The organism is Paenibacillus sp. FSL P4-0184, assembly GCF_038004625.1.
Classification (GTDB): Bacteria; Bacillota; Bacilli; order Paenibacillales; family Paenibacillaceae; genus Paenibacillus_AQ.
Map to the genome: position 1 here is coordinate 1,695,858 of NZ_JBBORN010000001.1, position 57,671 is coordinate 1,753,528.

The following is a 57,671-nucleotide window of genomic DNA, read 5'->3' on the forward strand; positions in this document are numbered from 1 at the left end:
CTTTCTCAATTCGAGCTGCACAAGCAGAACAGGTCATGCCTGTAATCTGTACGGTTGCTTGCTGTTCATTGGGTGAAGCTGTTGTTTTTAACTTATCCATGATTCCAAAGCCTCCTCATACCCCTATAGAGTATGATAGTTTCTATAAAAAGAAAAGGCATTGGAGCTTATGGCATTCCCATACAGCTCCAAGCCTTATTACTTTGCTTCAAATTAAACTACATCATACCCTTGCTCTTCAATAGCTTCTTTAATAGCTCCAAGGCTCACCTTGTTCTCATCATACTCAACGGATACTTTTTTAGCAGCAAGATCAACCTTAGCAGTAGCTCCAAGATTACCTACAGCCTTCTCTACAGAGTTGACACAGTGACCACAAGACATTCCTTCAACGTTTAATGTAGCGTTCGACATTATTATTACCTCCAGTAAATGTTATGAAGCCATGCTCAAGGAGCATTAGCTTATTATTTCATTAATTTGTTAACCGTAATTAGCAGTTCATCGATAACCTCATGTTCACCGGCTTCGATTCGTTCAATAATACAACTCTTCATATGCCCTTCCAGCAGCATCTTACCAACACCGTTTAGTGCCGCTTGAACCGCTGCGAGCTGATTGAGCACATCATCACAATAAGTATCCCGCTCTATCATACCCTTTATCCCGCGGATCTGGCCTTCAATCCGGTTGAGGCGAGTATTCAAACCATTTTTGAAATCTGTCGAATGATGACTCATTCGTTCTCCAGATGCTGAAGAATGACAGTCAGCTTCGCAGGATTTCTCAGTTTGTTCTTGCTTACTAGTAGACATAAGAATCAGCCTCCTTGTCAATAATATAATATACCCCCGTAGGGTATGTCAAGAGGCGTTCTTTATTTCATATCCCCCAAATCCCATTTTTTCAAGCATAAACGCCTTCGGTGTCTTTATAAGGACGGTAAGCGTTTAAGCGAGAATATAAGACATATAGTATTGTGTGAAACTTATACTTCTTATATTTGAAAAAAACTATTGCTACCCTATTCAAATTTGAATATAATAAATTTTGCTTCTAACCTATGAACATTTTTTGAACGGATTTATCACTATTAGAAAAAAGGAGCCTGCGAAGCATGCATACTAAAGAAAGTAATCTTAAACTCGTAGTTATCGGCCTGCTGCTCGGTATTCTAATGTCCGCGATGGACAATACCATTGTAGCTTCAGCTATGGGAACCATTGTTTCCGACCTTGGCGGTCTGGACAAAATCGTATGGGTCACTTCGGCTTATATGGTTATGGTAATGGCTGGAACCCCTATCTTCGGCAAGCTCTCGGATATGTATGGACGTAAACGTTTCTTCATGTTCGGACTGATTGTATTCCTGATTGGCTCAGCACTGTGCGGTACTGCAACCAGTATTACACAGCTCAGTATTTACCGGGCTATTCAAGGGATCGGCGGCGGTGCACTAATGCCTATCGCCTTCACCATCGTTTTCGACATTTACCCTCCTGAAAAAAGAGGAAAGCTGACCGGCCTTTTCGGTGCCGTCTTCGGAATCTCTAGTGTACTCGGACCCTTATTGGGTGCATATATTACCGACTATGTAGGATGGCAATGGGTATTCTACATTAACCTGCCGCTCGGAATTATTGCACTGTTTCTGATCGCAACTTCTTACAAAGAATCGATTTCTCACGCTAAACAGCGCATCGACTGGGGCGGAGCCTTCACTCTTGTCGGCGCCATTATCTGCCTAATGTTTGCGCTAGAACTGGGAGGCAATCAATACGCTTGGGATTCTAGTGTCATCCTTGGCTTATTCGCCGGCTTTGCTGTACTCTTGCTGGCATTCATCCTCATTGAGAGAGTGGCGGCTGAACCTGTTATCTCGTTCGCGATGTTCAGTAAACGGTTGTTTGCAACAAGTAGTGTGACAGCCTTGTTCTATGGCTCTGCCTTTATCGTAGCCACCATCTACATTCCTATCTTTGTACAGGGCGTATTTGGCGGCTCCGCTACGAACTCTGGACTGATCCTCATGCCGATGATGATCGGTACCGTCGTAGGCAGTCAGACCGGTGGGCTACTGACCACCAAAACCAGCTTCCGCAACATTATGATTCTATCCGCAGTCTGCTTTGTCGCAGGTATCTACAGTCTAAGCACTTTGTCGCCAGATACCTCCCGTCTCATGCTTAATGTATTCATGGCCTTAACTGGGTTCGGCGTGGGCTTTTCCTTCTCCGTGCTAAGCATGGCAGCTATCCATAACTTCGATATGCGCCAACGCGGTTCAGCAACTTCAACAAGTACCTTTATGCGCTCGCTTGGGATGACGCTGGGGATTACGATCTTCGGTATTATTCAGCGTAACAACTTCACTAGCAGCATTAGCGAAGCTTTTGGCGGAAGTGAGCAGTCAGCAGCCTTCGGCGATCCACGGGCAGCCCTGACACCTGAAGCAAGAGCCAAGATTCCACCTGAAATTTTAGAGAAAATATCTAGTGCACTGTCCTCTTCAATCGCACATACCTTTATGTGGGCCATGATTCCTGCCGTCCTTGGTTTAGTCTTTGTGCTGCTTATGCCAAAAGACCGCCTCACCATTCCGAGTAAAACTGCTCAGGCGTCCGAGGGTAAAAGGTAACGATTATGTCAATGAAATTGGCTATTCTCGGACTATTGCTTGAAAGAAACATGCATCCCTATGAAATTACACTAGTCATGAAAGAGCGCTCCATGGACCGGATTACAAAGCTCCAGCTTGGGTCTCTCTACTACGCAGTCGATAAACTTGCACAAGATGGTTATATCGAAGCTTTAGAAGTGATTAGCAGCAGTGATCGCCCAGACAAAACCATTTACGGTATTACTGAGCAAGGTAAAAATTTATTCGAGCAGTTAATTCTACAGCAAATTAAAAAGAACGAGCCCTTCTATCATCCGATGTATATGGCTCTAGCCATGTCCCGTCATGTTGATCAAAACAAGGTGGAGAAGCTGCTCGAAGAACGTATTCGGGAAACCGAACATCAGGTGAATCTGGCTTATCAGGTATATGAAGAACATATTCCTATTGTTCCTCGTTCCGCCCTTCATCTCATGTACGGCACCTATGAACACACCCTTATTGAACTAAAATGGCTACAACGTCTCTATGATGATGTTGTAGCACGCAAGTTGAATGACATTGGAACACCACTTAATACAGAGTAGAGTCCTTAGGACCTCTACTCTTTTTTTCACTTTTGCAGAGACAATAAATACCATACTAGAATCTAAGCGTGTACAATATGTACGTGTACGCAATCATATTTTCCTAGGAGGAATCACAATGTTGAGAACGCTGCCTTTAAACAAGCGCGGTATACCAGCCAGCCGTATTGCTCTAGGTTGTATGGGATTTGGTGGGGGCTGGGATCATGAACCGATTACCGCCGAGAATGTTAAGCAAGGACATGCAGCCGTCGACGCAGCACTATCTATTGGTATCAATATGTTTGATCACGCAGATATTTATACCCGTGGTAAAGCCGAGAAGGTATTCGGTCAAATCTTTAAAGAACGCCCAGGACTCCGCGAAGAAATCATTATTCAATCGAAGTGCGGTATTAAGCTAATGGAGCCCGGAGACAGCTCTAATGTCTTTGACTTCTCAAGCCAGCATATTCTAAGCAGTGTAGAAGGAATATTGTCGCGACTAGGAACAGAATATATTGATATTCTGCTGCTCCATCGGCCTGACCCCCTAATGGATCCGGAGGAAGTAGCTTCTGCTTTGCATCAATTAAAAGCAACAGGTAAAGTTCGTCATTTCGGCGTCTCCAATATGAGCGCAGCGCAGATCAAAATGCTGCAAGCCTATTGCGAGGAACCTTTTATCATAAACCAGCTACACATGAGCCTAGCCAAGCTCAGCTGGGTCGATGCTGGAATCAGTGTAAACCGTGAACCTTGGAAGGATATTACCTTTCCCGAAGGAACCCTTGAACATTGTCGAATGGAGAACATTCAGCTTCAAGCCTGGGGCCCACTCGCACAAGGCTTATTTAGCGGACGTTCATTAGAGGATCAACCAGAGAATATCGTCCAGACAGCTGCCATGGTTAAACAACTTGCAGATGAAAAAGGAACAACACCCGAAGCCATAGTGCTATCCTGGCTAATGACACATCCGGCAGCTATTCAGCCTGTGATTGGGACTGTGAATCCGCAGCGCATCGCTGCCTGCGCCGATGCGGACAAGCTGGAGCTTACTCGAAAAGAATGGTATGACCTATATGTTAGTTCACGTGGTACTCGTCTTCCCTAACTGAGCCCACAATTAAACTCGCAAGAATTCTTAATAGCCTAATCGTGCCTCTCGCATGATTAGGCTATTTTTAATACATTCCTCTCCTATGTATCGTTCTCTATTGCGAATAAAAATAGATATCAAGCGATAAACCGAGATAAATAGAGATAAATTAACATTTTTGTTCTTTATAGAGCACAAACGAGACTTATTGACAGTTTTCTTTTCAATTTATTCCATGTATTATTCATTACAGAAGTTGTTCTCAATAAAGAACAATAATAACGAACCAAAGAAACTCAAGACATTGAGGGGAGGTATTCCTCTGAGACCCAGATCAGCAAAAAGAAGACCTAAACGAAAGAAGCAAATCGGATTACGTGTTCTGCAATCAGGAATGGCTGTCTCCGTCTTGTTTCTGACTACCTCGCAGCAAGTGGGTAGTACCTATGGTGGTTTTGGAGCTACTACGCAAACCACTAGCACAATTAGCTTTTGCGAAGTATTTCCAAACTCGATCAAGGGGCTTCTAACAGAACTCAAAGATCATATCGAAAGAGCTACTGCTTTAAAAGGATCGCTGCAAAGCTATACCCCTTCAGGCAGTCTCTCAGACGTTTCGGGAATAGAAGGCATGACGCTGGATGAGCTTGATGTCGCAGCGCAAGAGATTTCCTCGCAAATCTCCGCGCTTCAATCTCAAATCGATGGCGTGAATGAGCAACTGGCCACCAACAGCCAAATTTGGAACGAAATCAATAGTGAGCTGAACGCAGCAGCAGCCGTCCTATTCCAGATTGGAGGATATATGACCTCTCTAGATTCAAACTGTCTAGAAATCAAGGATGAACAATTCTTCAGAGAGCTGCAAAGCAGCCTGAATCAAAGCGGTGTAATCTCTGAATCCCTGAATGCTTCCTTAAAGGGAGTCATCCAATATCTAAACTCCATACACGATATCGGGCTTCCATTTGCTTCAGTAGTGACCAGTGATGTATATGGACAACCCGAGTTACGCAACGAGGCGTTTCAGCAGCCGTTACCTTTCCTGATTCCTTTTAGTCAGCCGGCCGGCAATATCTCTAGCGAACTTACCTCCACTTATGAAAATCTCAATACTGAAATGAATGGTCTTAAAGAATCGGCTACTTCAGGAATCAGCAATCTTCAGAGTCAGCTCCAATTGATCAGTCAAACCCGTGAACAACAGTTGGAAGCACTTGAGAAAGCCCGACTAGAGGCGCTGGAACAAACGAAGAAAGAAGAAGAACGTTTGGCACTGGAGAAAAAAGAAAAGCAAGAAGCTGAGGACAAAGCGAAAGCTGAAGCTGAGGAGAAAGCAAAAACGGAAGTGACTCCACCGAAAGGTGAAGCTACTCCAGAGAACATAAATAAAGAACAGCCTGAAGCCCCAGCCACTAACCCGGTCGTTCCGGAAATTGGTGAAGAGCTAACGATTCCAAAAGATGTCCCACAGCAAGCGGTTCCTCAGGAGGCGCCAAAAGCGGAAGATACAACCACTTCCCCACCGGTAGCAACACCAGCCCCTTCGGACCCTCAACAAGTTAAAGGTGGCGAATAATATGCGGATTAAAAAAATGATCAACAATACATTATCGAGCATCATGCTTGTGATATTCATTCTGCTGGTGGTAGCCGTAGTTTTATCAAAGGCCTCCGGCGGTGAACCTGCCTTCTTCGGATACCAGATCAAATCGGTACTCTCAGGTTCGATGGAACCAGGGATTCAAACCGGATCGATTGTCGCTTTAAAACCCGGAGGAGATATGAATCGCTTCAAAAAAGGCGATGTGATCACCTTTAGAAATGAAGAAAACCTGCTCATTACTCACCGTGTTGTAGAAGCAACAATGAACAACGCTACTGGTGAAGCCATGTATCGCACGAAAGGCGATAACAATGATGCGCCTGATATGAACCCTACCAGTTCCACGAATGTTGTAGCTGAGTATACCGGGGTCACCGTACCTTACGTAGGTTACGCTATGAATTTCGCAGTTTCCAAAGCTGGAAGTGTTGTGCTCATGATTGTACCAGGCTTGATGCTCCTGCTCTATGCCCTGTATTCATCATGGAAGGCTGTAGCTGCACTCGAAAAGAAAAATGCTGCTATACTTCCCACCTCTCCACCTCCAACTGAAATACAGTAATCCGTTGATTGTCCGCTTCCGCTTACGAACCGGAAGTTACAATATATAACTTTTATAAAAAACCACAAAAACCGAGGAGGAATTTTAATTATGGGTATCAAGAAAACATTGGGTCTTGGCGTAGCATCAGCAGCACTGGGTTTATCATTGATTGGTGGAGGAACTTTCGCTTACTTTAGCGACACTGCAACAAGTACCTCTACATTCGCAGCTGGTACACTGGATTTGAACTCTGACCCATCTGTTATCGTTAATCTGGATAAATTGAAACCAGGTGATACTATCAAAAGAGATTTCAAACTGAATAATGATGGTAACATCGATATCGGCTCTATTGTTCTCAAAACAAAATACTCCGTTAATGACGTGGGTGGTAACAACAATGGTGTTGATTTAGGTAAATTCATTAAAGTTAAATTCCTGCAAAATAAGGACAAGAGCGGTAACATTATTCCGGATATTGTAGTTTATGAAACAACACTGGCTGATTTGCAAAATTCAACACCTGATCTCGTAGAAAAATTGCCGTTCATAGGCAATGAAGCATCCGGTATTAAAGCAGGTACATCTGATAGCTTCACCGTTAAGTTCGAATTTGTGGATGACGGTAAAGATCAGAACATTTTCCAAAAAGATGTGTTGACACTGACTTGGGATTTCTTTGCTAAACAAGCCAGAGGAACTGACTACTAATCTAATAAGTCTTCCATTCGAAGAGCAGCAGATTCTTATTCCGGAAAACGGATAAGTAGATGCTGCTTTTCTCTTTACAATAAACTTTGTCGAATTTAATGATATTTGCTATACTAATAACAAAAATAACGGAGGGGCGTCAGCATAGTGCCACAAAATATGGGCCAACGTATCCAGCATCTCCGCCTAGAAAAGGGATTGTCCCTATCTGAGCTTGCGGACAGAGCGGATGTTGCTAAGTCGTATCTTAGCAATGTGGAGAGAAACATCCAATCCAATCCTTCAATCCAGTTTATCGAAAAGATCGCCGATGCGCTTCAGGTATCCATCCACGCTTTGCTCTATGGAGAACCTAATGATGCTGAGGAGTCACCTTTAGATTCGGAATGGTTCCGATTGGTGCAGGAAGCTATGGCCTCAGGCATAAGCAAACGCGAATTCAAGGAGTTTCTGGACTACCAGAAATGGCGCCTTGATCAGAAGGATTAATATTCCACCTGACCTGATAAGATCCTCTTCTACTCATACTATTAAACATAAACGCCTTCGCCCTCCTACCATGGACCGCGAAGGCGTTTGAATTCTAGCAGAATATAAGGACCAAGTCTGAAACTTATAGATTCTTATATAAAGAAAAAGAGCACAGCGATAACTCGCTGTGCTCTTTTGATATCTAATGCTCTGAATGTATCACTGCACGGCTTGCACAGTCTTCTCATGAAAGAAGCGACGAATTTCATCTGCCTTTATGCCAGCCTTCTTAGCTGCTAATAATAAATGGACCCACTCTACGTCTAGATCAATGACCTGCTGTTCTCTGTTGCTTCCCTGGTTGGACTTGTCCAAAAAATCTCCTCCTAAGATTTTAGTCCCCAGGCAATCCGGCTGTCATAGTATTTCTACCTTAGACCCGCGACTTTGTGCCCCTGCCTTTCGGCAGGTTTACCTTTTACTGGACCCTTTACACGAAAGGATCTACTTTGAATATATGAAAATCGCTAACTGCAATAACATTATACTATACTAAAGTGGAAAAGTGTGTCGATTTCTGATTAGTTTTTCCATTAAAAAACAAAAAATAGAAGCGCTTTTGTGCGATAACTTGTCCTTTTAACACGATACTCGTCCTATTCATAAAATTAATTAAGCCGATAGAATGATACTTCCTTCCCTATTAGTTAAAAATAAGGATATTAGAATCATTTTAGTGGGCCTTAGGAATGGGTAATGAGAAGAAACAGCGTTCTTTTCATTAGAACAAGCTAACCCATACCATTTTGCGAACGTATTGGACGAAAGAAAGAATTGATTACACGTGTGGAAAGTAGCACAATAAGATGAGAAATGAAACCGCAATCATCACAGCTCCAGTAAGCGTTGACACAAAATGTCACGTATGGAGTTCATCCGTTAAGGAGGATGTATTCATGGCAGCCAAAGAGCCCTATAACGAATCCATTTGGAGTAAGTATTACGGACCCAATTTAGGCTACATTCAAGAAAGATATGAACAGTTTGTGAAAGATCCTTCCACCGTAGAGAATAATTATCGCGAGCTTTTTACAAATTCGGGTCCCCCACCCCTAACACCGGATAGCGAACCGGCTCCACAGCCTCGCATTTCGGGAGACACCGAATGGCTTAGAAAGGCAGTAAGAGCTTCCAAGCTAATCGCTAATATTCGTATATATGGCCATATGGCCGCTGATATTGATCCGCTTGAGCGCGATCACAATCCCATGGCTAAATATCTTGAACTCGAAACCTATGAGCTGACTCGTGAGGATCTGCTCGCACTACCTGCCACGCTCATTTGGGAGAATGCGCCGAATGATGTGCATACCGGATGGGATGCAGTTCAGCGTATGCGTCAGGCTTACACCAAGACAATCGCCTATGAATTCGGGCATGTGCATGAAGAACAAGAACTGAAATGGTTGAACAGACAGGCAGAATCCACAAGCTCACCAGCGCCTTTAAATAATGCAGAACGTAAAGAGCTGCTAAACCGCCTGATCCAAGTAGAGCAATTCGAAACCTTCCTTCACAAAACCTTTGTGGGTCAGAAGCGTTTCAGCTTGGAAGGCAATGACGCTCTCGTACCGATGCTGGATGAAATCGTACGCGCTGCTGCGCATGACGGCGCAGAGCATATTCTGATGGGCATGGCGCATCGTGGTCGCCTCAACGTTCTTGCACATATTTTGGGCAAACCTTATGACATTATATTTTCAGAGTTTCATCATTCTCCGAACAAGGAGCTTTTCCCTTCCGAAGGCTCTACAGGCATTAACTATGGCTGGACGGGTGATGTGAAATACCATCTGGGTGCAGACCGCGCTGTCCGTGAAGGAGAAACCGTACGCACAAGAATAACACTAGCGAATAATCCAAGTCACTTGGAATTCGTCAATCCTGTCGTGGAAGGCTTCACTCGTGCTGCTCAAGAAGATCGGAGCACAGCCGGATTGCCGAAGATTGATACCAGTAAAGCTATGGCGGTACTGATGCATGGCGATGCTGCTTTTCCAGGTGAAGGGATTGTTGCAGAAACACTTAATATTGGCAAACTTCAAGGTTATCAGAATGGCGGGACGATCCATATCATTGTTAATAACCGGATCGGCTTTACGACAGAAAGCGAAGACTCCCGTTCAACGCATTATGCGAGTGACATCGCCAAAGGATATGAAATTCCAATTATCCATGTCAATGCTGATGATCCTGAGGCCTGTATATCAGCAGTTCGTTTAGCTAGTGCATATCGCAATCAATTCAAAAAGGATTTCGTTATTGATCTCATCGGCTATCGTCGTCATGGACATAACGAAATGGATGATCCTGAAACTACACAACCTATCGTGTACGGTAAGGTACGCAATCATCCAACCGTTTACAAGGTGTATGCGGAGCGGCTACAGCGTGAAAAAATTCTTACAGCTGAAGATGTACAAAAGATGCACGTTGAAACAGAAGGCGTATTGCAACGTGCGTACGATAGTATGAAGGAAGGCAATCACAAGAAAAAAGAACCAAAAGCCTTCATTCCTCTTCATACAGATCGCTCAGCGGCAGGCACTACAGCCGTACCGATCTCCAGTCTGCAAGAGATTAATCGTGAGCTACTGAGCGTACCTGATGGATTCCAAGTCTATCCGAAACTGGAGCGAATTCTGCAGCGTCGCAAGGACGCACTGAATGAGGGTGAAAAGGTCGACTGGGCACTCGCTGAGTCCCTCGCCTTCGCAACCATCCTGAAGGATGGAACGCCAATTCGACTTAGCGGTCAGGATGCACAGCGCGGCACCTTCGCACACCGCCATCTGGTGCTGCACGACAGCAAGACAGGAGAATTATTCTCTCCGCTTCATCAGCTAAGTAATTCTCGCGCTTCCTTTGGCGTATATAACAGTCCGCTATCTGAAGCTTCTGTGCTAGGCTTTGAGTATGGTTATAATGTGTTCGCACCAGAAACCTTCGTCATCTGGGAAGCGCAATATGGCGACTTCGCCAATGCAGGTCAGGTTATATTTGATCAGTTCATTGCCGCAGGACGTGCGAAATGGACGCAGCGCAGCAATCTCGTCGTCATGTTACCGCATGGCTACGAGGGACAGGGACCCGAGCATTCTAGTGGTAGATTGGAACGCTTCCTACAGTTATCCGCGGAAGAGAACTGGACCGTTGCTAACTTGACCACTGCTTCTCAATATTTCCATGTCTTGCGACGCCAAGCTGCTTTATGTGGACAGGAAGACGCTAAACCACTGGTGATTATGACGCCGAAGAGTCTCATTCGTAATCCGCGCAGCACATCTGCCGGAACTGAGCTCGCTTCCGGACAATTCCAGCCTGTGCTAGCAGAGCCCCTACTAGGCCAGAAGCCAGGTGAGGTCAAACGTCTAGTAGTCTGCAGCGGTAAAGTAGCTATCGACATCCAAACAGAGCTAGAAGCTGCTTCAGACAAAGATTGGTCATGGCTACATGTACTGCGCTTAGAGCAACTCTATCCGTTCCCAGAACATGAACTGAGTGCTCACTTAAGCTCCTTCACATCCCTTCAGGAAATTGTCTGGGTGCAAGAAGAGCCGAAGAATATGGGCGGATGGAGTTATACCGAACCTCGGTTACGGGCCATCGCACCGCAAAACACTAGCGTGAGATATATCGGACGTCCTGAACGTTCCAGTCCTGCGAGTGGTTATGCAGATGTTCATAGCTTTGAACAGCGTAGAATTGTTTCAGAGGCCCTAAAAGCAAATTCACAAGTACAAACAGCTGTACCGTCCTCTTAAGAGGACGGTATCACAATAGCGTAAACCATTATGTTTGGGGAGGTAACGGCCTGTGTCAGAAATCTTAGTACCCGATCTGGGAGAATCTATATCCGAAGGAACCATCTACAAATGGCTGGTTAAAGAAGGCGACACGGTAGGTCAAGGTGATGTGCTTGCTGAGTTAGAAACGGATAAAGTCAATTTAGAAATTAGTGCGGAGGTGGAGGGTGTCATCTCCTCCATCCTACGTCAAGCGGGCGAGAACGTAGCCGTTGGCGAAGCCATCGGCATCATTGGAGCCGCTAGCGGCAGTTCACCGCAGGCCGCTGAGAGCAAAGCGCCTGAAGCGGCACCGGCAAGCGGCAGCGCAGCAGCCGCACCTGTAGCAGCGCCCGAAGTCGCTGTAGCGGGTGGCGAAAGCCCCGCTGCACTGGCATCGCCGGGCGCACGCAAGCTGGCACGGGAGCGCGGCATCGACCTCGGCGATGTTAGCGCCCGTGATCCTATCGGCCGGATTGGTCAGGCCGATGTGTCGGGTCATGGTGCAGCAGCGCCACAGGCCGCTGCACCGGTAGCTCCGGCGGCACAAGTCAAGCCGGAGCCAGCGAAGCCGGCAGCGAGCAAAGCCGCGCCGGAGGATGGCAAGAACGTGGAGCGCAAGCGCATGTCGCGCAGACGGCTCACGATTGCCAGCCGCTTGGTAGAAGCGCAGCAGACCGCAGCCATGCTGACCACCTTCAACGAGGTGGACATGACAGCGATCCTCGACATCCGCAAGCGCCGCAAGGATGCTTTTAAAGAGAAGCATGAAGTAGGACTAGGCTTCATGTCCTTCTTCACCAAAGCCGTGATCGGTGCGCTGAAGACCTACCCACTGCTGAACGCAGAGATTGACGGTGAAGATCTGGTTGTTAAGAAATTCTACGATATCGGTATTGCCGTTGCTGCTAAGGAAGGTCTGGTGGTTCCGGTTGTCCGTGACGCAGATCGCCTCAGCTTCCCGGAAATCGAACGTCAAATTGGCGAACTCGCTTCCAAGGCACGCGCTAATACACTTAGTCTCTCCGAGCTTCAAGGCGGTACGTTCACTATCACCAACGGCGGTGTATTCGGTTCCCTATTATCCACCCCGATTCTGAATACCCCTCAAGTAGGTATTCTAGGGATGCATAAGATTCAATTGCGTCCAATTGCGCTGGACGAAGAAAGAACCGTTAACCGCCCAATGATGTATATCGCCCTTTCCTACGATCACCGGATCGTTGACGGCTCTGAAGCGGTTAGCTTCCTCGTCAAAGTGAAGGAATTGCTGGAAGATCCAGAAGCACTGCTGCTGGAAGGCTAACCCTGATCGATCTTTCGAATTAAGAATATAAAGAAGGTATCCCTAAAGCTTCGCATTAGGGATACCTTCTTTTATATCTGAATCAACTTTTGAGATGAAGTATTTCATAAGTACAAGGTGAATCATGAATCCTTAGGATAGAAAGTCCGGCGTTGTCGGGAATGCTTCCTACCTTGCATATGATCTAACTGTATTTTATACACTTATTTATTTCTGATCTCCCATATCCTCTTCCTTAATTGCATTCTCTACAACTAAAATCCGTAAAAACGTTTATTTCCACTAATCTAACCAGCAATAGCTGTATTAAATACAACTACAGGGCTTATATAAACGTATTAGTTAACTTAAAATTGTACAAAGTACAACTAACTTAGCGCATGCAACTACAAAACTACAAGAATCTACTTCAGCAGCTCCCCAGCCACCTGCAGAAATTGCTCCTTGGTCAAAATCTTATCTCCGTAGCTGCTGAGTGTATAATACGCATCCTGCTTCTCGTTATACCAATTCAGATAATCGTAGCTGACCTCTTCCTTCACTACTTTGTTATAGATCACTTCTGTGCCTGCCACCATAATCTTATCCGCTTGATTCTCCGGTTCTTGCTCCACAAACACTTTCCCGCCATGCATGATCGATGCAGAGATACCTATATAAGCGTTATCTTTGGAATAAGTAGCGCTTATCCAACCGGGCTCCGACCACGGTATAGCCATCATGAATAACTTACCGCTCCCCTTCTCTTTATTAGCTTGGACAGTAAGATCTTGTAAAGTCTCCTGATATAGAGAACTGTTCTTCTCCGCATCCGTAGTCGGATGATTAGGGTTTATAACCCCATATTCAAAAGCATACCCTGCTGCCAATGAAGGAAGCATCGGCGCCCCTGTCCGTTTGATTTCCTTCAAAAAATCAGAATATGCGCCTATCCGCTGCTCTTTATACTTAAAGGACAATTCTGTTGCCAAGGCTGCTGCACCTGCATTATTGTTCACAAGATAGGCGATCAATTCTCCCGGTTTAGCGAAAGCATCTACTTTCTGTGCATACTTATCATAGGAGGCTACTCCTGCAGATTCATTCGGCGCAACATGCTGAACCTTCACTACGCCTTCACTATTGCGGATCTGTATATATTCCGATGCAGCATAAGCTGTCACTGAGATCATCAGGAACAAGGCTAACATACTGGCAATTGCCGTTGTTCTATTCATCGTCTTCAGCGAGAGCGAGAACGATCGCTTTCGATCTGATATGCCACGGATATGTCCCATAACCTTCTCTTCTACATCGATCTCACCCAGATGTTCATTGCCGGCTGAGGCATACATTACATCTCGGTATTCATCGCTGATTGTGGTTCGTTCCATCTGATCTCCTCCTCCAATTTCATAGCTTCCTGCACCCTCCGCTTGATCCGGTTCATTCTCTTCGTCAGTGCATTGGGACTGACCCCAAGAATTTCGCTTATCTCCGTATAAGTTTTTTCCTCGAACACCCGCAGAATAAGCATATTCCTCTCTTCCAGCGACAACTGCGCTAAAGCGGCTGACAATGAGGGATTAAACAACCGATCATCCAGCTCTTGTTCCGGACTTGCAGACATAAAATCAGGCTTGAAGATACTCATGACTCGCTTTTGCAAGCGCCGTCTGCGCAGCAGGTTTAAGCAATGATGATACGCGATTCGATAGAGCCATGCCGAGAAATGCATCTGCGACTTGTATTGATGGATAGATTGATAGCCTTTTACCAAAACATCCTGAACTGCGTCCTCCGCATCCTGCTTGTTTTCTAACAAACGATAGCAATAGCGGTAGATTGGCGTTTGGAAAGCTCTAACGATAAAAGCATACCGTTCGATATTGCCCTTTTGAATACTAATGATTAACTCTTCCAGCTCCTTTGGGTCTAGCGAATCCTGTGGCGTTGTAAGCACCTCCTTAACCTTTATATCTTCTATAACACTTGGGCAGCGAAAAAAGTGCCTATGTAAACCGAACTATTCTCCCAAATTCACTCCAATTATACACATGTAGAGGTTAATAAGAGCTATACAGTCCGTGACTCTAGCAGAATGAGCCAAAAATCAATAATAGCTGCAATACGGACCGTGTTTCTGTAATATTCTCCAATGAGTAATTCATTCTGAATTCAGATCACCTTAGTTTTTTTGTTTCACACGCTCCACGGACTACTGCCCGCCAATAGAAAAAAGACGTACAACTGTTGTCAGTTTGTACGTCTTTGTTTAATTTATTGTCTTTTTACCTTTAAGCCGTCCGTTCTGTAGCTTTGAGGCGCAAGGCTTTCTTCTCATTCTCTTTCACTTTCTCCACCGGCGGTTTCAGTGAAATTGCGATGATGCAGGCCAGCAGACACAAGAGACCAAAGATCACGAAAGTAGGTTTAAACCCGCCTAGGAAGACGGCGATGAACGAACCCGAAAGGGCACCGATACCAAAACCTTGATATACGATTCCATAGTTCTTACTGTGGTTCTTAAGTCCAAAGAAGTCACTGACAATCGCCGGAAATACTGTAATGTTACCCCCGAAGCAGAACGCAATGGCTGCTACACAAGTGAAGAACAGTCCGAAGTTTAGCGTTGCATAGCTAAGGGTCAACATAGCGGCTGCCGTTACAGCAAGTGAAGCACCTACCAGCTTCAATCGGCTCATTTTGTCAGACAAGGCACCCAAGATCAAACGTCCTGCTGTATTAAAAATTGCGATCATCGCTACGGCATTAGCTGCCGTCTGTACATCAAGTCCAGCCAGTTGCACACCGATGTCTTTTACAATACCGATCAAATACAAACCACACATACAAGCGGTAAAGAAAATAATGAACAACAGATAAGCTTCTTTCGTGCGTAGCATTTCTTTTACCGTGTAGTCTTTTGGTTTAGCGATAGTCGAAGTTGATGTTACACCCAGTGATGCCGCTTGTACTGGAGCTTCTCTGACGAGTAAGGAACCGATTACAATCATCACCATAACAATCATGCCCCAATACATAAACGTATTAGACACACCCACCGAGTCGATCAAACTACCATTGATATATTTAAAAATCAAACTTCCCGTTCCGTAAGCACCCACGGACACACCGGAGATTAAGCCTTTATTATTCGGAAACCATTTAATTAAGTTAGATAATGAAGTGATATAAGCTGTTCCGTCTGCAAAACCAACGATTACACCAGCCAATACATAGAACATTAGAAGCGAATTCGCCTGAGAGCTAAGAATCAATCCTAGACCAAGCACAATCCCTGCGGCGGCAGTTAACCGACGAAGACCAAAACGATCCTGCAATTTCCCTGCGAACAAAGTCGCAAAAGCGAGTGCAAAGCTCGTGATCGAAAACGTAATCGAAACAGAATTAAGCTCCCACCCGAATTTTGTTACCAGATGTGCATTGAACAAGCTCCATGTATAAATGGTACCTAGACCCATCTGCATAATTACTGTTCCTAATACGATAAGCCACCGTTTGGCGTTTTTGTTGTCCATCGTCGAAGTCATGGTCTATTCCTTCTTTCCCTCTCGTGATCTGCTACAAGAGCTTCTATTGCCTCTTTATTGTAGCTAAACCAGCGGATGTTGAGAGAAATCTGGCATGAGATGACGAAAATGAAGAATGAACTGCATTTATAGGCGCATGATCTGCCTGAATTCCTTTACCTTGCTTCGACTTACCGGCACCTCAAACTCCAAATCATGCAGGCGCAGCAAGTATGTATTGTTGAACCAAGGGATGATTTCCTTGATTTTGGAGAGGTTAACGATATAGGAACGATGGCAGCGAAAAAAACGATCCTCCGGCAGTCGATTATAAAAATCGCTGATGCTGAGCGCCATACTATATTCCTCACCTTTAGTTATTACGCTCGTACTTTTCTCTTGTGCGGAGGCATAATAAATATCATCAGCATTCACTACGATAATCTTTTCATTTTTCCACAGATTCACCTTATCACTTACTGGATTACGTTCCTCTTCCCCCTGTCTTCCGCGAGCAGCGAACGCCCCCTCTAGCTTGTGCAGCATAGCCTTAATGCGAACCTCACTGTAGGGTTTAAGAATATAGTCAAACGCTTCAATCTCAAACGCCTCGGCGGCATGCTCCTTATACGCAGTAATAAACACTATATAAGGTTTTACCGAGAATCTGCTAATATTCTGAGCCAGCAGTACTCCGTCGATCGAGGGAATGTTAATGTCCAGGAAAATCACATCTACCGTCTCAACCTGTAAAAATTTGAGTGCATCCAGCCCATCTTCAAATTGTGCGGCAATGTCGATTCCGCTATGAGTCTCTATTAAATAAGTCAGTTCCTGTCTCGCTAGCTCTTCATCCTCCACGATAATTGCTCTCATAGGTCCTCCTTTTTGACATCAAAATAAATGTTCGTCCCTTTATCGAGCCTCTGAATCGTAAGACCAGTTCCATAGATGAGCTTGACCCGTTGATGTACATTAAACAGTCCGATCTTATTCTCCGGCATATCGCCAGCATAGACCTTCTCTATGGTTTCTTCGCTGATGCCAGCTCCGGTATCCCGAATGCCAACTCGTACATTATCACCTTGATCTTTTACAGAAATCGTTACGGTTCCAGTCCCTCGTACCTTCAGTATGCCATGTATAATCGCATTCTCTACAAGCGGCTGAATGATTAGACTCGGAATCCGAACCTGAACCTCATCAATATCATAGAGGACATTAAGCCGGCTTCCGAAGCGCGCTTTTTCAATCTCTACGTATTGTTGAACCTGTTGCAGCTCGCGCTTAATATCAATGAATTCATCCGTCAGCTCCAGATTGTATCTCATATAGCCGGACAGATTCACGATCAGCTCGCGCGCCTTATCCGGGTTAATCCGAATCGAGGACGCAATTGCGTTCAGCGCATTGAACAGAAAGTGTGGGTTAATGCTTGTCTGCAGCGCCTTTAGCTCTGCTTTGTTCGCCATTTCTTTAATGCCCTCAACCCGCGATACCTCCATTAGTGTAGAGATCATTTGCGACAATCCTACAGCCATAGCTTGTAGAGAATAAGTGATCTTGTGGGCTCTGGTGTAATAGATTTTGAGCGCTCCCGTCACTTCGCCTTTTTCCTTCAATGGAATAATAATCAGCGATTTAATCTCCGGATTCACATAATCACTATCGTCGTTACGGATCGTAATTTCACCACTGGACAACGTGACCTTAGTTTCTTCACTTATAATTTCATTGGTCGTAGTATAGTCCTCTTCCCCAACACCAACGTAAGCGAGAATAAGTCTTGTATCCGAAATAGCTACAGCGTCTGCACCGATATCTTCTTTGATAATTTGGCAGATGGTACGAAGCGACTCGGGATTAATATTGCGAAAATAAGGCAAGGTCTTATTGGCAATATCCAGTGCCAGCTTGGACTGCTTCGCCGCAATCCGTTCCTTTTCACCTTCCACACTCTGCACTAGCATGACAATCAGACCGACACTAATCTGGCTCATAATCATCGGAAAAGCAATTTTGGACACGATATCCACACCCAGCGACGACGGTTCGGCCATCACTAGTATGAGCAGCATCGTCAGGGCTTCACAGGCCATCCCGGCCAAAATACCGGCCATCCAGCGACGTTCACCAGAAGTGCGGCGGTATATTACCCCTGACACAATCCCTGCGGTAATACTCGTAATCAGACAAGGAAGAGAGGTTACCCCTCCGATATCAATTAAAAAACGGTGAACCCCTGAGATGATGCCTGTTATGAGTCCTACCCATGGCCCGAACAAAATCCCACCAGACACGATGGCGATAATTCGCACATTCACAAGCGAGCCTTCCACATTAATGCCACTATAGGTACCGAAGATGGCGAATAAACTGAAGATCGTCGTCGCTATGGCAAGCTCCTGCGGGGCGTAGGTTCCTTTTTGAAAAATCTCTTTAAACCGCGGCAGACGAGTCAGCACGAACAGACACATCAGCAGTAGTGCAGCTCTTTCGAATAATTGCAGTAATATCGTAAACGTATATTGCACGGTCTCCGCCTCCAAAGGACTAGATGTCGACTTATTATAAAGATAGTTCATGCCTCTGTCCATTCAGCCTATCCTTTAATACCTCTATTGAAACTCTTGTTGTATGATATGAACAGAATAAAAGCATACATATACGGAGGTGGGCGGATTGCAAAACTTAGAACACGAGGCAGATATCATACAGCTTGTACAAAATGATCCCTGGATGATGGACATATTAGAAAATGCTAGATCGCTGCAGTTACCTGACTGGTGGGTTTGCGCTGGCTTTGTGCGTGCAAAAATTTGGGATACCCTTCATGGCTTCGAAGAACGGACACCTTTGCCAGATGTTGATGTTATTTATTATGACGACAGCAATCTTCAAGAGGAAGTGGAGAAGGATTGGGAGGCGAAGCTAAGAGATTTAAACCCCAATGTTCCCTGGTCTGTTAAAAATGAAGCAAGAATGCATACCGTCAATCAACTTCCACCTTATACATCAGCTGTTGATGCGATATCCAAGTTTCCGGAAACCGCCACAGCGCTTGGACTCTCCCTAGATCCATCAGGTAAAATCATCCTAGTCGCTCCACACGGAATTTCCGATGTTATTCATGTAGTATTACGACCTACCCCACATTTTACTGAAAACCCGAGCTTACTCCCTATTTATGAACAACGTGTTATTAAAAAGAACTGGCAGGCGACGTGGAAACAGTTGCAGATCAGCACTACCTAAAATAACAAAAAGCAAGCCCCCAATATAGCAGGGCTTGCTTTTCTGGTTTTATTACACCGCCAAATCGATACCAACTACACCAACGACATCTCCCTGACGATTCTTAATCGCTCTGGATAATGTAACACAAGAACGCTTCGTAATCGCTGATACATAAGGCTTCGAGACATATTCACCTTCATTTATGGCCCCATTCCACCAATCACGTCGCTTGGCATTCAAGAGGCCAGCCGCTGGCTCAGAATAGATAAAGGTCCCATCTGTCCGATTGGACCAAATGGCTTGTACATCCGGAATTTTTTTAATGTAAGAGGTCAAAACACCTTGATGAACTTCAGTATCCGGGTCGTACAGTTCTTCCTTAGCTGAAATTGTCTCCAAGAGACTCTGCATTTCTTGAAGCCGGGCTGCATATTGGCTCATCTCGATTTCTTCTCGGGCTGCTATGCTGGTAACCGATTGCTGCAACGATTGCGACTCCGCTAACAGATTAGCGCTGACTTCGTTCAGCTGCCCGATCTGGCTCCGCTGCCGTGTCACTTGTTCCAGTGTAAGATCGACATTGGCAATCGTCTCATTCACGATAGCCACTGCCCCACTCAGCTCCGTCGTCACTTCAACAATCAGCTTGCTCTGCTTCGCGGTAGCATCGATTGTTTCTGTTACGGCGCTGCCTACCTCATCGACTCTCGACGCGATATCATCGAGTCGAAGCTTCACAGTGCCAACCTCGTTCACCCCGCGTTCCACTGAAGCTTGCTCTTTCGTCACGGATTCCAGCACCTGCTGTACTCCGTTATTAATGTCGAGCAAGATGCCAGAGGAACAGTCTACCGAGCTCTTGCTTTGATCAGCCAGCTGCCGAATCCGGCTGGCTACCACCGCAAATCCGCGGCCCTGTTCCCCGGCCCGGGCCGCTTCTATGGAAGCATTAAGCGCTAGCAGTGAGGTCTCATCCACAATTCCGTTAATAAGCGTATTGATCTCTTCTACCATCGCAATATGATTACTCAAGATAGTAAACTTAGCTAACATGTCCCCGCTCTGCATCTGTAAATCCTTCATCACAGCATCTGCGATGCTCAAGGAATCAACCATGGTTGTCATTCCTTGACGAGCATATTTCATATTTGACCCCAGTCTCTCCGTCAACTCTTCGATATGTGCGGTAACGGATGCTACTCCGCCCATTGTCTGATAAGCACCTTCAATATTAGCTTTAGCTTCGTTACTGCGAATCCGCAAATCCATCTCATATTCATGTGAATAATCTGCTGTCCGTTGCAGCTCTTCTGTATGACGACTGATTTCTTCGAGTGCACCATGCAGTCGGTCCGACGTAACTACAATCTCATTGCCAAGCAGCTCCACTTTACTATTAGCTTCCTTCAGCAGCACTTCTTTCCGATAACCGTAGCGGGACAAATTTAGCAGGACCCAGACTAGAGAAGCCATAAGCAGGATGATTACCAGCTTATGAATCCAGAACATGTCTATCAACAAACTGTAAACACTGACAAGGAGCAAAAGGACGACTACAAAAATCTGGCTAAGGCGAATCTGCATCATTATTCCCACTCCACTCGATTGATGTTATGTATTCTAACATTATATCAGCAGAGTTAATTAAAGGAAATACTTTCTATACTATTCCTTTTCGATCAGTCTTTCCACACGCAAATCCATATCCCTGGAGGACCTACACCAACGTAACCGTAATATACGAATATATTTGGAGATAATTGGTGGAGAGGGAATCCGTAATTATTGTCGAATATATAAGCATATTGCCACTGGAAAAGAGGAACACATTATGCATACTACATCTCAAACTCCTCGTCAGACCCATTGGAATCGTGTGCTCCTCAATGCATTCTGGATCATCCTGATTGTGGATTTAAGTATTCGTATGTTTATTTCTCTATGCTCATGGGATCAACATTCGGATACCTTAACCATGGGAGAGTTTATTGTACAGTCGCTGATTCCTGATTCGATCATAGTGACTTTGATCATTATTCTGGAGTGTATCTATAGATGGAAACCCCTCTGGTCCGAGCTTGCTATTACAGTAGCGAGCCATTTATTTGCGCTTCTGTTGATCATCAATCTCAATGATGAACTGTATGTCACGTCATTAATTATGCTGCTGCCGCTGCTTGTATCCATGATCTATATGAAATCTAGTTATATGATAGTCTCTTCTGCTGTTTGTCTACTGTACACGATCATTTTATTCATCAACGCATCTAATCACGGGTACGTACCCATCACCCAAACTATCATTATTGTTCTTATTTTTGCTGCTACTGCTTTAGCAGGCTTTGCAGTCATCGGTCGTGGGCGTGATTTGATGCGATCGCTGGAGAACTCCGTAAAGTCAGAACAGGAATTACGCATTCAGAATATAATCATGGACCGGCTATCCAAGATCGATCCGCTGACGGATCTTTATAATCATAAGACGTTTTATGAATACTTAGGATGGCTGATCGATCATCAGCAGAGTAATCCATTTCCCATGCAGCTAGCCGTTATGGATATCGACAACTTCAAAAAAGTAAATGATTCCTATGGGCACTCCGTTGGAGATATCGTATTGCAAAAGGTTGCAGCGATCCTCCTCGAACATGTCGGACCTGATGATTTCGCGGCTCGCTATGGCGGAGAAGAATTTGTCGTCATTCTGACTTCTAAAACCCTTGATCATTCTCATGAGATTATGAAGCGTATTCTTACGTCCATCTCCGATACCCATTTTGCGGAAATGAACGGTACAAGCATAACCGTCAGTATCGGTATGCATGATTTCGGAGGTTCAGATTCCAAGAATTCTACATTTCAGAAGGCAGATGATGCACTTTACGAGGCTAAGAACACGGGGAAGAATAAAATCGTAATCAGCTAAAGACCGAACACAAGCAAAAACGCCTTCGACGTCCCTAATGGACGGTAAGCGTTTATGCGAGAAATATAAGGAAAAATATATAGCGTGAAACTTATAAATTCTTATATTTGAACAAATAAGCCCACGGATCTTTTCACGGGCTTGTTTGTGTTCATCTGTTTGAATCTGACTGCTAAAGCCCATAGCGCCTCTGTGTTTCCAAAAGCTCTTCGACTGCCTGCTTTGGCACAGGTCTGCTAATCAGGTAGCCTTGAACCTTGTCGCAGCCTAATTGCTTGAGCAAATCCATTTGAATAACCTCTTCTACACCCTCTGCTACAACTTTTAGTCCCATATTATGCCCCAACTGTATAATGGACTGCACAAAAGACTGGCTGTTAGCTTTTTCTGAGAGTGAATCAATAAAGGTTTTATCCATCTTGAGCGTTGAAATCGGCAATTGCTGCAAATAGCTAAGTGATGAGTAACCCGTTCCGAAATCATCCAAGGCGATACTAATGCCCTTAGATTTAAGAAACTGCAGCTTACCCAGAATACTCTCAAATGATTTCATAAAAATAGACTCCGTGATTTCCAGCTCAAGACAGCTTGGATTTAGGCCACTTACTGCCAGACTATCCTGTACCATCTCGATAAAATCGTTCTGGAATAGCTGAATAATCGAAATGTTGACCGATATTTTATAAGGAACACCTGTACGATCTTGAATACCTTTCATAAAGATGCAAGATTCGCGAAGCACCCATTCACCAATATCGATGATCAGTCTGGAATCCTCAGCAATTTTTATAAACGAAAGTGGAGATACAGAACCAAGCGATGGGCTGTTCCAACGAATTAAAGCTTCAAAGCCTGAGATGAATCCGGATTCGATATCCATCTGGGGCTGATAGTTCAGTTCAAATTCATTATTGTTCATAGCACTGCGCAAATGTTTCTCTATATTCATTCGTTCATTAAACGCTGTATGCATCGATTTGTCATAGACTACATAAGTTCCCTTGCCATCCTCTTTAGCGCGGTACATCGCCACATCCGCATTACTCAAAATTTGCTCGGCCGTCTCCCCATCCTCTGGATAAAAGGAAATTCCGATGCTTAGCGAGACGTACAGATTACTCTCTCCTATTAAAAAGGACTGCCTGAACGCTCTCATTATACGCTCTGCCAGATTCAATACAGCCTCACGGTCCTCTGTATCCTTAATAAAAATAACAAATTCATCTCCACCTAGCCGTGAGAGCATATCTCCTTCCCGCATCAGTGACTGCAATCTCTCACTTGCCTTCCGGATGAGTACATCCCCGGATTTATGACCTAAGGTATCGTTGATGTATTTGAAATTATCTGAATCTAGAAACAGTAGTGCAAATTTCCCTTCCGGATGCTTTAGATACTTCTCCATGGTCTCCAGCAGACATAAACGGTTAGGTAAATTACTGAGCGCATCCACATAAGCCAGACGATGCATATGTTTCTGATTGTCTAGAAGCATATTATATTGTACCAGAAGCTCCTGTTGAGTAGTCGCGAGCTGCTCATAGGTCGCCCCAAGTTCTTGGTAGCTGTTGCTCAGATTAAGCTCCGCTTGCTTCCGCTCGCTGATATCAATCAAGGAGCCCATAAATAACAGAACTTCATCCTTTGGATTAACGGTAGCCTTACCCCTAACTTCAAACCACACGATTTGATTGTCTTTGGTAATCATGCGGAACTCCGTTTCGAAAATAGGTGTAACACCCTCCAGGTGATCATGTTTAAGCTTACGGGTTGAAGCTAGGTCATCGGGATGAACAATACTAAAAGCTCCCTCTTCAAACGAGTTAATTTCATCCTTCGTGTAACCTATGAGGTCATACCATCGGTCTGATAAATGAAATCGTCTCGCCTCCAAATCAAACTCCCACATATATGCACCAGAACCTTCTGTGGTGAGCCGGAAACGTCGTTCACTGATTTGAAGCCTATTAAATTGTTCCTGTAGATCGACCTCTGTCGCTGAGAGCTCTTCGTATGTAGCTTCCAATTCCTTATAACTTAGCTGTAGCCTCAGCTCATTTTGTTTACGATTATCGATATCCACACCTACAAGTACAAAGATATCGGCTGCTTGCTTATCAAGTCCTTTTAATAAGGCTGTCCGGAATGAGAAATATCGCGCTTCAGATGACTGGTCTGGGAGCTTAATTTCTACGTTGTTAACATATTCATTCCGTATTGCCCGCATCAAAAGATCACGGATTGCAGCCGTACTACCTTTTAGACCATCGATATCCTCAATATTTACTCCCAGCACCTCTTTTTCGCTTAAACCCGTCATCCGCTCAGCAAACTTGTTAAACCGCACTACCTTTTTATCTGCCTGCACCGCCCAAACTACCATACCACTATGCTCTATAACATCCTCAAAAAATTGATGCTCTGAATAAACAGCACGCCGTAAACGATTAATATTCATTTTAAGCAGGACTCCACCCAGCATAAGAAGACAGAATAGAAGGATTGCTCCGTAAACCCATCTTTTGTGGATCATGCCTTTATAATAATCAGAATGAACGAAGAAATAGTTCTGGTACAATTCTTCAAAAGCACCCGAATGCTGTAATTCCACCAATCTCTCGTTAACATAAGAAACTAACTCCGGTGTAGACTTATTGATTGCAAAAGCCACATCCCTGGGATAAAGATCATTCATTTCCTTAATAATACTGTCCGTCTTCCCCTGTTCAACGAGCAGATAATCGACCACCTCCTGATTCTCAAATAGAAGGTCAACCTCCCCTTTTTCTAAAGCCTCCAAGGCTTCAGGAATCGTTGCATATTCTACGTAATCATTAATTCCCAGTTTCCCGTTCAGTACTGTTTCAGAATACTGCCCGTTTCCTAGACCTATCTTATAACCTCCAAGCTTATTTAAATCGATCTCACCCTTAAGCCCTCGCCTTGCGTAGATTGAAATATAGCTTTTGAAAACAGGTTCCGAAAATAACAACTCTTGTTTTCGTCCTTCCGTTACTGCTATTAGACCCGCTGTTTCGATATCTCCCTGAACGAGCCGATTATATACATCAGACCACTTCCCTGTACTGTAGTGGACATCGTAATCCTGCTTCTCAAAGATCATATTACTCAATTCAATATCAAAACCGGTCATGTACCCATCTTTTATATATTTATAAGGTGGATATTCCAGCTCTACTTGATATTCGATCTCCTTTCTTTCGGCGTGAATGGCAGTAGGAGGTAAGAGCATAAATAGAATGCTAATCAGAAGCAACAGTCTGCACTGCTTCATCGCTCATTCCCCCTTTTTACTGAATTTACAGTAATATCCTAAATGTTATTCGACAAAATATGGCAATACCCCTGCTTTTTCTTTCCTCGTCACATAATATACGCAAATCCCATCAACGAACCTTTCCCTTTGTAAATTATATAAAATTACGGATGCTACATTTTTATATTGCTTTTTAGATGGAAAATGTGGATAATAGCAATAATGATACAAGTTGATAATGATTATCATTATTAAATAAGTTATTGATTTCACTTTACTATATTTAAGTTAAAAGGAGACTGATCACCCATGAACGTTACCTCTACCCGAACAACACTACAGGTTGACGATTATCTGGATCTGCTCAATCTTGCCGTTAAAGTTGGAGATTTAAAATGGCAAAAAGAAATTAAATCCAGATTGCAATACATTCTTTGTCTGCCGACAAGATAATCTTTCTGAATATTCGCCGCATTCCTTTAGGGAATGCGGCTTTTTTTGCTTGTATGATTGGCAGCCATGTAAGAATAGGAGTATCCCCGCGTCACGTGAGGGTTAATGATATAGTATAATTATCAGCATAATATATTGAATACAAAGTCCTTCAGATTGGAGCGTGTCAGCTTGAAAAAGTATTTAGCTTTATTCTTATTGATCAGCGTGTTATGGATACCCGTTGCATACGCCGCCGAAATCCCTGCTGAGCAGGGATTAGTAACCGATAAAGCTGGAATGTTTAGTTCCGCAGAAGCGACGTCCATTTCTGCTACTGCCACTGGAGATCTTGTTACTTTGCATGTACTCACCGTAGATTCCTTAAACGGTACTCCGGCTGATAAATACGCCGAAGATACTTACGCCTCATGGGGACTGTCCACTCGCGATATTCTCTTGTTGATCTCCGCTGGCGATCAGTCCATTGAACTTAATTTTAACAATCCTGGCTTTCAAACCTCGTTAAATGCCTGGTCCCAAAATCAGGGAGGGAAATCAGGAAGTGCTGCCATTACAGCGCTGCTTGATACTTATTTCATCCCTTATGCCAGAGAAGGAGACTTCGCTGGAGGGACAAAGGCTTTAATTAAAGCGGTCCATTCCATCGGGGAGAGTACCGGAAATGCTGGAGGAAGTGCAGGAAGCGGTAGCGCAGTTGGCAGTACGAATAGCGGTTCAGGGAACGGAACCTCCGGTAAACCAGGGAATTCGGTCAGTACAGGAAGCCGCTCCAGTAGCTCCATGTTTACGATTGCTGCCATTCTAATCGGAATCGTACTGATACTACTTGTGCTATTTATAGTAATCACAGGTCTACGTCGACGCAAACAGCTAAACGCACAACAAGAGCAGTTATCCGATTTGCTAGTACGGGCGAATCGAGCATTGGAGTCATTAAAGCCATTTCAAGGGATCGTTCAGGGAAAAACCGAGGTACTGGTAGAAGGCATTTCAAAACGACTCTCTGCAAAGCTCGTTGAAATCTCTTCACTGCAAAATGATGGGCAAGGTGTACAGCTACCCTTTTATCGTTTGACTGCCCTTAAGGCAGCCGTGGAACAATTACAGCAGACAGAGGACTCCTTCCGCGCAGCGCTTGAGGAGGAAGAGAAGAACATTGCTGTCATCAGTGAAGCTGATCGCAATGTTAAACAGCGAATTACAGAGCTGAAAGAGGATGCACCAGAGCTTGAAGAGCAGCTACAAGGTGCGGTTAAAGAAACTGGCTATGCACTTCAAGAAATTGTAGAAGAGCTCAAGGAGCTTGCCGAGGAGACCTCTAAGGCAGATCAATTGGAGCTTTTTGACCCTATCGCCGCACAAGAAATTACCGAGGATGCACAAGATCGCCAAGAAAAGATTGAACAAGACCTGAAGGATGTCGATCTCTACGATGATAAGCTAAACCAGTTCCCTACGGTATTAGCTGCAGCCCGTACCAAAATCACAAACATCATCGAGCAGAATTCACTCCACAACATGAAGGTAAAACCATTTGACCGTCTGGAGCAGGCCCGCGCAGAATCGCTGACGCTTGAAGCGCCGCTGCGTGTTGGAGATATGGATGAGGTGCGCAAGATTGGCGCCACTCTTGACCTTCTCCTGGATGAGGCTGTTGCTATGACAGAACAACAAGCACTCCTTCGGCAGAACAACCGCAGAGATTTAGAGACATTCCGCACCGAATGGAGCCAATTAAAACAGCGGCGAGACGGACTGCAAAGCCGGATTACCGAAGCACGTATGTATTTTGAAGAACAACATGTGTCAACTGTGGAGAACATCCTTACAGAGTGGAGCACACGTCTTCGGGAAGGTGCTAGTGAAGTGGCGCAGATTGAGAATTGGACCAGTGATGAGCGCGGCGAATATGATAAGGCCCACAATGCGCTAGAACAGTTGCTGTCCCTCCTAGATGAAGCTGCAAGACAGTTCGATGGTGTCTCAGAAAGTCTAAATGCACTTCATGAAAGACTGGATAAGGTCACTCGCCTCTTTTCCGAAGGGCAAAGCCGGGTGGAAACGACCCAGCGAATGCTGCATAGCAGAGGATTATCTTCTAGAATTCACTTCGAGCTATCCTTACTGCCGGAATACAGTGCACTGGATCATCGCCTGGCATCCCGGCCTTATAATCTTGAGGAACTGGAGTCCCTTGGCCGTTCTTATGATTCACAGATCACTTCCTTTGTGAATGAAGCGAACCGACTCGTTCGTCAGAAGGAAGAAGAAGAACGACTAGCTCAATTAGCTATGATGAGAGAACAGCAACGTCGCGCGCAGGCTCGCAAACGAATGTCCTCTGGCCCACCTTCATCAGGTGGATTCGGTGGAGGACGCTCCTCCGGTGGCTCCTCCTGGGGTGGAGGCGGCAGCGGTGGCAGATCCTCCGGCGGATCTTCTTGGGGCGGCGGAGGGAAGTCCGGCCGAAATTCATCAGGCGGATCCAAGTGGTAGACTATCTCCAAACAAAAGACTCTTCCAGCCTGCTTGGGCGGAAGAGTCTTTTATTATGAATTACTGCTTGCATGACGAAGAAATAGTCAAGACAAGCCCTTTATTTTATTGGCAGATAAATCGTAACGGCCGTACCTACGCCCACTTCACTCGCTATGGCCACTCGCCCTCTATGTGCAGATACTATCTTTTTAACAATCATGATTCCCAGTCCATTACCATCACCTCTGGTCGTGTGAAAAGGCTGGCCTAATTTCTCCAGTACTTCCTGGTTCATACCCTCTCCGTTGTCTGTGAAGGTAATCTTCTGGAAGCCATTCTCCACATCTAGGGCAACTGTAATGCTTCCGCCAAAGGGCAAGGCTTCCATTGAGTTTCTTAGGATGTTTAGGAAGACCTGCTTGATATGATTGCGATCACACAAAATATTCGCATCAAAATGGAATTGCGTGTTCAATGATATATTATTCATCTCCACTTGAATCGCAAAGATGCTGAGCACTTCCTGCAGAATCGTGCTACATTGTTCTACCCTATAATGCGCGGCCTGCGGTTTACCTAGTATGAGGAACTCACTCACAATGAGGTTCATTCTTTCTACTTCTGACATAATAAGATCATAATGTAGCAGTTGCGAATCTTTATTGGCCAGTTGAAGCATTCCTTTCACTGTAGTTAGCGGATTGCGAATCTCATGTGCGATACTCATGGCTAGTTGTCCAGCAACCACTAGCTTCTCTGTATTGCGCAGCACTTCTTCCGTTTTTTTCATCTCTGTGATATTACGAAGACTCCCAATCACACGAGCTAAACATGCATTCGAATCATAAACCGGAAGCACATCCAGCATATAATGTTCAAACAAACCGTTGCTCTCTTGAATCACTTCCAGCCCAGCACATGCCTCTTGCTGAAGAATGACATGCTGAAAATAAGAGCCCACATTTCGAATTTCGAAGACACTGGCACCGATAACAGATTCTTGATGTTCACCATCCAAATGAAGCATGTTTAAGCAGTTCTCATTTATATTGACGATCGTTCCGAGTTCATCCGTTATAATAACACCCAAATAATTGGTATCCAATAGGATTCGATTTAAAAGCTGAAGCTCAGCATTCCCTCTACGCAGCAAAATCTCGCGTTCGATGGAGTCAGCCATGGTACAGAGTAAAGGCAATAAGTGGGGATGCGCCACATCTATATCCGCCATAAATGATATCGTCCCCAATATTTCTCGTCCATCCTCTTTATAAAAAGGAGCCGTACAGCATACTAAACGATGAAGAATTTGATGATAATGGTCTTGTCCCTTCAACTGAAAAGGCCGCTGGTGTTCGAGACACAACGCAATTGAATTTGTACCCACTTCTTTATTTAGTTGCACACCTTCTTTGATGCCAACCTGCCCAACGAGATCAACAATTGTCGGATCCCCTTTGAACGCCAATAGATAACCTGCATCATCCGATATCGTAACAAGGATCGGATTACCTTTTACTGAAGAAAGAAACTTAGTCACAAAAAAATCAATAACCTCAATCACTTCACTATATACACGGAGTTGTGACCCCAGTTCATCTGCAGCATAACATTTTGGAAAAATAGGAGGCTGCTCAGGGTCTATTCCTTGATCCATGCAATGCTGATTGGAAGCCTTAATGATAGTCTCATCCGTCAGTACCCCTGTTGTCTTTTCCAAAGCCTTACCCCATTCTGTATGAATCTTCAATTTTGTAATACTAATATGTATTCTACTTCTTTCCCCCTAATCCTTTTGAACCCTAAAAAATCAAAATATCCCAATGCGAATAAATTTCTTGCAGCACAAAAAAACTCCGCCCTTTTAAAGAGCGAAGTTGCGGATTCACATTATTTCTTCTTAATGTTTCGGATCATCCAGAAAAGGTTTGTTCACATAATAATACATAACCCCCATCAGAACTCCACCGCCAATTAGATTTCCGATTGTAACGGGCACAAGATTATGTACCACACCGCCCCACGAAACCGTTCCGGGATGGTCAAGGACTAATGCAATTGCAAAGGTACACATATTGGCAATACTATGCTCATAACCGGAGATGAAAAAACAGAATACGAATAAGACCATTGCGAACATTTTGGCCCCATCGCCCTTTATATTCATCGGGATGAAAAAAGCCATACAAACGAGCCAGTTACAGAGGATAGCACGAAAAAAAAGCTGACCTGCCGGAGCCTCCATTTTATGCTCAACCACATATAGTAAAAAACCATTTACATCAGAACTGTAAAACAGGCCTGTTAAAAAAATCAACAGTGCAAATGCAGCAGCACCAAGAATGTTACCTATATAACTCATGACCCACATGCGTACAACCTCGGTCCATTTCATTTTGCGCCTCAAAGCCGTGTACGTGTAGTAGAAAGTATCTCCGGTAAATAAGTCCCCTCCCCCGTATGAGATTAGGATGATCGCTGCTCCAAAAGTAATCGCAGCCATTGGATACGCAAATGGTGAATGCTCCATATAGAAGTAGTTGCCTGTCTTGAATGCTACAATTACGCCGAACCCGATAAACATACTGGCCAGCATGGCTCTGGCAATATAGCGCAATATACTTTGCCGATAGATCTTTTGTTTCTTAAGTGCTAATTGTTCAACCTGTAGCAGCGCCTCGTTCTCCATGTGACCTCCTTAGGAATTTGGGTTTTCCAGCTAGTTATGGGCTAATCGTGCAATCTTGCGTTATTATACCCAATAACCAGCTGGAAATTACTTGAACCAAATCATGGTAAAAATCCTAAGTGTCCTCATTCATTTTTGCAATCGCTTCTGCTCTTTCACTACTGGCTACGATGATAAGCACGAGTATCAAGCACCCTAAGATCATATGCCTATCCTCACTTCCTCCACATGTAGTCTTGTGACAACTTATGTGTGAAGATAGGGCTTTATGATTGAGTATTGGCGTTTAAAAAAGCCTGTTGAATGAATTCAACAGGCTTCTCAATCTATTCTCTGTATTTTTATTATTGTCAGAAACAATTTAGTTCAAGAAACTGCTCAGTTGACTCTCAGCCTCTCCTTGCTTCAGTGCCTGAGGCTTGTCCGCCTCATTTAGTCCTAAACGATTGCCTAGTTGAGTATTGATTGCCGTCATTTTAGACGTATAATCCTGGCAGCTCTCAATAATGCGACGGTTGGACTGTTCTGAAGTGTCTAATGCGCTAAGCAGATCACCGATCGCTTGATTCACAGCTTCCATAGACATAGAAGGCTTAGACAGCAACTCGGTTGTTTTCTCTGTAGTGGTACGCAGCAGACGTGCATTTTCTTTAAATTGATCTTCAATGGTCTTATTCGTCGCTTCTACAGCATTGATGACGTTCTCCTGATCCGCTAAAGACATCGCAATCATTGCCGACACCGTGATCAGATTAGAGGTCTTATCAATAGCGTTATTCACGGAATCAATCAGCTTGTCATTATTGTCATTAATAATATCTGTAGCAGCAATCGCTTGATTGTACAGCAGAATCATTTCTGTCATCGACTGAATTCGAACCATCACTTTACGCAAACCGCGCTCCAGATAAGCTTTACGGTACTCATTCTCAGGCTTCGCGATCTCTACCTCGAACAACTCTTTCAACTTAGTGCCGAAAGCAATTTTGGTCTGTAGGTTATAGATCTCTTCCATGGAAGTACGTTTCAGCTGACGCATATTCACAATGCTCTCTTCGAGGGTATCTCTACCATCGCGAAGCCCTGTAACAATGGCATCAATGTTCGTGCGGACCGACTGATATTTGTACACATAGTTCTTCATCGGACTCTTGCGTAGCATCTTGCCAAAGAAGCTCACATTCTTACTTTGCTGCAGATTCTCACACTCATTCCGCAGCTTCATAATCATGTTAGGCACTTCAACGCGTTTACCAGACATCAGGTCATTCACCGGGCGATCCAGCAGCTTCAAGGTTTGTCCTGCTTTTTCCTGCGTCTTAACCCCAAGCTTACCGATATCATCCATCAAGGAATCCAGTGTAACAGTATCCGTTTGGGATACCTTCTCAATTAATTGTGCCGCTTCCTCGACTACCTTTTGTTCATCTTCTTTTTTTAATTGGATCAACTGCGTGGACATGGGATTCCCTCCTATAGTTCGGAACTGCTGTACCGCTGATGAATCAGTTCCGCCTTCGTCTGAAGTTCCATCAGGTCTTTATGTTCGATCGTGGACGCAATATCCGATATTTTGGAATCGACATCTCTTAGACCGTTCAGCAGCATTCTCCGATTCTTCGTCTTTGCTTCACCGCCTAGGCGTAAGAACGGGTTGATTACACCATTCAAATCCTTCAGAATCAATCTGCGGACCGTATGATTAATCTCGCCGTTATTCAGCTCCTGCAGCAGTGGAATTACACGTTGAAGCCTCGCGAAGAGCGCCAATGATTTCTCGACAATTTCATTGTCCAGCGTATCCTTCTGCCCTTCTGAGATAATCATATCTTCCAGAATGCTAAGATACTCCACAACTGGAGCGAACTCCGGTCCAATCTTCACCGCGCTCTCAGTTCTACCGTCATAGCTGTGATTACCTGATGTAGTATCATTTGTCGTGTTGCTTAATTGAGGAGCACTCGCAGCGGGTATCGGAGCAATAGTTGTCGTCACCGGGCCTGCTGGCAACACCTCCGCTGGGAGATTGGTTTTTGGACTTCTCGTTACCAGAGCACCTATCCCCGCACCCGCTAAAGGCAACAGCAGAGAGATGAATTCGGGAAGAAAAGAACTCGTTAATACAGCAACAACGTAGCCGATACCGGCGTAAAGCAATACTTTCGATTTAAACTGAATTGTTCTCACCTCTTGTGAGCGACTTTATGAACGCTCAATTCACGGCATCCGGAATGACAGATTGGCCGTTTATTTTCATAATCATCGGTTGCTCCAGATGGCTAGCCAATACATCACCTTCAAAATTCATAGGCTGAACCTCGCCACCGAGTGCGCTTTTAACGGCTAAATAAGGAAAGTTAATCCCTGACAGACATGACATATGCAGTCCACCGGACATTCGTGGGTTAATTTCCAACAGCTTTGGAGTATCTCCATTGTATTTCATTTGAATATTGAAATTGAAGGGGATCTTGTAAACTTCTGCAACTCTAGCTGCAATCTCCTCCAGTTCAGGAATATGCTCCATCAATCGCAGACGACCGCCCACTTTTCGACGTGGCACAGCTACTAACAGCTTACCGTTCTCATCTGCCAGACAATCTATACTATACTCGTAACCCTCCAGTAATTCCATCACCATCAAATCAGGGAAGGTCTCTTTGCTTGCAAGAATACGATAGGCATCATCAAACGTAATCAATGGAGTTACATACCCAAAAAGCTCTTGAAGAGGATCGCGGGTATTGTCGATAATACGGAAGCCTAACCCGCCTTCTGTTTCAGTAGGCTTAAAGCAAACACGATGTCCCTTGGCAACAAGGTCCTCGTAAGCGTCTTTAAACTGCTCCGCTGTACTAACTACATGATAATCCGGGATACTCATAATGCCCTGCTCACTAACATTCTCGTAAAATTTACCTTTGTCCATAATGGACTCCAGCAAATCAAGATCTCTACAGACCAGAACCTTTGTACCAATCGCATCAAACATTGCCGCATGGAGAGCAATATCAAGCATATGCAACCGTGGAATAAAAACATCGATCTCATTACGCCGACAGAAATCAACGCAAAACTGAACATATTCTATTCCCTTCAGCGCCGGCTCGGTTTCAGCAAAGTCAGCACCTTGTAGGGACATATGGCGAATATCCGGGTGTGTCGCAAAGATTTGAACCGGTATACCATCCTCGTTATTGCGGAGGAGATTCATATAATGGTAAGCCACGGAAAACCAACGATTGAAATAAATATTTACCTTTTTCATAGTGGCCCCACTCCCAATGCAGTTAGATTATTATAGATCATATTTACATACTGCAAAATCTCATCTCCAGCAAATACACCTGATTCTTTCGTGAATGGATATCTTGATTTTACAAGACCACTCTGTTGCTCTGCAAATATTTCACCATGGCAAGGGGCAATAGCATAGTCGGAACTCTCAAGCAGACTCTTATCTAGCAGTGAGTCCCCGGAGGCCACCATAGGTTCAGAGCGAACGGTGCGCCGCAAATGGAGTATAGCATCGCTTTTGTTCACGGCAGCCGGCACAGCGTACAGCTTGCGGCCTTGTAAAGAAACTCTCCAGCCGAGATTATAGAGCCGATCTGATAGATTAGTGATTTCATCTAAAGGCAACTGATCCCGATAAACCATGAAGGAATAGAATAGATCATCACAATAATTCTCACTAATGATCCAATCCTCACGTACAACCGCCTTGATATATGATCTAACCTCTTCAGCCCCAGCAGAGTGACGAGCTACCAATCTACCGATTGATTCTCTCCATTCCTTATCGACAACTCCACCGATTAGGATATTCCCCCCATTGCTTGTAACCGCATAGTCAGGTATGACCGTTTCTTGAAACAGATTAATACGATTATATTGTTGTATCGTACGCGTAGTAACCGGGATGAAAATAATCCGTGTGTTCAGATCCATCAGCTGATTTAATGCTTGCTGCGAAATGTAGGATCTCGTCTTTCCCTCTATAATTTCCGCCGGAATTAGACCTGGGGTATTCTCCGGCACACCTATTGCACCTAAAGAATAGATCAAAGTACGATCTAGATCACTAGCATATATCATTCTGTCTCCCCCTTCAGCGGTTTAATTATTCCGCAGCAGGAGTACGTCATCCCAGGAAAGATCTCAACAGGAACGCCCCGGTCCTTCGCTAAGAGAAGAATATGCTTTAGATTCGGATTATCCATAGTATCGACAAGAATTTTCCAAGGTACTCTACGTAGTAATACGCGGGTTGTTTCGCCGACTCCCGGCTTTATCAGATTAATGTTATCTATACCGAAAGTCTCCTGAATACTCTGAATATCACGAAGACCCTGCCAAGTGATTTCTGGCGGATGCTCCAGCATCTGTCCAGCAATATTCTTCGCTTCTGCTACTACGGATGAAAAATACGGGCAAATCGTATCAATAAATACATTGGACTCGTCCGCATCCAGCCACTCCTTATAAAACTTTGAACCATGAAATTCCTCAGGACCAATGAGATCAGCGTGTAACACCGTTCGGCTCATCAGCCCTGAAACGGTAGAGTTTAAGCAGGCGCTAGGAATGAGATAGTCTTCTCTAGTCCCAAACATGCCTGCGCAGTTTCCCGGGTCAGCCAATACGGCAAGATCATCATTTAAGCGAATACCATACTTCTCATAGAGGGTGTTGCAAGAATCAATCAGCACCCCACGGATAGCCCCTTTTCCTGTCCACCCATCCACAAACTGCAAATCAGCATCAAGTCCATGCTTCTGCAGAATGTAGAGTATCGCATTCTCATCTATACCTTTTCCTCGAATAATAGAAATACTATAATGCGGCAAGTCTACCTTGTATCTCTCAGCTATATAACGCTTAATCAGTATACCAATGGGTGTTCCTGCTCTAGCTAAAGAGACAAGCACCGTACTTAGTCCTCTTCTTGAGACAATCATCTCAGAAACAATGGCAACAGCTAAAGCAACCTTCTTAGCTGATTGCTGCAGCGTCTCATGAAACAAGTCGATATACTGCTCGGTAGGCTGATATTCAACGGGCAACATCTCAGAATAATGGACACCCGATTGGATAGCTTCCTCCCTTTCCTCTGTCGCAAGCTCCAGCGAAACGTCACTAAGATCCTTGAGCAGAAACGTAACATCTGACGGTGGATAGCTACCTAGCAGAACCGGTTCTGCTATTTTTTTGTCCATGACTTTATGATTACTTGTTCCCTTCATACTGGAGGCCTCCACTTCTTCCTACAGGAGTCAGTACAATAAGATGCACTTTATGGCGGGCAAGTGTCTTCAGTATATCAAGCATAGGTTTCATTCGTTCATGCGGTACATCACGCTCAATCAGCACGAATATATCATCATACTGATCAGAATCCACATTATAAATAAAGTTTGTAATTTCCGGATCGCTAGCTGAAGGATATGCGGCAGCACTATGCACTCCGTAATCTGGCCGACGTTCAGGGTGGATTGGACTGCGAGTAGAGGACTGATATGAAATGCCTTCCCCCATCTCAGCCGCTATCCGCATAGGAAGGTACATAAATTCCCCTACACCCATCACTAGAGTCTTAGAATCTCCCCCTCGTAGTTCTCTTAGCTGAGCGGCTATCCGGGTTACTCCTACATCAAGATCATCATTATTCAGCGACTCCAGTCCGAAACGTCCGCTGTACTTCACATAAGGAGACGAGTTGGTGTCACCATATGAATCTACGGATGTTGCCTGCAGACGTTCTAAACCGTCCACTACATAAGTGGTCACTACTTCGGATTCCACTGAAGACGATAACAAATCTTTGTCATTCCTAGCATTTAGCAAAGGCGTGCCTTTTACTTCAATACTTCCTTGAAGCAAACATAAGGACTTAATCCGAATCCCCAGTTCCTGTTCTAATTCGCTATAGGTATGAAGATTATTACCGCTCCTCCAATCCAAAATAGAAACGACTACGTATTCCTCCCGAGGGAATTTGGACTGAATATCACGGATCGTATTAATTGCTGTATTCCCTGTTGTAATCTCATCATCCACCAAAATAATCGGCTCAGTCCCTGATAATAGCTTAGTATTCAAGGCGTAACATAGATGGTCAACCGCATGTGAATGCTCTTCTTCAAAGCTAACAATGGACTCCAAATCGATGATATGTTCACGGGTAGTATGAATATATGATGCTTCATCGGCAAACATGTTGTACACACTGTGACCCAGCGCAGTTGCAGTCTCAGCAAAACCAATAAAGACAACAGGCCTAGGAAGAACTAATCGTGCCGCTAATAAATGCTCATAGGCTGCCTTGGCAGACTCAGGGTGCATCAGTCCGTGTACAGCTTTATCTAATAAATCTTCCATCCTATCATTATCCGCAGAATTACCGTTCATCTCCTGATATAACAGCAGCGCTAATGCAGCACCACTTAGCAGAGAGGTGTACGGATTAACAGGGATATGTTTGCCAAGTACCTTGCTGACGAACAAAAAGGAGCGTTTCTTATTAATCCGGGCTGCCATGGAGAATAAAGTATCCACAGGCAAATGAAAGGGATTAGATGTTTCGGTAACCGTAACCTGCAGGTTCTCGACTATGTTATACGTGTGTAAATTCGTTTTCGGGTAATAATCCGACAAAATGCTGTTGTTCATGTAACACCCCGTATATTTGTGATCGTAGTAAAATCCGTTTTGCCCAGTTCAAATGCGGCTTAATCTCGTTCATCTTATTAGAATATTGACTCTTGAAGACTCCTAGGCTACCATCGTTACTCTCTACGATACTGCAGGCGTCAACATATTCCTCGTGCATTACCGTGTACATGGCCTGAACAGGTCTGAGGTGTGAGGGATGTATAATCGTCTTGCCCAAGATCCCATTTTCTTTATCTAAAATCACTTCACGAATAAGCCCATCCATGCTGCTAGAAATGTAACTATTTCGCATGTCGCGGCCGTTTTTACCATAGGTGTCCTCAAACGGAGTCTGCCGTAGCTGTGGTCTGAGCACCCGATGCCCTTTATTCGCAAAATATTCCCAGACTGGTCCGGAAATTACATACCCTTCTTCCACTCTGCCAAAAATATTAATAATATCCGATATGCAGTCTCGAATAGGAGTAAGATCATAAATACTAATATCAGGACTACGGCGCAGTCCGAATAAACTTGAGAAGTCTGTTGCTCCAATTCTAACGTTCAACACATATTCGCGGTAGTTGCCTAGCAAATTACGAATAGATAAAAGACTATCTACCCGGCTCTCCCGGTAAATAATAGGCGCACTTTCCAGAATTGGCATGCCATAAAGCACTGGGTCTGAGTAACTGCGTGTTCTATTGTAATCGGCTATCGCCTCGAAATATTGGATTCCGTTGTCGACCGAAAACTTAGGGAAAACAAACCCTGTTAACATCGTAACCAAAGATCCTAACCGAAAAATCAGCTGCCGTAGCTGCTCCGGGTTACGAACTCGGATGAAGAGGAGCGGAAGACTATCACTCCCGCTTGGCTCGTTCTCCTCATATGCGGCGAGAAAAATAAGATGCTGAATGAGAGACTCCTCTGCATGGTCAACCTCGTTATCTCCGATCGCATCCTCCAGATCAATAATAACGGTTACAAGTCCTGCACTTTTAAGCTTCAAAATGTCTTCGGGAACACTAGCACGAGTTGCTGGCATATAAAGGGCAGCTCCAACAGCATGAGCCAGCAAATCTTTACTCGTAGTATTATGGTTAAATGAAATCGGCGGATTATAAAATAAGGCTATTTCTTGTTCTTTCGTCAGGTAATCGAAGTATCTCAAGATGGTTCCCCCTTATAGTTTTGCGAAGCCAAGCAAAACAAGCGCAGGCCTCTCCTATAGAGAGTGGCAGAACCAGCTATACCCTATCCGGTTCTCTCATATATAAGTGAAGGCCTACGCTATAAACATATACGATTACCTGAAAGCAGCAGTGTTCAACTAGCTTTGAAATCAAGCATTTCTATGGGCTTCTTTTTTCTTACGCAGTACGCTGTAAAGGATCGTACCACCGAATACAAGAATAATGATTGAAAAGAATAATACATGTGGCATTTCGTACCCAAAAGCGCCCGCGAGCATTTTACCAGCAATAATGGCAATAAGCGCAAAAGCGGCACGCTCGAGTTCCGGAATTTTATCAATAAGCTTCAAGAATAATTGCGCTACTCCCCGCATCATGAGAACGCCTATGATTCCGCCCATAAAGAGCACCCAAACCTGGTTACTAACACCAAATGCAGCAATAACACTATCAATACTAAAAGCAATATCCATTAATTCAACAAGGAGAACCGTCTTCCAAAAAGAGAACCCCTTATTCTCAATCTTCTCATCGCCACCGCCCTTAAATAACCCGCCATAAGCGATATAAAAGAGATAGGCTGCACCAAGAACCTTAACCAACATGAATTTAATAAGAAATGTCCCTAGACCGATAGCCAAAAACCTGAATACATAAGCTCCTATAATACCGTAAAAGAGCGCCTTCTTCTGTTGTTCTTTAGGTAAATGCTTAACCATGACGGCGAGAACAAGCGCATTATCTGCAGAGAGCAGTCCCTCTAGCAGAACTAAACTACCAATAATGCCCCAGCTAACCGGGTCTGAGAGCGTACCTACCACATCGCTCCATGAGAAAAAATGACCGTAGTTCTCACTAATATTCCTAAAAAAATCAGCGAACCAATCCATTACACTTGCGCCTCCGAAAAAATCGTCTATTTACTGCCAGCAACCCAGCGCAGTCCCCAACCATATGCCTCATCAATCTCCCGATGACCACTGTAATATTGGACCAGCCGTTCAACACTGAATGTCTCGTTATTCACATTCCGAAATAACGCGATAGCACACATGCCTTTGCGGTTGTTATGCTCGTCCAAATTGACAATAATATCGGGGCCACCACTCTGGGTAATCGTGACAACACCGTCAGCTTCTGACCAATTGGTAACACCTTTATAAATAAAAGAAAAAATTAGAATCCGTTCAATATCAGCAATTTTGCTGCCATTAATCCGCAGATTCTCACCGGTTGTTACAGAGCCTGTCCGGTCATCTCCATCAAGCATGACATAAGGAGGTTGGTTCAATGAGCCAAAAGCATTGCCCAGCGCCTGAACTACTCCCTTACTGCCATTCTTCAACTCATATAGACAAGCAAGATCTAAATCCACACCATTTTTACGATTAAATAGCCCTCCACCCTGCTTCTGATTCCAGTTGAGGTTAATTAGCAATTCGCCCAAACCACCAGCTGATTTCTTCAGGTTGATCGAATCGCCTTTTTTCTTCAGTTCGATCTTCTTCAGGTTGAGATTGACCGGAGGGGGTGTTACAGGTGAAGGCGCAGCTGCAGGAGGAGGTGGAATCTGAATCTTAGGCTCCGCTGCCGGCGCTGATTGGCGTTTAAGCTCTGGCTGCGGCGGAGCAGCAGGCTTAGGCACTGGTATTGGTGTCGGTGCCGGTTCATCGTTCGCTTCTATCCCAAAGTTCCTACACAGTTCCTGTAGACCACCAGCAAAACCCGCGGCAATGGCGCTGAATTTCCATTCACCGTTATATCTATATAATTCTCCTACCACAACAGCCGTTTCCACGGAGAAATGATTTTCAAGATCACATCGGAGAAGCTCCGCACCTGTTACTTGATTCAGAATCCGAAAATAGGCCTGATTTACCTGCCTAAAACTTTGACCTCGCTTCTCGCCATCATAAATGGTAAGTGTAAACGCGAGTTTCATCATATCAGAAGGAACTTTGTTTAGTTCCACGTCAAATTGCTTGAGGCTGTTTGATGTAGGCATTTCCTTATATCTGATATAAGGTGTAGACGGATTATTATAAAATATCAAATCCTCATCTTTGCTTACTTTACCTTGCGCTCCAAGCAGAAAAGCAGAAGTATCAATCTCAAGTGAAGATGGCGATTGCCAGCCAATCTCTACGATAAGAGAATCAAGCCCAGGATTCCCTTTAGTTAAATCAACCTTTTGTCCTTTGACAACTGTAATACCCATTCTTACACCACCTTTATAAATGGAGCAAGCATAAACGCCTTCGGCGTCCTTATAAGGACGGCAAGCGTTTAAGCGAGAAATATAAGACATAATGTATCGTGTGAAACTTATACTTTCTTATATTTTTAAATAACCCCACAAAGTGGAGTTTATACTTCGAGACCCATTCCATTTCCTTTGTGAGGCAATCCATAAAGAATTAAAAAAAGGGCAGGATCGGTGATGACCCCGCCCGGAAGATGCTATTGCGCGTCCAGCCCATAATTTTTACACAATGCGCTAAGGCCGCCGCCAAAACCACTACCTACTGCCTGGAATTTCCAATCCGCACCATTGCGGTAGAATTCGCAGAATACAACTGCCGTCTCTGTTGAGAAATCTTCACCCAGGTCGAAACGGAGTACTTCACGATCTGTGGAAGCATCCACAACACGTACGAAAGCATTGGAGACTTGTCCAAAATTCTGTGCACGAGTTTCGTAATCATAAATCGTTACGGTGATACCAATACGCTGAATATGGGCAGGGACTTTGCTAAAATCAACGATAATTTGCTCGTCATCTCCGTCGCCTTCTCCTGTACGGTTATCTCCCGTGTAGACTACAGAGCCTGCGCCACCATTTGGGTTGTTATAGAATACAAAATCATCTGTACCTTTAGCTTTGCCGTCTTCATGAAGCAGAAACGCTGAAGCATCGAGGTCAAAATCTTGACCTCCACTATACTTATTAGTGTCCCAGCCCAATCCAACTACTACCTTTGTCAGACCTGGATTAGTCTTGGTAAGATCAATCCGCTGTCCTTTGGAAAGACTGATCGTCACTGACATAACCTTCTTTCATGAGTGGATTCAGTTCACTGTGTGCTACAAGATTTATTGCAAGCCGTAATCGCGAGTCAAACCGCTCAAGCCGTCTTTGTAGCCGCTACCGATTGCATTGAACTTCCACTCTGCACCATGACGATACAATTCACCGACAACAACGCCAGTTTCAATAGAGAAGTCTTCACCCAAATCAAAACGGATTAGTTCTTCATTGTTCAAATCATTTACGATACGTACATAAGAACGAGAAACTTGACCGAAGTTTTGGCTTCTTGTTTCAGCTTCATAAATTGTAATAGTAAAAGCTACCTTCTCTACATCCGCTGGGATACTCAGAAGATCCACTTGAATCTGCTCATCATCACCATCGCCGTCACCCGTACGGTTATCACCTGTATGAACAACAGAAGCGTTCTCGTTCTGTTTATTATTGAAGTAAATGAAGTTGGTTTCTTTTTCAACTTTGCTGTTCGCATTAGTCAAGAATACGGAAACGTCCAAGTCGAAATCTTTACCGCCGTCATATTTATTAGTGTCCCAACCAAGACCTACTGTGATTTTGGATAGACCTGGATTTGTTTTTGTTAAATCGATCTTTTGACCTTTAGATAGATTAATTGCCATGATAACATTCCTCTTTTCTTTTATTTGGATTATACGTAGCGTTCTGCCAGTTGATTGATATGTGCCGCGTGACTACCCTCACCAATTGCGGCGAACTTCCACTCTCCACCTTGACGGTAAAGTTCCCCACAAATAAGCGCCGTATAGCCATTGTAATTATCAGATAGGTTGAAACGGATTAGCTCATTGTTGCCTACAGCGTTCATCACACGGATATAAGCTGATTTAATCAATCCGAAATCCTGTTTACGGTTCGTGGCATCATAAATATTCACAACTACCAGAACCTTGTGTACATCAGAAGGAATGGCATTCAGGTTAACCATGATTTGCTCATCGTCTCCGTCACCATCCCCCGTGAGATTGTCTCCGGAGTGAATGACAGAGTTACAAGGACTTTGCTTGTTATGGAAGCACACCAGGTTACCCTTCTTAACTAGCTTACCATTCTCGTTCAGCATCAGTGCTGAAGCGTCACAGTCCACGTTGGCCTGTTTCTTTACACCGAAGAATCCTCGAGCTGGCTCAGCCGGATCCCAACCTAAACCTACAATTACGTTAGATAAGCCTGCATTACCTTTTGTGAGATCAATCTTCTGACCTTTTACCAGATTAATTCCAGCCAACTTTACGTACCTCCATTCTCTAAAAAGAATCACCATCTATTTGTCTAGCTTTTGGATGTTATATGAGTGATACGCTAAAGAACTAAATACGTTTCATCCGAACTCATGTATATGGTATTACATCATTTATAAACTGAATTCACCAGGGTTTAATCCCAAGACACCGCAAATATGCCGCACAACTGCTTTTTCATTGTCATCAAAATCACCATCAGCTGATCCAATAGCTGAGCATACACCCACAATTACACGTCCCACATCTGGTTTACCGGTAAACTTACCGATTGCTTTCAGTGCTTCCTGCTTACCGATTTCTGGTGAGAACTCAAAGTTACTTACATAAAAGTTGAACTGGGTAATGACATCTCTCATGTCAAACACCTTAAGCTCATTGCTCATATTCATGTAACCAGCCATTTTATTCTTTTCAGCTTCTTCTATTTTACCGTCGGCAGCAGCAACTAAAGCGCAGCCCGCAACTACCGCATTCATGAAATCTTTATTTTTGAATTTCTTCACTTGATCTGTTAGTCCGTTTTTGGTTGTGTTCAACCAGCTTTTAAATGTGCTCATCGTATTCTCCTTCTATCACCGCAAGATTATGATAACAAAAGATATCCCAGAGCCTCCTCTCCACGTATCCGACAGAATTTTCATAGTAGATCCCTGAATCACGGTTTACTCTTCTAATATACCTGATAAAATAGCAATATTCTACTTTTCCAGACTTTTACAGTACTTTTGATAGAAAAGATTGTGTCCGATCTTGTACAGGATTCCAAACAATTGCTCCGGACTGCCTTCTTCCACGATTTCGCCCTGTTCCATGAACAGCATACGATCACCAACCTCACGCTCAAAGCCCATTTCATGGGTCACAACGATCATCGTCATTCCCTCACTTCTCGTTGAAACACCAAAAAAGGCATTGCCAGAGATTCTATCCTCTCTAGCAATGCCTTTAGCACATTTAACAGTGAATTCTATTAAAGAATGATGTCCCCATCATAAGAGCCAATCATTTTGTACAGATCCGGCCGGCGATCACGGAAGACGCCCCACTCGATCCGTCCGATTTCCAAAGCATCCAGATCAAATTCGCTCACGATTACAGCTTGCTCGTCCCGGCCTGCTTCAACAATTTTATTGCCTTGCGGTCCCGCAATGAACGAAGAGCCGTAGAAATTAATACTAGAATCTTCATCAATTTCTTCACCGATACGGTTGGAGGCAACGACTGGAATAAGGTTAGCCGCTGCATGCCCAAGCATACAAGTCTGCCAATGATCCTTAGAGTCGATCGATCCATCCTGAGGTTCTGATCCGATAGCGGTTGGATAGAACAGAATTTCTGCTCCCATCAGGCTCATCACTCTAGCCGCTTCCGGGTACCACTGATCCCAGCAAATCCCTACGCCAATCTTCGCATAGCGAGTGTTCCATACTTTAAAGCCAGTATCTCCCGGATTGAAGTAGAATTTCTCTTCATACCCTGGGCCATCTGGAATATGGCTCTTGCGGTATTTGCCCAGTATCGTTCCATCGGCGTCGATTACAGCTAGTGAATTGTAACGTGCGTAGTTCTTTTTCTCATAAAAACTGATTGGCAGCACCACTTGCAGTTCCTTGGCTATTGCTGTGAAATGATTAATTGCTTTGTTATGCTCAAGCTCTGTTGCATATGCGTAATAATCAGCTTTCTCTTTCTGGCAGAAATACGGAGTCTCGAACAGCTCCTGCAGCAAAATAATTTGTGCTCCCTGTGCCGCCGCTTCCCTGACCAATGTTTCGGCTTTGCTGATATTCTCATCAATATTGCTGGAACAGCTCATTTGCGTCGCAGCTACTTTTACATTTCTCAAGAATCTGTCCTCCTTATATATAAATGTCCCTTTGGACGTTTAGTTTCCTTCAATTATTGCTGAGCAGGCATTTGTTGCGTAGTGCAGTGAACGTTCCCGCCCTCGGTGATGACCGCCATACCGTTAACTGTACGAATCTTACGTTCCGGGAACAAACCAGCCAGTACTTCCTCGGCAAGTTTATCTGTTTCCACCGCTGTACCGCCAAACACAGGTAAAATAATTCCACCATTTACGAAATAGAAGTTCAAATAACTGAGCGTCAGACGGCTGCCGTCATGATCCATCCGTGGTGGTTGCTGAATCTTGATGATCTCCAGCTTACGCCCTTTGGCATCTTTGGCATTCTCCAAAATACGAAGATTCTCCTGTGTAATCTCAAAATTCTCGTCCTGCGGATCCTCACAGACCTGAATAATGACTTTACCTGGAGCAGCAAAGCAAGCGATATTATCCACATGACCATCGGTTTCATCACCACTTAGACCACGCTTAAGCCAGATAATAGTTTCTGTACCTGTATAATTGCGCACGTACTCTTCAATATTCTCGCGCTTCAAATCCGGGTTGCGGTTCGTATTGAGCAGACATTCTTCTGTAGTAATCAAGGTGCCTTCTCCATCCGTATGGATCGAGCCGCCTTCCATCACAAGCGGCGCATCAAAGCGTGTCACTTGTGAGTGCTCGAGAATCTGTGGAGCTACCTCATCATCCAGATCCCAAGGTGAATATTTACCGCCCCAGGCATTAAACTTCCAGTTCACGCCTGCTAGAACGCCGTCTTTATTAACAACAAAGGTAGGCCCGTTATCACGCAACCAAGCATCGCTATGCTTTATAGGTAGTAGCGTTACATTCGGTCCGCTGACCAGACGTTCTACCTTTTCCACGTCCTCCGGGTTAACGATGACCGTAATCGGTTCAAACTCGGCAATAGCTGTAATAATGTCAGCATAACCTTGGCATACCGACTCGTGGTTGTCCGGGAAACACATAGATTCCTGCACCGGCCAGGAGATAAAAGTACGTTCATGCTTGCCCCATTCCGGTGGCATTGTATAGTTCAAATCTTTAGGATTCATGTGTTAACTACCTTTACTATTATATTTGGAGCCAGCCCTGCCCTAAAACTCCTACCTCATCATACAATAATATGTTCTAGTGCTCAATTCCCTAGAACACTAATAATGTTGGAAGGAATTCGGGCCACATGTGATCTGACTGAGCTTATAGTGTAATCCTTTTTATCACATCGCCCTCAAAATCCTTAACGATGAATTCTCCACCCTCAAGGATACCGTAGGAATTCGGATTATTCTCTTTAGGCAGCGATATCGAACCGGGATTCAGCACGTATACGCCCTCTTTTACATCCGCAACGGGAAGATGGGTATGCCCCTGAATAAAGATATCCTTCTCAGATAATGCCGGTAAATTCTCAATACTAAAGCCATGTCCGTGTGTAACATAGATTCGTCTGCCTTCATGCAGGAGCATGACATAATCACCCATCATCGGGAATTGAAGCAGCATCTGGTCCACCTCAGCATCGCAGTTACCACGTACTGCCGTTATAGGCTGCTTTTTGTTATATTCATTCAGTTTATTAGCAACTCCCTGCGGGTCATAACCCTTCGGCAGTGGATTTCTGGGACCGTGATATAAAAAGTCTCCTACGATTACAAGACTGTCTGGCTGTTCTTCCTCTACCTTTTCCAAAGCCCGTTCTAACCAGAATAAAGAACCGTGAATATCGGAAATAAACATTAGCTTCATCATGTATTCTCCTTTTCGACTAAAGTAGATCATGTTCTTAGGTTACAATTTTAACCTTGAATAGGCCAACAACGCAAAAGCGGACGTCCCCCAAAAGGAACGCCCTGCTCTATATACCTCAATCCTTATGGCAAATTCGATGATCCCATCAAGAATCGATCCACTTCGCGGGCCGTCTGACGCCCCTCATCAATGGCCCAGACTACAAGGCTTTGTCCGCGGCGCATATCACCTGCTGTGAATACCCCTTCTACATTGGTCGCTTGTGCTCCGAACTCCGCCTTGGCATTTCCGCGCTCATCACGTGCCACCCCAAGCTCACCTAGCACAGTATCTTCGGGCCCTGTGAATCCTAATGCGAGTAGTACCAGCTGTGCCCTTAGAACTTCTTCACTGCCTGGTATTTCAACCGGAACTATCCTTCCCTGTTCATTGTGAGTCCACTCAATGCGCACGGTATGCAGCTCCTGCACATGTCCACCATCGTCACCAACAAAACGTTTCGTCGAAACAAGATAACGACGTGGATCTTCCTTATACAGTGAAGCCGCTTCTTTTTGGCCATAGTCCACCTTAAGAACCTTTGGCCATTCTGGCCACGGATTGCTAGGCTGACGGTTCAGTGGAGCTTGTGGCATAATCTCAAGCTGGATCACACTACGACAGCCGTGGCGGATCGACGTTGCTACACAGTCTGTGCCAGTATCCCCGCCACCGATTACAACTACATCCTTATCTGCCGCAGACAAGTATTCACCATCAGCAAGCTCTGAATCCAGTAAGCTCTTAGTATTCAGTGTCAGGAACTCCATCGCCTGATGAATGCCCCGCAGCTCACGACCCTCTATAGGAAGCTCTCGTGCCTGCGTAGACCCGCCACACAAGATAACAGCATCGTGCTCCGCCTTGAGTTGTGACGCCGAGATATCTCTCCCAATCTCTGTACGAGTTACGAATGTAATGCCTTCAGCCGCTAGCAGGTCTACTCGGCGCTGAACCGTCTTCTTATCCAGCTTCATGTTCGGAATACCATACATCAACAAACCACCAATCCGATCTGCCCGTTCATACACGGTCACCGTATGCCCCGCTTTGTTAAGCTGAGCTGCACAGGCAAGACCTGCTGGACCCGAGCCCACTACAGCTACCTTTTTACCTGTGCGAGTAAGCGGTGGCTCAGGAACAATCCAACCTTCTTCAAAACCTCTATCTACAATCGACTTTTCAATCGACTTTATCGTTACGGGCTTGCCGTTCATCCCTACTGTACAAGAACCTTCACAAGGTGCCGGACACACACGTCCAGTAAATTCAGGGAAGTTATTGGTCTTATGCAGACGTTTCAGTGCAACCTCCCAGTTCCCACGATAAACCATATCATTCCATTCAGGAATCAAGTTGTGTAGAGGGCAGCCGGAAGCCATACCAGACAACAGACGTCCTACATGACAAAATGGCGTACCACAGTCCATACAACGTGCGCCTTGCTCGCGCAGATTCTCTTCATCCATTGGAATCGTGAATTCATCCCAATTCTTAATCCGCTCCAGCGCCTCACACTCCGAAGGCGTCTGCCGTTCAAATTCCAAAAACCCGGTTGCTTTCCCCATCTCTCTCATCCTCTCTAAATATCCCCACAGATATATACTTCCTAAACCTTTAAAAAGAAAAGTACGCGCTATGTTTGTCTGCTGCCAAGCCTATGCCACTCTAAAGCGCCAAAGTAAATGCTTTCATATTAACATCCAATATCATCATCGAAAATGAGTAATGTCACCTTTTTATGTAAAATGAAACAATCAAATTAAGAAAATGGAAAAACAAAAAAAGCACACAGTGTACTGTACCTGATTAAAGTACGTTACTCCGCATGCTTTTCAATAATGATCTTGTAAAAGACTAATTATTTCGCCGTCAGGACTACTGTCCCAATCCCATTTACAGTTAGCTTATTTCCAGTCAGCTCCTGCGTAAGATCAGCCCCGAAGATGGTCTTCCATGCTCCAAGCTGCGGCAGAACCACAGTGGTCTGTTCAGCATTCGCATTAAAAAGAACATAAATATGCTTCGCTGCATCTCCTCCAGCATGGCCACGTAGCGTGTAAGCTACTGCACTTGCCGGTGCCTTTTCAAAAACCAAATGGTTCCGAATGTCAGCTGCTGTTCGCATACGGAAGGCCGGGTGAGCTTTACGCAGTTCGATTAACTGTTTCATATACGCCACATCTTCCTGATGCGCGGCGCACAATTCCCAGTCCATACGATTGATCTCGACCGAAGATTTATAGCTGTTCTCCACCCCGTCCTTCGTACGCATAAACTCCTGCCCTGCATGGATAAAAGGAATCCCCTGACTCATGAACACTATCGCAGAAGCTAGTCTGTGCATGGAACGGCGCTGAGTAACCGTCTCACCCTCGGTGGACAATACGATTTTATCCCATAAGGTATGATTATCATGACACTCCACATAATTAACGTTTTGCTGAGGTTCCTCGGCAAATTGCTTAATTCCTGGGCTGAAGTCAATTCCTCCCGCAATCCCCGCCTTGATCGCAGGCTCCAGACCCATCATTCCACTGATGAAGCCCGACTGATCGTACAAAAAGATATTTCCTTTAATAGCATCCCTGAAATCATCATTAAAATGTCCGATTCCCGGCATAAGGGAGGCATTCTTCTGATGAGCGAGCCGTTCCATCGGTAGCTCAGTCCCCATCATCCAGCCTTCACCGATCGTCATGATAGACGGATCTATTCCATCCAGACGCCGCCGGGTTTCCCGCATCGTATCGACATCCATCAAGCCCATCAAATCAAAGCGGAAGCCGTCGATATGGTATTCTTTAGCCCAATAGACCACGGACTCCACAATGAAGCGGGACATCATCAAGCGTTCTGTAGCCACGTCATTCCCACAGCCAGAGCCATTCGACAGGCTTCCGTCTTGTTTATAACGCAAATAATAGCCAGGAACCAGTTTAGTGAAATTCACGCGATATCCGTCGTACACATGGTTGTAAACAACATCCATAATGACGCGGAGTCCACGATCATGAAGCGCTTGAATCATTGTTTTTAGTTCTTGAATACGTAGTCCGGGCACATAAGGATCCGTAGCATAGGAGCCTTCAGGAGCATTGTAGTTCTTCGGATCATAACCCCAGTTAAAATGAGGCTCATCCAGCTTCGTCTCATCTACACTCTCTGTAGAATAATCATAAATAGGCAATAGCTGCACGTGGGTTACACCGAGATCTGCGATATGATCGAGTCCGGTGAGAATGCCCTCTGGTCCGCGGGTTCCTTCTTCCGCCAAAGCGAGATATTGACCCTTATGAGCCATACCGCTTGCTGGATGAATGGATAAGTCACGCAAATGAAGCTCATAAATAATAGCGTCAACAGGATCCTCAAACGACGGCTTATCTTCCGTCCACCGCTCAGGGTCCGTCTTGCGCAAATCTAGAATAGCACCTCTGTCCCCATTCACGCCGACAGCACGCGCGTAAGGATCAGCTGCTTCATTCCACTGTTCACCTAGACGCACTCGGTAGGTATAGAACTTGCCATCTAAATCACCGTCAACCGTAGCTCTCCACGTTCCCCGAATATCGCGAATCATAGCATATTTGGACCCCGCAACTCCCTGCCATGAATCATAAATTACTAGCTCTGCCTCCTGAGCCGTAGGGGCCCACAAGCAAAATGATGAACAGGCCGATGAATATGTAAGTCCGAGATCATCCCCGTCATAACTAAACAACTGATCAAACTCCTGAGCGAATACGGAAATCCCTCTAGTAGTCGCAGGATCACCATAATAAATCGGTTCCTTCATTTCCCTTTGTACGGACAAAGCACCTATCCCCTTTTCCAGTTATTAACTGGATTATAGTATGATCCTCGAATTTGTGCAAACGTTTGGACTCAAAATAACCAGATCATTTTTCCAGGGTAATTGCATAGCTAAATCACGATTAACTAGGCGTTTCTAAGATATTGATTCCCACCATCGTAATGATGTCTTTATTTGCATAATATGGGATGCGGCGTTCTTTACAAAGAGCAATCCTTCCCCCCTTATATCTCACGCCATTATCCTGAACGATGAGGATTGGACGATCCCCGTTATCAGGTACTTCATATCCTATTCCTAATACCCAATGGTAATCGTAAGCAAAATTCCCTCTCCACCGAAAATTAAACCATTTATCAAATTTAACAGCTACTGGCCGTCCTGCATCAATCTCCACTTTATACACATCGAAATCGTTAAAAGTAGAGACAGAAAGTTTATGTCCCCCTTTTGGCGAGATTGAAGAGTGGATATAAGCTGTGATCCCCTTTACAAAACTACGTGTACTCATCCCCAAAGGGGTACCTCCGTGATGACTGTATATGTAATTAATATGAGCTGCTTTAGAGTGAAAATGACCTTTGCCACGAATAAAGTCCATTCCTAGCTGGGTATTCCAATACTCGGTTAAAGCTGCCAGCGTCGCTGGTCCACATGCAGAAGACGGGGATGAAACCCCAGCCTCCCACTGTGTGTATGGATCTACCGATAGTTTGTTACTGAGACTGGAGTTTCTATGCCTCATCAGGATGTTTCTCCCTTTGAAGAGTTCGGCTTAGAAGCTGAAAGGGCAGGGCCTTCTGGAAGTAAAATCACATTTTCACCAACATCCATAGATCCCTCTGAATTAGATCGTGATTCCATTTCCTGTTCGGGTTTCTGCTCTGCCTGAGCAATATCTTCCTCATCGCCCTCATATTTACTTTCAGGATTAATCTGTAGCGTGAAATAGAAATTAGAGCCGTTTCCTTCGCTACTCTCCACCGCAATGGCTCCGCCCATCAGCTCGACAAGCTTCTTGCAAATAGCTAGTCCTAAACCCGTCCCGGCATACTTACGATTAAACGAGGAGTGCAGCTGGTAGAATGATTGAAATAGCTGATGCTGCTTTTCTAAAGGAATACCTATCCCCGTGTCTCTGACATTAAACTTCAAAGTCGATTTCTTTGAAACCACGGACAATTTCTGCTCCACATAAATACAAACATTACCTCGGTCAGTAAATTTAATCGCATTGCTGACCAGATTAACCAATACCTGACGTAATCGTCCTGCATCTCCCATAATGAACGTAGGAACTCCTGGTGCCATGCTGTAAGACAGCTCAAGATTTTTTTCCAAAGCCTTAGCCATAAATAGATCCGTTACACTGTCCAGTACCTCTCGAAGATGCACGGGCTCATGTACGATCATCATTTTTCCGGCCTCAATTTTACTGTAATCGAGAATTTCATTTAGAATATATAGAAGAGAGCTACTGCTCTCCTTAATAATATTTGTGTACTCACGTTGTTCTTCATCTAGTTCCGTCTCGGCAAGCAGATCAGTCATCCCCACAATGCCGTTCATCGGCGTGCGTATTTCATGACTCATAATGGCTAGAAACTCTGATTTAGCCTGGTCCGCTTTTTCCGCAGATTCCTTCGCCCGAATGATCTCCTTCTCATCTGTAATATCCCTGAACACGACTACAACACCCTTAGGTTCACCTTTATCAAAAAGAGGGGTTACTTGGTACTCCGCAAGAAAGCTTGTACCATCTTTACGCCATAAGACTGCATCCTTGCTCTGGTAAGATCCCCCTGACCTAATGGCTTTGATAAGTGGCGACTCCTCTGGCCGGTAATGGATCCCATCAAGCGCTGTCTGCTGAATATGATCTAGATAGGTATGACCCATGATCTCATCATGTTCATAGCCGAGCATATGCAAACCTGCAGGGTTGATGAAGGTCACCTTCTCCTCCATATCGAGTCCAAAAATACCCTCAGATACTGCATTTAATATAAGGGTGTACTCATTGCTTAGCTTCTCAATTTGTTCTGTATATCTTATACGTTCCGTAATGTCACGGGAAATACCATATACACCAACCACTTGATCGTCTACAATGATCGGAATATTAGTGGTATTAATCTCTACAAGATGGCCTTCTTTATGAATAAGCGTCAGATCATAGCTTTGGGGATAGCCCTTAGCAGCTAAGTTAAAATGATACAGCGTCTTCTCCATGTCCTTCTCATGCACAACGGGACCAAAGTACATTCCGATCAGTTCTTCCAGCGAATACCCGGTCAGCTTCTCCAGATTCGCATTGGCTGTTAAATAATCCCCTTGTAAATTCATTGAGTACACAGCAGAGGGATTATATTCAAATAAGGATTTATAGCGCTGTTCATTCTCCTGAAGCTTGAATTCGAACTGTTTGCGCTCTTCAACTGCATGACGCGAGATTAAATCCAGCGAATTCTCGGAAATCAATCTATAATTACGTTCACTTTGATAAATCTGTTCCTCTAGATCTCGTTGATCTGCCATTTGTTGGTCTGCAATCTTTCGGTCTGTAATATCTTCGGCGTACACAATAAAACACGAAGGGGCTTGTCCTGCTGTTCCAAATCCTGAGAATGTCAGGGAAAGCCATACCGGTTGATCCCCTTTGTGAAAGCATTCTTCCTTCTTCCAGCTTCCTGCTGGAGAATTCTGAAGCTCATCCATCACCAATCTATAGGAAAGCTCTTTCGAAGACGTCTGTCTATTTTCCATTTCTGCAAAAATAGCCCCAGCAAGAAACTCAGCTTCCGTAAAGCCAAGTAAATTGCAAAAAGCCGGATTGACCTTCAGCCAGTTGCCCTTACCATCGTTTAAAGACAGTACGGCTATTCCCTCTGGGGACCTCATAAATGCATGTTCCAACATTGTGCTATATTCTACCGCGTTATCCATCTACGCCAGACCTCCTTTGTTGCGAACGTTGCATCCTTTATTCCATCCTAAGTTCAGTATACGATAAGAGAAGTGAGTATAGAAATGCCCTGCGTATTATTTTGAATAGGAAATAGTTTAATTTTAAATATTGACTGGATGGCCTGAGGCAAACTATTATTAAACATAATAATATCGTTCGTGACCTATTACGCTGGAAGCACCCGTAATAAAGGCTTTTGCCTTTGCTACGGGTGCTTTTTTTTGTTGCCATTAGGTAACGACAATAGGAGGAGAATAAATGAAAATATTTAAGTCATTGCCCTTACTACTGCTTACGATCCTGCTACTGCTAAGCACATCATCAGGAGCTATTGCTGCATCTACAACAGAAATAACCCCCTCTGTTAAAGCGGCTTTTGATCTGACGGCCGCAACGGCAGATGGTCCTGCCAGGGTTAAGCTGACTTCTCTTTACAATGATTTATCCACCTTAAAGCTGCAGTATGATCAGCGCGAGGAGCAAATCCGAATCCTTCACTACAATAATGAGCAATCGCTAGTTGTGGTTCGTCAACAAATTAAAGGGATTGATCTTGAAGCAGTGACCCGATTGGAGGCCTCCGTTAAGAGTAGCAAGCAGCGCTATCAGCCCTTATTTGACCAGTATAGTGCACTTAACAAGCGAATTAGTATCGCCAAGTCACTTAAGGACAAGACCTTGAATACCGTACTGCGTGCCCAAGGTGATGCTATGAAGATCTTGGTTCAGTTGGCACGCCAAGAGATCAGTGACAAGCAGAATCAGCTGAACGCCGCGAAAAAGAAACGTTCCCAAAAGATAGCCGAAGCTCGTAAAACCTTGTCTGGCATTGAAAGTCCTCAAATCACGATCAAATCTAACAAGAGCGTGATCACCTCGTTAAACAAACGTGTCTCAGCAGATTGGACTGACTTTAAAGCAGCGATTCGCAAACAAAACCTTACCCTAACCACCCAGTCCTTAGCTGCCCTGGTCTCCGGCTACCGTCAGATCGCAACCCATAAGCAAAAAATAATTGAGCTCGAACAAAAGATTTCCCTTGTTATTGCGAATACGAAGAAGCAAATCAGTTAGCGGACTTCTTCTTCTCATTTGCTCTGCGGTAAGCCATCACTTTGCGGTACATGCTTTTATTAGAAAGATGTTTGAAAATATATGGATCTGGACTCGTATTCACTTCAATAATCCAAGGCGTCATGTGGTTATCTAATCCTACATCTACACCAATCTGTTTAAAGCCAGGATATTTCTTATGGTAGAAACGTCCGGTATCCTCACCTAGCTTTCGCAATATCTTAAGCATCTGAGCTTGCTGAGCATCGTTCAAATAAGGCGACAGCAGCTTCTCCATAGACATTAGCGTGCCACCGTTATGATAATTGGTAACAATCTTGCCTTTCTCAGCTACTCGGCCAATCAATCCGGTAGTTTCCCATTTGCCACGCGGACTGAGCTGGACCATCACACGGATATCAAAACGATGCTTTCCGTGCTTTAGCAAAACAATCCCTCTCTGAATCAAGTAACTGCGTCCGCGTGTCGCTTTCTTAAGGGATGAATAAAAGGTGTCATAGGCTCCAAAGGTTTTTATCTTTGTTCCACTTTGGTATTTGTATTCTGTTCCATGAGAATCCTTACTCTGTTCAACCTTCATTACACCATTACCATAGGTGCCATGTTCCGGCTTAACGTAAATCATCCCATATTTCAAGAGCATCGTTCTTAAGTTTGCTTTACTAAACTTCACTGTTTCTGGAATGAGCGGTGAAATCTCGGAACTTTGCATGAGCACCTTGGTTTTAATCCATTTGCTGGTCAACGCAGACTTTAACTTTGTTCCCAATTGCCCTCTCCCCTGTCATTCAAATAATGATCATAGCCTTGCTTAACCTTAGTATTTTATGCTCCGACTATATGAATGGAATGGGTTGAACGCCCTCTCCGCTCTCAGATGTATCTCCAGATACTCAAGCTGCATATGGTGGGAAGAGGATAACCATTAGCGGATCAGAGGAGGCATGAACCATGCATATTTGTATTATTGCGCCGGAACGTCTCCCGGTTCCAGGAGACGGGTCAGTAGAAATCTGCATTTGGGCCATTGCCAGAAGGCTGGCTGAGAAACATAAGGTTACCATTGTGAGCCGCAAAGTGCCGGGACTGCCCGATGCTTCCATATTGGAGCGGGTCAGAATCATTCGGTTGCCCGCAAGTACTCCCGTTCATTATCGTACTTCGGTATTAGACTACATTCAGAATGAGTCATTTGATATCGTTCAGGTCGATAATCGCCCCCATCTTATGTCTGCTGTAAAGAAACGGCTCCCTCATCTTCCGGTATTTCTATTTCTGCATTCTCTTACATTCACACCGGACACAGTTAAGACTGCTAGGGCCTTGGCTAGAGCAGATCTGATTATTGCGAATAGCCACTCTCTACAGCGAAGACTAACCCGTCGCTTCCCGCAATTGAACAATGAAATTCGTATCGTCCTGCTCGGAGCAGATCTTGATCGATTCACTCCTGTAGCGCTACAGGAAAAATACCATCTTCGCAAACTTTACAGACTCCCGAGGATCTTTACCGTATTGTTCGTCGGTCGAGTCATTCCCCGCAAAGGGGTGCCCGTATTGATACGTGCTATGTACCATTTAAATAAGCACCTTCCCGCTCATCTTGTAATTGCAGGCAAAGGGAAACCATCCTATTTGCGACAGCTGAAGCTGCTTGCACAGCGACTAGGCGTATCCGTCTCCTTCCTTGGAAATGTAGCTCATGAGGATATCCATACCCTTTATCAAGCAGCCGACTGCTTCGTATGTCCTTCTCAGAATCATGAATCCTTTGGGCTTGTTAATGTAGAAGCCATGGCCTCGGGACTACCGGTCATCGCTTCTAGCAATGGTGGTATCCGTGAAATTATCGACTCCGGCCATAACGGATATCTGGTGGAACGATATCGCGAGGCCTTGCCCTTTGCTAGAGATTTGCTGCGACTAGGCCGGAATCCTGAGGTAGCAGCAATCATTGGGAAACAAGGACGAGCGGATGCGCTTGAAGCCTTCAATTGGCAACGTACAGCAACTGATTTGGAGCGGCTTTATCAAGCTGCCTTACTACAGCGATAGACCCTACAAACATAAAAAAGTAGTCCGCCTCCATTCACTGGAGACGGACTACTTTGATTTAAATAAATTGAACAATCGTAAGTACAAGCCCTACAACAAAACCGCATAAGGCACCGTTCACACGAATCCACTGAAGATCTTTACCTACTTTTTCCTCCAGCATATTCACTAGACTAGCATCGTCCATGCTATCCAGATTCTCCTTCACCAAAAGACCGATTCGGAAGTGGTTAGCCTCTACAAATGCAATCAATGAAGCGCGAATCCGCTCCTCCCAGCTACCGATCCACTCTTGTTCCTTACTAATACGGCGCATAAGAAGGGTGTATAGTGCAAATAGTTTTCGTCCGCCAGCTGCCCGGTCCTCTTCTAATAAGGAGAGTGCCTTACTACGTACGTTCTCCAATTGAGTATGCAGAAAAGTAGTTACTGCTTCTCCCTCAAGCTCTTGTAGTGCCCATTCTTTCACAGAAGTCATTCTAGCCTCATCATTGACAATCTGGAACAACGCCACCCGAATTTCCCGGATGATCTCTTCACGATATGGGCTATCCTCTTCACGAAAATCGCGAATACCGGACTGCAG

The 57,671-nt window shown here is 44.6% G+C and carries 50 protein-coding genes, 1 pseudogene and 1 riboswitch (2 of these 52 cut by a window edge); of the genes and pseudogenes, 15 read left to right on the forward strand and 36 right to left on the reverse strand.

Annotated elements, in window-relative coordinates; translation table 11 throughout:
- The 3 genes from MKY52_RS07245 to MKY52_RS07255 form a co-directional block, all read right to left on the reverse strand.
- Window positions 1-100, reverse strand: the beginning of a protein-coding gene (locus tag MKY52_RS07245) for a heavy metal translocating P-type ATPase (protein ID WP_341050679.1). Its footprint begins 2,363 nt before the window's first position; the window shows 100 of its 2,463 coding nt (coding positions 1-100); the start codon lies at window positions 98-100; its stop codon lies beyond the left edge, outside the window.
- A 113-nt stretch (window positions 101-213) separates the two neighbouring features.
- Entirely contained in the window at window positions 214-414 is a 201-nt protein-coding gene (gene copZ, locus MKY52_RS07250) for a copper chaperone CopZ (protein WP_042184300.1), read from the reverse strand.
- Between the two features lie 53 nt (window positions 415-467).
- Window positions 468-740, reverse strand: coding sequence for a metal-sensitive transcriptional regulator (locus tag MKY52_RS07255; RefSeq protein ID WP_231573462.1), 273 nt, complete (start codon window positions 738-740; stop codon window positions 468-470).
- Between the two features lie 377 nt (window positions 741-1,117).
- On the opposite strand from MKY52_RS07255, the gene MKY52_RS07260 reads away from it, so the two are divergent.
- The 7 genes from MKY52_RS07260 to MKY52_RS07290 all read left to right on the forward strand — a co-directional run bounded on the left by MKY52_RS07260 (window position 1,118) and on the right by MKY52_RS07290 (window position 7,638).
- Window positions 1,118-2,638, forward strand: a complete 1,521-nt coding sequence (locus tag MKY52_RS07260) for an MDR family MFS transporter (RefSeq protein WP_341050680.1) — start codon at window positions 1,118-1,120, stop codon at window positions 2,636-2,638.
- A gap of 5 nt (window positions 2,639-2,643) precedes the next feature.
- The gene (locus tag MKY52_RS07265; RefSeq protein ID WP_042184294.1) at window positions 2,644-3,207 is read left to right on the forward strand and encodes a PadR family transcriptional regulator; all 564 of its coding nucleotides are present in this window, start codon (window positions 2,644-2,646) and stop codon (window positions 3,205-3,207) included.
- A 118-nt stretch (window positions 3,208-3,325) separates the two neighbouring features.
- The gene (locus tag MKY52_RS07270; protein ID WP_341050683.1) at window positions 3,326-4,303 is read left to right on the forward strand and encodes an aldo/keto reductase; all 978 of its coding nucleotides are present in this window, start codon (window positions 3,326-3,328) and stop codon (window positions 4,301-4,303) included.
- A 394-nt stretch (window positions 4,304-4,697) separates the two neighbouring features.
- Window positions 4,698-5,867, forward strand: a complete 1,170-nt coding sequence (locus MKY52_RS07275) for a hypothetical protein (RefSeq protein WP_341050684.1) — start codon at window positions 4,698-4,700, stop codon at window positions 5,865-5,867.
- A 1-nt stretch (window position 5,868) separates the two neighbouring features.
- Window positions 5,869-6,456, forward strand: coding sequence for a signal peptidase I SipW (gene sipW, locus MKY52_RS07280; RefSeq protein ID WP_076285139.1), 588 nt, complete (start codon window positions 5,869-5,871; stop codon window positions 6,454-6,456).
- 90 nt (window positions 6,457-6,546) lie between these two features.
- Window positions 6,547-7,149 (forward strand): TasA family protein, encoded by a 603-nt coding sequence (locus MKY52_RS07285; RefSeq protein ID WP_339268342.1) that lies wholly within the window; start codon window positions 6,547-6,549, stop codon window positions 7,147-7,149.
- A gap of 159 nt (window positions 7,150-7,308) precedes the next feature.
- Window positions 7,309-7,638 (forward strand): helix-turn-helix domain-containing protein, encoded by a 330-nt coding sequence (locus tag MKY52_RS07290; RefSeq protein ID WP_042131791.1) that lies wholly within the window; start codon window positions 7,309-7,311, stop codon window positions 7,636-7,638.
- 201 nt (window positions 7,639-7,839) lie between these two features.
- Here MKY52_RS07290 and MKY52_RS07295 read toward each other — a convergent pair whose 3' ends face one another.
- Window positions 7,840-7,995: an anti-repressor SinI family protein gene (locus MKY52_RS07295; protein WP_231573373.1), complete on the reverse strand. Its 156-nt coding sequence runs from the start codon at window positions 7,993-7,995 to the stop codon at window positions 7,840-7,842.
- Window positions 7,996-8,021: 26 nt separating this feature from the next.
- A riboswitch (cyclic di-GMP riboswitch) is annotated at window positions 8,022-8,106 on the reverse strand.
- Window positions 8,107-8,576: 470 nt separating this feature from the next.
- Between MKY52_RS07295 and MKY52_RS07300 the strand changes: the two genes are divergently transcribed.
- Both MKY52_RS07300 and odhB read left to right on the forward strand, forming a co-directional pair.
- The gene (locus MKY52_RS07300; protein ID WP_042184285.1) at window positions 8,577-11,444 is read left to right on the forward strand and encodes a 2-oxoglutarate dehydrogenase E1 component; all 2,868 of its coding nucleotides are present in this window, start codon (window positions 8,577-8,579) and stop codon (window positions 11,442-11,444) included.
- 52 nt (window positions 11,445-11,496) lie between these two features.
- Window positions 11,497-12,771, forward strand: a complete 1,275-nt coding sequence (odhB, locus tag MKY52_RS07305) for a 2-oxoglutarate dehydrogenase complex dihydrolipoyllysine-residue succinyltransferase (RefSeq protein WP_341050686.1) — start codon at window positions 11,497-11,499, stop codon at window positions 12,769-12,771.
- Window positions 12,772-13,175: 404 nt separating this feature from the next.
- Here the strand turns inward: odhB and MKY52_RS07310 are convergent, their stop codons facing one another.
- From MKY52_RS07310 to MKY52_RS07330, 5 genes are all read right to left on the reverse strand, one after another.
- Window positions 13,176-14,144, reverse strand: coding sequence for a hypothetical protein (locus MKY52_RS07310; RefSeq protein ID WP_341050687.1), 969 nt, complete (start codon window positions 14,142-14,144; stop codon window positions 13,176-13,178).
- The gene (locus tag MKY52_RS07315) at window positions 14,105-14,713 is read right to left on the reverse strand and encodes an RNA polymerase sigma factor (RefSeq protein WP_341050688.1); all 609 of its coding nucleotides are present in this window, start codon (window positions 14,711-14,713) and stop codon (window positions 14,105-14,107) included. The genes MKY52_RS07310 and MKY52_RS07315 overlap by 40 nt, the downstream gene beginning before the upstream one ends.
- Window positions 14,714-15,047: 334 nt before the next feature.
- Window positions 15,048-16,304, reverse strand: coding sequence for an L-lactate MFS transporter (locus tag MKY52_RS07320; protein WP_341050689.1), 1,257 nt, complete (start codon window positions 16,302-16,304; stop codon window positions 15,048-15,050).
- Between the two features lie 126 nt (window positions 16,305-16,430).
- Window positions 16,431-17,159, reverse strand: a complete 729-nt coding sequence (locus MKY52_RS07325; protein WP_341050690.1) for a LytR/AlgR family response regulator transcription factor — start codon at window positions 17,157-17,159, stop codon at window positions 16,431-16,433.
- Window positions 17,156-18,760 carry a sensor histidine kinase gene (locus tag MKY52_RS07330; RefSeq protein ID WP_341053354.1) on the reverse strand — a complete coding sequence of 535 codons (1,605 nt, stop codon included), beginning with the start codon at window positions 18,758-18,760 and terminating at the stop codon, window positions 17,156-17,158. Before MKY52_RS07330 ends, MKY52_RS07325 begins: the two co-directional genes overlap by 4 nt.
- A 262-nt stretch (window positions 18,761-19,022) precedes the next feature.
- Between MKY52_RS07330 and MKY52_RS07335 the strand changes: the two genes are divergently transcribed.
- Window positions 19,023-19,538, forward strand: a complete 516-nt coding sequence (locus MKY52_RS07335; protein ID WP_149646368.1) for a nucleotidyltransferase family protein — start codon at window positions 19,023-19,025, stop codon at window positions 19,536-19,538.
- A 51-nt stretch (window positions 19,539-19,589) separates the two neighbouring features.
- Here the strand turns inward: MKY52_RS07335 and MKY52_RS07340 are convergent, their stop codons facing one another.
- Window positions 19,590-21,107 carry a methyl-accepting chemotaxis protein gene (locus tag MKY52_RS07340; RefSeq protein ID WP_341050692.1) on the reverse strand — a complete coding sequence of 506 codons (1,518 nt, stop codon included), beginning with the start codon at window positions 21,105-21,107 and terminating at the stop codon, window positions 19,590-19,592.
- Window positions 21,108-21,351: 244 nt separating this feature from the next.
- Between MKY52_RS07340 and MKY52_RS07345 the strand changes: the two genes are divergently transcribed.
- Window positions 21,352-22,446: a GGDEF domain-containing protein gene (locus MKY52_RS07345; RefSeq protein WP_341050693.1), complete on the forward strand. Its 1,095-nt coding sequence runs from the start codon at window positions 21,352-21,354 to the stop codon at window positions 22,444-22,446.
- A gap of 172 nt (window positions 22,447-22,618) precedes the next feature.
- Here the strand turns inward: MKY52_RS07345 and MKY52_RS07350 are convergent, their stop codons facing one another.
- Window positions 22,619-25,741, reverse strand: coding sequence for an EAL domain-containing protein (locus tag MKY52_RS07350; RefSeq protein WP_341050694.1), 3,123 nt, complete (start codon window positions 25,739-25,741; stop codon window positions 22,619-22,621).
- A 291-nt stretch (window positions 25,742-26,032) separates the two neighbouring features.
- On the opposite strand from MKY52_RS07350, the gene MKY52_RS07355 reads away from it, so the two are divergent.
- Together MKY52_RS07355 and MKY52_RS07360 are read left to right on the forward strand one after the other, a co-directional pair.
- Window positions 26,033-26,176: a hypothetical protein gene (locus MKY52_RS07355; RefSeq protein ID WP_167348483.1), complete on the forward strand. Its 144-nt coding sequence runs from the start codon at window positions 26,033-26,035 to the stop codon at window positions 26,174-26,176.
- A gap of 171 nt (window positions 26,177-26,347) precedes the next feature.
- Entirely contained in the window at window positions 26,348-28,675 is a 2,328-nt protein-coding gene (locus MKY52_RS07360; RefSeq protein ID WP_341050697.1) for a septation ring formation regulator EzrA, read from the forward strand.
- Between the two features lie 100 nt (window positions 28,676-28,775).
- On the opposite strand, the gene MKY52_RS07365 is transcribed toward MKY52_RS07360, so the two are convergent.
- The 23 genes and pseudogenes from MKY52_RS07365 to MKY52_RS07475 form a co-directional block, all read right to left on the reverse strand.
- Window positions 28,776-30,377 carry an ATP-binding protein gene (locus MKY52_RS07365; RefSeq protein ID WP_341050698.1) on the reverse strand — a complete coding sequence of 534 codons (1,602 nt, stop codon included), beginning with the start codon at window positions 30,375-30,377 and terminating at the stop codon, window positions 28,776-28,778.
- 180 nt (window positions 30,378-30,557) lie between these two features.
- Entirely contained in the window at window positions 30,558-31,346 is a 789-nt protein-coding gene (locus MKY52_RS07370) for a formate/nitrite transporter family protein (protein ID WP_076299896.1), read from the reverse strand.
- Window positions 31,347-31,707: 361 nt separating this feature from the next.
- Window positions 31,708-32,808: a toxic anion resistance protein gene (locus MKY52_RS07375; RefSeq protein ID WP_042184271.1), complete on the reverse strand. Its 1,101-nt coding sequence runs from the start codon at window positions 32,806-32,808 to the stop codon at window positions 31,708-31,710.
- 11 nt (window positions 32,809-32,819) lie between these two features.
- Window positions 32,820-33,524, reverse strand: a complete 705-nt coding sequence (locus MKY52_RS07380; RefSeq protein ID WP_341053355.1) for a hypothetical protein — start codon at window positions 33,522-33,524, stop codon at window positions 32,820-32,822.
- A 34-nt stretch (window positions 33,525-33,558) separates the two neighbouring features.
- Window positions 33,559-34,614: an ATP-grasp domain-containing protein gene (locus MKY52_RS07385; RefSeq protein WP_076285131.1), complete on the reverse strand. Its 1,056-nt coding sequence runs from the start codon at window positions 34,612-34,614 to the stop codon at window positions 33,559-33,561.
- Window positions 34,611-35,444 (reverse strand): HAD family hydrolase, encoded by an 834-nt coding sequence (locus MKY52_RS07390; RefSeq protein ID WP_341050701.1) that lies wholly within the window; start codon window positions 35,442-35,444, stop codon window positions 34,611-34,613. Before MKY52_RS07390 ends, MKY52_RS07385 begins: the two co-directional genes overlap by 4 nt.
- A complete protein-coding gene (locus tag MKY52_RS07395) occupies window positions 35,441-36,592 on the reverse strand; it encodes a cysteine protease StiP family protein (protein WP_341050704.1) in 1,152 nt (383 codons plus the stop codon). The genes MKY52_RS07390 and MKY52_RS07395 overlap by 4 nt, the downstream gene beginning before the upstream one ends.
- Entirely contained in the window at window positions 36,576-37,886 is a 1,311-nt protein-coding gene (locus MKY52_RS07400) for a phosphoribosyltransferase family protein (RefSeq protein WP_341053356.1), read from the reverse strand. Before MKY52_RS07400 ends, MKY52_RS07395 begins: the two co-directional genes overlap by 17 nt.
- Window positions 37,887-37,962: 76 nt before the next feature.
- Window positions 37,963-39,174, reverse strand: a complete 1,212-nt coding sequence (locus tag MKY52_RS07405) for an HpcH/HpaI aldolase/citrate lyase family protein (RefSeq protein ID WP_231573371.1) — start codon at window positions 39,172-39,174, stop codon at window positions 37,963-37,965.
- 171 nt (window positions 39,175-39,345) lie between these two features.
- Window positions 39,346-40,086 (reverse strand): TerC family protein, encoded by a 741-nt coding sequence (locus MKY52_RS07410; RefSeq protein WP_042123539.1) that lies wholly within the window; start codon window positions 40,084-40,086, stop codon window positions 39,346-39,348.
- Window positions 40,087-40,112: 26 nt separating this feature from the next.
- Window positions 40,113-41,414: a TerD family protein gene (locus MKY52_RS07415; protein ID WP_341050706.1), complete on the reverse strand. Its 1,302-nt coding sequence runs from the start codon at window positions 41,412-41,414 to the stop codon at window positions 40,113-40,115.
- A 242-nt stretch (window positions 41,415-41,656) separates the two neighbouring features.
- Window positions 41,657-42,238: a TerD family protein gene (locus tag MKY52_RS07420; RefSeq protein WP_076299900.1), complete on the reverse strand. Its 582-nt coding sequence runs from the start codon at window positions 42,236-42,238 to the stop codon at window positions 41,657-41,659.
- A gap of 51 nt (window positions 42,239-42,289) precedes the next feature.
- Window positions 42,290-42,865 (reverse strand): TerD family protein, encoded by a 576-nt coding sequence (locus tag MKY52_RS07425; protein WP_042184261.1) that lies wholly within the window; start codon window positions 42,863-42,865, stop codon window positions 42,290-42,292.
- A 29-nt stretch (window positions 42,866-42,894) separates the two neighbouring features.
- Window positions 42,895-43,491, reverse strand: a complete 597-nt coding sequence (locus MKY52_RS07430; RefSeq protein WP_076285126.1) for a TerD family protein — start codon at window positions 43,489-43,491, stop codon at window positions 42,895-42,897.
- Window positions 43,492-43,617: 126 nt separating this feature from the next.
- Complete coding sequence (locus tag MKY52_RS07435; RefSeq protein WP_234532780.1) at window positions 43,618-44,064, reverse strand: tellurite resistance TerB family protein; 447 nt, start codon at window positions 44,062-44,064, stop codon at window positions 43,618-43,620.
- 157 nt (window positions 44,065-44,221) lie between these two features.
- Window positions 44,222-44,391 (reverse strand): annotated as a pseudogene (locus MKY52_RS07440) (peptide ABC transporter ATP-binding protein); the annotation flags it as partial.
- Window positions 44,392-44,477: 86 nt separating this feature from the next.
- Window positions 44,478-45,353 carry an N-carbamoylputrescine amidase gene (aguB, locus tag MKY52_RS07445; protein ID WP_341050710.1) on the reverse strand — a complete coding sequence of 292 codons (876 nt, stop codon included), beginning with the start codon at window positions 45,351-45,353 and terminating at the stop codon, window positions 44,478-44,480.
- Window positions 45,354-45,406: 53 nt separating this feature from the next.
- Window positions 45,407-46,435 carry an agmatine deiminase family protein gene (locus tag MKY52_RS07450; protein WP_341050713.1) on the reverse strand — a complete coding sequence of 343 codons (1,029 nt, stop codon included), beginning with the start codon at window positions 46,433-46,435 and terminating at the stop codon, window positions 45,407-45,409.
- A gap of 145 nt (window positions 46,436-46,580) precedes the next feature.
- Window positions 46,581-47,129 (reverse strand): phosphodiesterase, encoded by a 549-nt coding sequence (gene yfcE, locus MKY52_RS07455; RefSeq protein ID WP_341053357.1) that lies wholly within the window; start codon window positions 47,127-47,129, stop codon window positions 46,581-46,583.
- A 125-nt stretch (window positions 47,130-47,254) separates the two neighbouring features.
- Window positions 47,255-48,739, reverse strand: coding sequence for a glutamate synthase subunit beta (locus MKY52_RS07460; protein WP_341050714.1), 1,485 nt, complete (start codon window positions 48,737-48,739; stop codon window positions 47,255-47,257).
- A 293-nt stretch (window positions 48,740-49,032) separates the two neighbouring features.
- Entirely contained in the window at window positions 49,033-50,988 is a 1,956-nt protein-coding gene (gene pulA / locus MKY52_RS07465; RefSeq protein WP_341050717.1) for a type I pullulanase, read from the reverse strand.
- A 121-nt stretch (window positions 50,989-51,109) separates the two neighbouring features.
- Window positions 51,110-51,733, reverse strand: coding sequence for a C39 family peptidase (locus MKY52_RS07470; RefSeq protein ID WP_341050719.1), 624 nt, complete (start codon window positions 51,731-51,733; stop codon window positions 51,110-51,112).
- Complete coding sequence (locus MKY52_RS07475) at window positions 51,733-53,934, reverse strand: PAS domain-containing protein (protein ID WP_341050721.1); 2,202 nt, start codon at window positions 53,932-53,934, stop codon at window positions 51,733-51,735. Before MKY52_RS07475 ends, MKY52_RS07470 begins: the two co-directional genes overlap by 1 nt.
- Before the next feature lie 280 nt (window positions 53,935-54,214).
- Between MKY52_RS07475 and MKY52_RS07480 the strand changes: the two genes are divergently transcribed.
- Entirely contained in the window at window positions 54,215-55,030 is an 816-nt protein-coding gene (locus MKY52_RS07480) for a hypothetical protein (protein ID WP_341050723.1), read from the forward strand.
- Here MKY52_RS07480 and MKY52_RS07485 read toward each other — a convergent pair.
- On the reverse strand, window positions 55,023-55,799 hold the full coding sequence (locus MKY52_RS07485) for a YheC/YheD family protein (protein ID WP_256716337.1): 777 nt from the start codon (window positions 55,797-55,799) through the stop codon (window positions 55,023-55,025). The genes MKY52_RS07480 and MKY52_RS07485 overlap by 8 nt on opposite strands.
- 182 nt (window positions 55,800-55,981) lie before the next feature.
- Between MKY52_RS07485 and MKY52_RS07490 the strand changes: the two genes are divergently transcribed.
- Window positions 55,982-57,085 carry a glycosyltransferase family 4 protein gene (locus MKY52_RS07490; RefSeq protein WP_341050724.1) on the forward strand — a complete coding sequence of 368 codons (1,104 nt, stop codon included), beginning with the start codon at window positions 55,982-55,984 and terminating at the stop codon, window positions 57,083-57,085.
- Window positions 57,086-57,143: 58 nt separating this feature from the next.
- Here MKY52_RS07490 and MKY52_RS07495 read toward each other — a convergent pair whose 3' ends face one another.
- Window positions 57,144-57,671, reverse strand: partial view of a DUF445 domain-containing protein gene (locus tag MKY52_RS07495; protein ID WP_341050726.1) — the 3' end only. Its footprint extends 714 nt past the window's final position; only the last 528 of its 1,242 coding nucleotides appear in the window; its start codon lies off the right edge, out of view; the stop codon is at window positions 57,144-57,146.

Excerpts from the sequence above, each read along its gene's own strand:
- copZ (WP_042184300.1), bottom strand. The coding sequence starts at position 414 with ATGTCGAACGCTACATTAAACGTTGAAGGAATGTCTTGTGGTCACTGT.
- MKY52_RS07255 (WP_231573462.1), bottom strand. The coding sequence starts at position 740 with ATGAGTCATCATTCGACAGATTTCAAAAATGGTTTGAATACTCGCCTC.
- MKY52_RS07260 (WP_341050680.1), top strand. The coding sequence starts at position 1,118 with ATGCATACTAAAGAAAGTAATCTTAAACTCGTAGTTATCGGCCTGCTG.
- MKY52_RS07265 (WP_042184294.1), top strand. The coding sequence starts at position 2,644 with ATGTCAATGAAATTGGCTATTCTCGGACTATTGCTTGAAAGAAACATG.
- MKY52_RS07270 (WP_341050683.1), top strand. The coding sequence starts at position 3,326 with ATGTTGAGAACGCTGCCTTTAAACAAGCGCGGTATACCAGCCAGCCGT.
- sipW (WP_076285139.1), top strand. The coding sequence starts at position 5,869 with ATGCGGATTAAAAAAATGATCAACAATACATTATCGAGCATCATGCTT.
- MKY52_RS07285 (WP_339268342.1), top strand. The coding sequence starts at position 6,547 with ATGGGTATCAAGAAAACATTGGGTCTTGGCGTAGCATCAGCAGCACTG.
- MKY52_RS07290 (WP_042131791.1), top strand. The coding sequence starts at position 7,309 with ATGGGCCAACGTATCCAGCATCTCCGCCTAGAAAAGGGATTGTCCCTA.
- MKY52_RS07300 (WP_042184285.1), top strand. The coding sequence starts at position 8,577 with ATGGCAGCCAAAGAGCCCTATAACGAATCCATTTGGAGTAAGTATTAC.
- MKY52_RS07310 (WP_341050687.1), bottom strand. The coding sequence starts at position 14,144 with ATGGAACGAACCACAATCAGCGATGAATACCGAGATGTAATGTATGCC.
- MKY52_RS07320 (WP_341050689.1), bottom strand. The coding sequence starts at position 16,304 with ATGACTTCGACGATGGACAACAAAAACGCCAAACGGTGGCTTATCGTA.
- MKY52_RS07325 (WP_341050690.1), bottom strand. The coding sequence starts at position 17,159 with ATGAGAGCAATTATCGTGGAGGATGAAGAGCTAGCGAGACAGGAACTG.
- MKY52_RS07330 (WP_341053354.1), bottom strand. The coding sequence starts at position 18,760 with ATGTGTCTGTTCGTGCTGACTCGTCTGCCGCGGTTTAAAGAGATTTTT.
- MKY52_RS07335 (WP_149646368.1), top strand. The coding sequence starts at position 19,023 with ATGATGGACATATTAGAAAATGCTAGATCGCTGCAGTTACCTGACTGG.
- MKY52_RS07340 (WP_341050692.1), bottom strand. The coding sequence starts at position 21,107 with ATGATGCAGATTCGCCTTAGCCAGATTTTTGTAGTCGTCCTTTTGCTC.
- MKY52_RS07345 (WP_341050693.1), top strand. The coding sequence starts at position 21,352 with ATGCATACTACATCTCAAACTCCTCGTCAGACCCATTGGAATCGTGTG.
- MKY52_RS07350 (WP_341050694.1), bottom strand. The coding sequence starts at position 25,741 with ATGAAGCAGTGCAGACTGTTGCTTCTGATTAGCATTCTATTTATGCTC.
- MKY52_RS07355 (WP_167348483.1), top strand. The coding sequence starts at position 26,033 with ATGAACGTTACCTCTACCCGAACAACACTACAGGTTGACGATTATCTG.
- MKY52_RS07370 (WP_076299896.1), bottom strand. The coding sequence starts at position 31,346 with ATGGAGAACGAGGCGCTGCTACAGGTTGAACAATTAGCACTTAAGAAA.
- MKY52_RS07375 (WP_042184271.1), bottom strand. The coding sequence starts at position 32,808 with ATGTCCACGCAGTTGATCCAATTAAAAAAAGAAGATGAACAAAAGGTA.
- MKY52_RS07385 (WP_076285131.1), bottom strand. The coding sequence starts at position 34,614 with ATGAAAAAGGTAAATATTTATTTCAATCGTTGGTTTTCCGTGGCTTAC.
- MKY52_RS07390 (WP_341050701.1), bottom strand. The coding sequence starts at position 35,444 with ATGATATATGCTAGTGATCTAGATCGTACTTTGATCTATTCTTTAGGT.
- MKY52_RS07395 (WP_341050704.1), bottom strand. The coding sequence starts at position 36,592 with ATGAAGGGAACAAGTAATCATAAAGTCATGGACAAAAAAATAGCAGAA.
- MKY52_RS07400 (WP_341053356.1), bottom strand. The coding sequence starts at position 37,886 with ATGGCAGCCCGGATTAATAAGAAACGCTCCTTTTTGTTCGTCAGCAAG.
- MKY52_RS07410 (WP_042123539.1), bottom strand. The coding sequence starts at position 40,086 with ATGGATTGGTTCGCTGATTTTTTTAGGAATATTAGTGAGAACTACGGT.
- MKY52_RS07415 (WP_341050706.1), bottom strand. The coding sequence starts at position 41,414 with ATGGGTATTACAGTTGTCAAAGGACAAAAGGTTGATTTAACTAAAGGG.
- MKY52_RS07425 (WP_042184261.1), bottom strand. The coding sequence starts at position 42,865 with ATGGCAATTAATCTATCTAAAGGTCAAAAGATCGATTTAACAAAAACA.
- MKY52_RS07435 (WP_234532780.1), bottom strand. The coding sequence starts at position 44,064 with ATGAGCACATTTAAAAGCTGGTTGAACACAACCAAAAACGGACTAACA.
- MKY52_RS07450 (WP_341050713.1), bottom strand. The coding sequence starts at position 46,435 with ATGAATCCTAAAGATTTGAACTATACAATGCCACCGGAATGGGGCAAG.
- yfcE (WP_341053357.1), bottom strand. The coding sequence starts at position 47,129 with ATGAAGCTAATGTTTATTTCCGATATTCACGGTTCTTTATTCTGGTTA.
- MKY52_RS07460 (WP_341050714.1), bottom strand. The coding sequence starts at position 48,739 with ATGGGGAAAGCAACCGGGTTTTTGGAATTTGAACGGCAGACGCCTTCG.
- MKY52_RS07470 (WP_341050719.1), bottom strand. The coding sequence starts at position 51,733 with ATGAGGCATAGAAACTCCAGTCTCAGTAACAAACTATCGGTAGATCCA.
- MKY52_RS07475 (WP_341050721.1), bottom strand. The coding sequence starts at position 53,934 with ATGGATAACGCGGTAGAATATAGCACAATGTTGGAACATGCATTTATG.
- MKY52_RS07480 (WP_341050723.1), top strand. The coding sequence starts at position 54,215 with ATGAAAATATTTAAGTCATTGCCCTTACTACTGCTTACGATCCTGCTA.
- MKY52_RS07490 (WP_341050724.1), top strand. The coding sequence starts at position 55,982 with ATGCATATTTGTATTATTGCGCCGGAACGTCTCCCGGTTCCAGGAGAC.